The following is a 57671-nucleotide window of genomic DNA, read 5'->3' on the forward strand; positions in this document are numbered from 1 at the left end:
AGGAAGTCTTCATCGCAAAGATGGTGGAGCAGGGCCACAGCGTGGACGGACTCTACCCGCTGAACGCCCAATGGCAGGCCAAATACAAGGAATGGGAAGCAGCCAATGACTGAAACAGCGACTGACCGAGCTGCAGCAACCTCCCTCGGCAGCAAGTCGGAGCAGGCCTACCAAACCGTCAAGGCGCGGATCGTCGGAGGCACCTACACCCCCGGCTACCGGCTGGTCCTGGGCACCATCGCCAGAGAACTCGGCTTCAGCGTGGTCCCGATCCGGGAAGCCATCCGCCGCCTGGAAGCCGAAGGCCTGGTGAAGTTCGAACGCAACGTCGGCGCCACCGTGGCCGGCATCGACCCCACCGAATACCTCTACACCATGCAGACTCTCAGCATTGTCGAAGGCGCGGCTACTGCCTTGTCCGCGCCGCTCATCGATTCAGTGTCCATTTCCCGGGCCCGCGCCATCAACGAAGAAATGCGCGAGTGCCTGGAGCACTTCGACCCCGTCCGTTTCACCCGGCTCAACCAGGACTTCCACAGCGTCCTGTTCGAGCACTGCCCGAACCCGCACATCCTGGACCTCGTCCACCGCGGCTGGAACCGGTTGGCATCCCTGCGGTCCTCCACCTTCCGCTTTGTTCCCGGCCGCGCCCACGAGTCCGTGGACGAACACGAGGCCCTGCTCCGGCTAATCGAAACCGGAGCGGACCCCGATGCCGTCGAAAGAGCAGCACGACTCCACCGCTCCGCCACCCTCGACGCCTACCTCGCCCAATCCAACTAATGCCCGAATTTCAGTTAGGACCCCAACGATGACGACATCAGTAGAAACCACAAAGCACTACATTCCAGAAAATCTGCCCACGCACCTGCAGCACTTCATCGACGGCGAGTTCGTTGACTCGGTGTCCGGCAAAAAGTTCGATGTGCTGGATCCGGTGTCCAACGAGAACTACGCCACAGTCGCCTCAGCCCAGCCGGAGGACGTCGACCGCGCTGTCGCCGCCGCCAAGCGCGCCTTCCACGAAGGCCCGTGGTCCAAGATGCTGCCCCGCGAACGCTCGCGCGTGCTGCACAAGATTGCCGACATCGTCGAATCGCGCGACGACGAACTCGCCCTCCTTGAGAGCTTCGACTCCGGCTTGCCCATCGCCCAAGCCAAGGGCCAGGCCCGCCGCGCCGCTGAAAACTTCCGCTTCTTCGCGGACCTCATCGTCGCGCAGGAGGACAACGCGTTCAAGGTGCCCGGTCGCCAGATCAACTACGTGAACCGCAAGCCGATCGGCGTCGCTGCGCTCATCACGCCGTGGAACGTCCCTTTCATGCAGGAGTCGTGGAAGCTCGCCCCGGCAATCGCAACCGGCAACACCGTTGTCATGAAGCCGGCCAGCTACACCCCGCTCTCCGCCGTGTTGTGGCCCGAGATCTTCCGCGAGGCAGGCCTGCCCGACGGAATCTTCAACCTGATCTTCGGATCCGGCGGCGTCGCGGGCGACTACCTCGTAAAGCACCCCGACGCGCCGATCGTCTCCTTCACCGGTGACAGCTCTACCGGTGCCACCATCTCAACCGCAGCCGCCCCTCAGTTCAAGAGCCTCTCCCTCGAACTCGGCGGCAAGAGCCCTGCCGTCGTCTTCGCCGACGCCGACATCGAGGCCGCCCTCGACGCCACTGTCTTCGGTGTGTTCAGCCTGAACGGCGAGCGTTGCACCGCCGGGTCCCGCGTGCTCGTGCAGCGCGGCATCTACGACGACTTCGTGGCCCGCTTCGCCGAGCGTGCGAAAAACATCGTCGTGGGCCTCCCAAGCGATCCCGCCACCGAAGTCGGCTCGCTCGTGCACCCCAACCACTTCGAAAAGGTCATGAGCTACATCGAGATGGGCAAGACGGAAGGCCGGCTTCTGGCCGGCGGCGGTCGTGCCGAGGGCTTCCCCACCGGCAACTACGTTGCACCCACCGTGTTCGCCGACGTCGCCCCCGACGCCCGGATCTTCCAGGAGGAGATCTTCGGTCCCGTCGTGGCGATCACCCCCTTCGACACCGACGAGGAGGCGCTCGAGCTCGCAAACAACACGAAGTACGGCCTCGCTGCCTACGTCTGGACCTCGAACCTGAAGCGCGCCCACAACTTCGCACACGCCATCGAGGCAGGCATGGTGTGGCTGAACTCGAACAACGTCCGCGACCTGCGCACCCCGTTTGGCGGCGTGAAGGCCTCGGGTCTGGGACGCGAGGGTGGGTACCGCTCAGTCGACTTCTACACCACCCAGCAGTCGGTGCAGATCACGCTCAACGAGGCCCACTCGCCAAAGTTCGGCAGCGTCAAAGACGCAGCAGCAACCAGCGACAGCTAACCCTTCCCCCCACTTTCGAAGAAGAGAGAATCCCATGACCAGCTTCCTTCCCACCCCCACCGTTCCCGCCCCGGACATCGTCCGCTGCGCCTACATGGAGATCGTGGTCACCGACCTCGCAAAGTCCCGTGAGTTCTACGTGGACGTCCTGGGACTGCACGTCACGGAAGAGGACGAAAACGCGATTTACCTGCGCTCCCTGGAGGAGTTCATCCACCACAACCTGGTGCTGCGCAAGGGCCCCATCGCCGCTGTCGCCGCTTTCGCCTACCGGGTGAAGTCCCCCTCCGAGGTGGATGCTGCCGAGGCCTACTATAAGGAACTTGGCTGCCGCGTTGATCGCCGCAAGGACGGCTTCACCAAGGGCGTGGGCGATTCCGTCCGCGTCGAGGACCCGCTGGGCTTCCCGTACGAGTTCTTCTACGAAGTGGAGCACGTGGAGCGCCTCACCCAGCGCTACGACCTCTACTCCGCCGGTGAACTGGTCCGGCTGGACCACTTCAACCAGGTCACCCCGGACGTCCCCCGCGGCCGCGCCTACCTCGAGGACCTGGGCTTCCGCGTCTCCGAGGACATCAAGGATTCCGACGGCGTCACCTACGCCGCGTGGATGCACCGCAAGCAGACGGTCCACGACACCGCCCTGACAGGCGGCAATGGCCCGCGCATGCACCACGTCGCGTTCGCCACGCATGAGAAGCACAACATCATCCAGATCTGCGACAAGATGGGCGCCCTGCGCATCAGCGACCGGATCGAACGCGGCCCCGGGCGGCACGGCGTGTCCAACGCGTTCTACCTCTACATCCTGGACCCGGACGATCACCGCATCGAGATCTACACGCAGGACTACTACACCGGCGATCCGGACAACCCCACTGTCACGTGGGACGTGCACGACAACCAGCGCCGCGACTGGTGGGGTAACCCCGTGGTCCCGTCCTGGTACACCGAGGCCTCCCTGGTCCTGGACCTCGACGGCAATCCCCAGCCCGTCATCGAGCGCACTGACGCCTCCGAGATGGCCGTCACCGTTGGTGCCGACGGCTTCTCCTACACCCGCAAAGAAGGCGCGGAAGCTGAAGGCTTCAAGCTCGGCGCCCAGCTCTAAGCCCAAAATCTGGCAGCCGGTTCCGTCTCGCAACAGCGGGACCGGCTGCCCCCACAACAGAACGACGTGTACGCCGTGAGGAGCGCCTAGATGCTTGAGCCGAAGACGATTGAGGCCATCGCGGACGAATTGCTGGAGGCCGGGCGTTCCCGGACTCCGATACCCCGGCTGACTGCCCGTTATCCGGACATGACGGTGGAGGATTCCTACGCGGTGCAGCAGTTGTGGCGGCGCCGCAACGAGGACGCCGGCCGGACGCTGGTGGGGCGGAAGATCGGTCTCACGTCCAAGGCCATGCAGGCTGCCACCGGTATCACCGAACCGGATTACGGTGCCATCTTCGATGACATGGTGCTGGAAACCGGCTGCTCGGTGGAGTGGGACCAGTACACGCACCCGCGGGTGGAAGTGGAGCTGGCGTTCGTCCTGAAGGACAGCCTCAAAGGACCGGGCTGCACCATCTTCGATGTCCTGAACGCCACCGACTACGTGGTTCCGGCACTCGAAATCCTCGACTCCCGGATTGAGATGGAGGGCCGCACCATCGTGGACACCATTTCCGACAACGCGGCCATGGGCGCCATGGTGGTCGGCGGCCGGCCGGTGAAACCGGACGCCGTGGACCTCCGCTGGGTCTCGGCCATCCTCTACAAGAACCAGACCGTGGAGGAAACCGGAGTGGCCGCAGGCGTCCTGGACCACCCCGCCAACGGCGTGCACTGGCTGGCCAACAAGATCGCCGCCCACGGCGACAGCATGAAGGCCGGCGACATCGTCCTCGCCGGCTCCTTCACCCGGCCCCTCTGGGTCTACAAAGGCGACACCGTCCACGCCGACTACGGACCGCTCGGGAGTGTCACATGCCGCTTCGAATAGAACCGGACACCACGTTCCGGGATGCCCTCGCCACGGCAGACCATCCGCTGGCCGGAATGTGGGTCTGCTCCGGCAGCCCGCTGGTGGCCGAGATCTGCGCCGGGTCCGGCCTGGACTGGCTCCTGGTCGACGCCGAACACAGCCCCAACGGCCTCGAATCCATCCTCGCCCAACTCCAGGCAACCCACGGCTACCCCGTCCACACCCTGGTCCGGCCCCCGGTCAACGACACCGTGGTGATCAAGCAGTACCTGGACCTAGGCGCGCAGAACCTGCTCATCCCCATGGTCAATTCCGTATTGGAGGCGGAGGCGGCGGTCGCCGCCACGCGCTACCCGCCCCAGGGTGTCCGCGGAGTGGGCTCCGCGCTGGCCCGGGCCGCACGCTGGAACCGGGTCCCCGACTACCTCGCCCGCGCCGCGGACACCGTCAGCGTCACCGTCCAGATCGAATCCACATCCGCCGTGGACGCCGTCGAGGACATCCTAAAGGTGGACGGCGTGGACGCCACCTTCATCGGCCCCTCCGACCTCGCCGCCTCCATGGGCCTGCTGGGACAGCAGGAACACCCCGAAGTGCGCGCCGCCGTCGAACACTGCCTCGCCGCCGCCAAGAAGGCGGGCAAACCCGCCGGCGTGAACGCCTTCAACCCCGACACCGCCCGCCACTACCTGGCCAATGGTGCGGACTTCATCCTGGTGGGGGCCGACGTCGCGCTCCTCGCCCGCGGCTCCGAAGCCCTCGCGGCGCAGTACGTCCAACCATCCGACGGCGAAACCCGAGCCAGCTACTAGCCCCGGTGGTTGGGCCTGTCGGAACTTCTGACCCGGCAGGCCCAACCCCCGGACCCCACACACTTTCTCAGGAGTCCAAAATGACCACTTCACCCCTACTCTCCCCTGCCGTCTCGCCAGAGCGTGAAGCCGCGCTGCTCGCGTCCGTGCCCACCGGCCTGCTCATCGATGGGGAGTGGGTGGATGCGTCTGACGGCGGCACGTTCGACGTCCACGACCCCGCCACCGGGAAGGTACTCGCCACCCTCGCCTCCGCCACCAGTCACGACGCAATCGCCGCGCTCGAGGCCGCAGATGCAGCCCAGGCAGCCTGGGCACGCACCGCACCCCGGGTGCGGGCAGAGATCCTACGCCGCGCCTTCGACTTGGTCACCAAACGCGCCGAGGACTTCGCGCTCCTGATGACCCTGGAAATGGGCAAACCGCTGGCCGAAGCCCGCGGCGAAGTCACCTACGGGGCCGAGTTCCTGCGCTGGTTCTCCGAAGAAGCCGTCCGCGACTACGGCCGCTACCTCACCACCCCCGAGGGCAAAAACAAGATCCTCGTCCAGCACAAACCCGTCGGACCCTGCCTGCTCATCACGCCCTGGAACTTCCCCCTCGCCATGGCCACGCGCAAGGTCGCACCCGCCGTCGCCGCAGGCTGCACCATGCTCCTCAAACCCGCGAAGCTCACCCCGCTCACGGCGCAGCTGTTCTCCCAGACCATGCTCGACGCCGGCCTGCCCGCCGGTGTCCTGAACGTCGTGTCATCCTCGTCCGCGTCCGGGATCTCCGGGCCTTTGCTGAAGGACTCCCGGCTGCGGAAGGTCTCCTTCACCGGCTCCACCCCGGTCGGCAAACGCCTCATGGCCGACGCCGCCCAGAACGTCCTGCGCACCTCCATGGAACTCGGCGGCAACGCCCCATTCATCGTCTTCGAGGACGCCGACCTCGATGCCGCCGTCGAAGGGGCCATGGCCGCCAAGATGCGGAACATGGGCGAGGCCTGCACCGCCGCCAACCGTTTCCTCGTCCAGGAATCCGTCGCACAGGAATTCACCCGGAAGTTTGCCACCGCCATGGGAGCCCTGACCACCGGCCGCGGCACCGACCCCAACACCCAGGTCGGACCCCTCATCGACGCCGGAGCCCGCGCCGACGTCCACGCCCTCGTCAGCGCCGCCGTCGACGCCGGAGCCACCGCCCTGACCGGAGGATCACCCGTGGACGGTCCCGGGTACTTCTACCAGCCCACCGTCCTCGGCGGAGTTCCGAACGACGCCGAGATCCTCCGCCAGGAAATCTTCGGCCCCGTCGCCCCCGTCACCACCTTCAGCACCGAGGAAGACGCCATCCGGCTCGCCAATGCCTCAGAGTACGGGCTCGCGTCCTACCTCTACAGCCGCGACTTCAACCGCCTCCTGCGCGTGGCCGAACAGATCGAATTCGGCATGGTCGGCTTCAACGCCGGCGTCATCTCCAACGCCGCCGCCCCCTTCGGCGGAGTCAAACAATCCGGACTCGGCCGCGAAGGCGGCACCGAAGGCATCACCGAATACACCACCACCCAATACCTCGGCATCGCAGACCCCTACGCGCGCTAACCGAACCCCCAGGGGTCATTCAGATACACGTCAGGGAACCTAAAACCCCCAGCCCGATGCAGTTTGAAGCCCGTTAGGCGTCTGAATGGGGCTTCATTCCTGCTATCAGGCGATCGGCGAAACAGTTCTGCGTCAAGGATATTCCGTGGACGTTTGTCGGGATGCCAGTATGCCGTGCGGTCATCGCCTCAAAGTGATGAGTGTTGGGGCTGGGATGTCGTCGTAGTTGCCATCAAGCGACAGCCGCGGCAACGCCTTAGAGCAGACGTAAGTGTGGACACTGTCAACACCCTCTTTGGCACGACAAACAGCTGGGAGCTCTCCTGATGACCCCCGAAGAGCCGCACACGAAAATCCGAAACCAAAGTCTTAAAGGTCATGTAGTACCCATGCCTCCGGACCATGAACTGGTGTTGGACACGCACGCCCAACCCACAGCACCGAAAAGAGGAACCCCCGCAGACCCAGTAAAGAGCAGGCGGAGCGCCCACCGGCCAGGGCACTGAGCCCGCCACCCCACACACCTGAATAGGCCACCGCGGCGGCCAGGCCACAGCCCGCACACCTAGCGTCAGAGGGACGCCACCACAAGCTATGTCAACACGTCAAAGCAAAAACCCCTCTGACGAGGGGATATGCTGTGCCCGAGGTGGGACTCGAACTGCATTCCAGCCCTTGCAAAGGCTGGGAAGCCCCGAAAACTTACGCAATCCGAGCCAGTCCGGCACCAATGCGATCCAGTCCGAAGCCCAAAGCGTGGACATTGTCCACACCCCCTTTCACCAGTCCAGAGCATTTCAGCCCGCACTCCCCCAAGCCTGGGGACGGCAGCTCTGTATGCTGCACCGGGAGCCTTCCGGAACGGAATTCCGGCAGCTGCAGCATCAGGCACCCTCTGCCACAGCGGACAGAAGACTGGTTGTCGGCGCCTGAAAACAGCCAAAAGTGGCGGAAAATCTACCTGGGAGACGCTGGGCACAGCAACGTGGGCCCGTCCCTCAAAATGAGGAAGCCTGTCAGCAAGCGCTGACAGGCTTCCTCGGGAGCGGAAAGATCCCAAAAACAAGAGCCGACGTCCGCACGGGAGATCCAAGGGATCGATTCAAGGTATCGACGGTGCCAACGCTTCCTGGCGCCATCAACTGCGCAGCACCCTGTATCGGCCTAATTCTCTAGATGAGCTGCGCGGAGATCGGCTACGCATTCTTCCTCTCGAGCCCAGGCGGCGTCCACTTCCTGGTGAACCCACTCCAACATCCAAGTCGTGCTCTAGAGCTGCACCCCAGGGCAAGCCCCTCTGGGGAAATATGTCTTCAGTGCCGACCAGATAGCAGGTGGCCGGTGTCAACTGATTAGTTTGGACGCCTCCGTTTTGGAGTAACAGATCGAAGACTTTGTCTCTTTAGCGGCGGGCATTGCCAGCGAAGAATCCCTTTTCTTTTTGAACGTCGCTGCGGGCAGCACAAAGGGGGTTGCGCTTGATAGGCGTAGGCTATCTATGCTTCAGCGCAGCAGGCGTGTTTCGTTCCTGGCTGGCATCTGCCCGCGCGGGAGCCCCAAGATCGAACCGATGAAGGAGCTGGCATGGATACGCGAAAGCTCAAGTATTTTCTGGCGGTCGTTGACCACGAGGGATTTAACAGGGCGGCGGAACATTTGCTCATCGCCCAGCCCTCCCTCTCCCAGACCATCGCCAGCCTGGAAAAGGACCTGGGCGTGCCGCTCTTCCACCGCATCGGCCGCCGGGCCGTCCTAAGCGAAGCCGGCAAGGAACTCGTCGGCCCGGCCCGGCTGGTGATGCGCGACCTTGATGCCGCACAGTCCGCGGTGAAGGCGCTCCGCGGCGTGCGCAGCGGCCAGCTGGATATCATCAGCATGCCCTCGCCCGGCATCGAGCCGCTGACCTCCATGATCGCCGGCTTCACCCGGCTGCACCCCTCGGTCCGCCTAAATGTCGGCGCCGCCTTCACCCCCGAGGAAGTCATCGAATCCGTCCGGACGGGCAGCACCGAGATCGGGCTGGCGGGCTCCCCCACGCCGATCCGGGTGCCGGGTGTCCAGGTGCTGGACCTTGAACGCCAGCCGCTAATCCTCATCGTCAACCCCCAAGCCGATACCTTTGGCGCAGACGAGGCCATTCAACGGGAGGACCTGGGCGGTCACCGGCTGATCGCCAGCCAGCGCGGATCTTTGATGCGCTGGCTAGTCGATGATGCGTTGGCGCACGGCGTCGACACCGAAATCATCGTCGAAGCCGCGCACCGGACTTCCATCTTGCCGCTGGTGCTGGCAGGTGTCGGGCACGCGGTGATGCCCTCGTCCTGGGCACCGTTGGCGCACAAGTCGGGGCTCCGTACCCTGCTTATCGAGCCCGTCTCCCATCTGGACGTGGCGATCCTGAGCCGTAAAGAAGATCTGACACCTGCGGCCCGGGCCTTCTTGAAAGTGGCAGAACTGCACGTCGCACGGGACATGCAGGCCACCGAGCCGCCCGCTCGATCGATAGGCTGAACCTATTTGCCGCATCCGATCTTGGTCTTGGACGCGGTCTGGTGTCCTGACCTCTAGTTGAAGAGGAAAGGCAGCGTGACGCTGCAAACACACTCAACGAGGAGGTCGGCACATGAGCGCCACCCAGAAATTCAGCATTGCTTCAATCCCCGCAGACGGGGTCGGCAAGGAAGTTGTCTCCGCAGGCCGCCGCGTTTTGGATGCCCTGGCGGAGAATTCCGGCGGCAAGTTCGCCTTCGACTGGACCGAGTTCCCGTGGGGCTGCGGCTACTACGAGAAGACCGGCCAGATGATGGACCCCGACGGCCTGGAAACCCTGAAGGACTTCGACGCCATCTACTTCGGCGCCGTCGGCTGGGAAAACGTTCCAGACCACATCAGCCTCTGGGGCTTGCGCCTGAACATCACGCAGAACTTCGACCAGTGGGCAAACATCCGCCCCGTGAAGTTCCTCCCCGGTATCCAGTCCCCGCTGCGCAAGGCCGACAACACCGAGCTTGACTGGGTCGTTGTCCGCGAAAACAGCGAGGGCGAGTACGCAGGCCTGGGCGGACGGAACCTCAGCGGCCGCGGACCGGGCAACGAGGTGGCCCTGCAGACCGCCCTGTTCACCGAAAAAGGCTGCGAGCGCATCATGCGCTTCGCCTTCGACCTGGCCCGGACCCGTACCGTGAAGAAGCTCTCCTCCGTCACCAAGTCCAATGCCCAGCAGTACGGCATGGTCCTGTGGGACGAAACCTTCCAGCGCGTCGCTTTGGACTACCCGGACGTGCAGACCGAAACCGTCCTGGTCGACGCCATGAGCGCCAAGTTCATCCTGCACCCCGAAGACCTTTCGGTCGTCGTCGCCTCGAACCTGAACGCTGACATCCTTTCGGATCTGGGCTCGGCACTGGCCGGCAGCCTTGGGCTGGCAGCCAGCGCAAACCTGAACCCGGAGCGCCGTTTTCCGTCCATGTTCGAACCGGTCCACGGCTCCGCGCCGGACATCGCGGGCAAGGGCATCAGCAACCCGATCGGCGCGATCGCCAGTGCCGCCCTGATGCTCGACCACTTCGGCCTGCACGCCCAAGCCCGCCAGGTGGAGGCCGCAATTGAGCAGACCACCGCGGCCGGGTACCTGACCCGCGACGTCGGCGGCGAAGCCAACACCGAAGACGTCACCGACGCGATCATCAAGACCCTGACCCACAACCTGGCCGCCGCCTAACCAGACCACCTAACCAAACCACCGTCTAGCCAGATCGCAGACAGCCGCGGCCGACCCGGCATCAACAGATGACCCGGAGTAGACGGCGGTGCAGAATGCCGCCGCCGTCCATTCCGTTATGCAGCAATCATCAAGCACCTTCCAGCGACATTTCCACAATGAGCTAGGAACACATCACCAGTGCCGGCACGACCTTGCCGGACGCGACACGATGCTGACGTACTCGGATATCCACACGAACCGACATTGGCACCTACCCCATGCACCTCACCCCGAGGTATTCCCCGATGAGGTGACCCCTCCGCGGCCCACGCCGCTTTCCTTGATACCGACGAACGGCGCCTCGGGTGCCGAAACCCGCCCCTCCTTAGCGCCCGCCATGTCGTACTCCAAAGCCTCAACCATCCTGACACCCGGCCCAGGTTGCGTGCACAGCAACAGCTGGCCAATCCAAACTGGGTCTCGTTCGCCATGGCACAGTCTTGGTCATCTATTTGCGGGGCCGCTTGATGCAGGCGGCGATCAGTACTGCGGAGGACATCCAGACGGATCCGCCGGGTCCTGCTGGTGCTGCGAGTAGACCAGCTGCCAGGGGCAGGGTGACTTGGCCGAGTCTGTTGCCGAGCAGCCGGAGCGCCAGCGCGGCACCCCGGGAGGCTGGTGGAACAGCTTGGCTGACCAGTGTCATGGTCAGGGGCTGTCCCAATCCTAGGAAGAAGCCCGCAATGGCGAGCAAGGCGCCAGCGAGGAGAGGGATCTCAAATATCGATGGGAGGAATGCCAGCGGGATGGCTGCCCCGGCAAGGCTGGAGGTTACGAGCGCTGGTCTGCTCCAATGGGAGAGCAGGACTGGAAGGAGCAGGCGGGATGAGATGGAGGCTCCGGCCCGGATGGCCAAAAGCACTCCAACCATTAGGGGTGGGACTCCGTTTTCCTCGCCAAGCAGTGGGAGGAAGGCGACGAGGATGTCGGTGGTTGCGAGCAGGGCCAAGCTTGCCGCCATGTTGGCTTTTACGGTTGGAGTACTCAGGAGGGAGACCATTGAGGCGGTGGCCACCTTCGGGAATGTCGCTTTTGCTGTGGGTCTTGTCTTTCGCCTTTTGACGGACGCTCCGAAGGCAGCGGGAACGGCGAACATGCAGATTGCACCTGCGAGTATCAGCGCCGTGTTGGCGTCCGTGAGCCGGCTGGCGGCCCGGGCACCTTGCCCTGCCCCCATCAAGACGCCTGCCAGAAGCGGCCCCACGAGTTGACCTAACGCAAAGGCTGCGGTGAACCAGCCGAAGGCGGTGTCCATTTGATTGAGGGGAAGGAACCTGGCGATAGCGGCCTGCCCGGCGATGGTGAAGCACAGTTGGCCAAGGCCCAGGACGGCGCTGGCCACACCAATCAAAAGCAGGGAGGGGGCGCCCGACAGCAGGAAAGGTCCGACTGCAAGCAGAACCGTTCCTGCAACGATCGTGCCTCTCAGGGATGAGCTTCGGTCAGTCACTCTTCCGAGCCACAGCGCGATCACGACGGGAAGCAAGGCATAGGCAGCTGCAATCAAGCCGACGGCTGCGGCGTCTCCGCCGAGGGCCAGCACCTTGTAAGAGACCAGCGGCCGCGCCAGATTCGAGCCGATCTGGCAGAGGCCTGCGGATGCGATCAGCATCCATAACCATCTGCGGGACTCTTGCCTGCTGCTCAACGTACCCCCCCCTCCCCCCTTCCGGATTAGCCTGGCATTCTCAATATCCCAGCAGTGACGAGCGTAAATGGGTTTCGGTAGGGTCTGAACCCATCCCTTGGCTCACAAGAATCGCCGGGCTGGATTTCGGTCCAGCCGACCAATAAAGATGTACTCACCAGATTGAATGGGCGTTGCCCAGGCCACTCGAGCCTGGGCAACGCCTTCTTCCTGTGCCCTTAGCCAGCGACCGCGGCCATCGGCACGTCCTCATCCACCCGCACACCGACAGCATCCACAGACGCCGTGGCGTCATCTGCTGGTACCGGCCAAATGCTTCTTGAGTCGAAGATCGCTGTCACACCATCACCGACCGACAGTCCTTCGAGGTCACCCGGCGTCACCTGCGCGCGCAACCGCAGCCCCGAAACGTTCAAGAAGACGTCACAAATGTTGCCAGCGTAGATGACATCCTCAACTGAGGCAGGCAAGGTAGCCCTGCGGTCAGGAAACCCGTGGGACGTATCCGTTGTGGAGCCGATGCGGATCGCCTCGGGACGCAGCGAGAGATGAACCCGGTCATTGACATGAACGTCCTTCCGCGCTCGTCCGGTGATCAGCGGTGCGCTGACGCCTTCAAGCTCGAACTGCGCCAGTCCGCTCCCTGCATCGGTGCTGATCACTCGCGCGGCCAGCATATTGGCAAAACCAAGGAATTTGGCAGCAAACATTGTTTCCGGTGTCTCGTAGAGCTCCTTGGCCGTGCCTTGCTGGACAATCTCGCCTTGGTTCATAAGGACGATTCGATCAGAGATCACCATTGCTTCGGCCTGGTCATGAGTGACATAGACCGCGGTCGTGCCTACCTCTTTCTGGATCCTTCGCAGTTCGACCCTCATGCTCTCCCGCAGCTTCGCATCCAGGTTGCTCAGCGGCTCATCGAACAGCAGAACGGAGGGTGCGGCGGCAAGGCTGCGTGCGACCGCAACGCGCTGCATCTGGCCGCCACTGAGTTGACTTGGGTAGCGTTCTTCAAGTCCTTCTAGGCCGACGACTTTCAGCACTTCAGCAACGCGAGGACCGATGTCAGCCTTGCTCCAGCCGTGGAGCTTCAGGCCGTAAGCGATGTTCTTGAAGACGGTCATATGCGGCCAGAGGGCGTACGACTGAAAGATGAGGCCGACATTGCGGCGTTCGGGAGGCATCGTGTAGCCCTTTTCCGACAGTACTTTTCCCTTTACGGAGATGGAACCGCCGTGAATGTCCTCAAGCCCCGCGATTGATCGCAGCAGAGTGGTCTTTCCACAGCCGCTTGGACCGAGCAATGAGACGAACTCACCTTCTGCAACATCGATGGACACTCCACGGAGTGCCGTGAAAGTGGATGAATATTCCTTCACCACGTTCTTTATTTGGATATCTGACATGAATAACCCTTCTTAAAACTGCGGCGTCGGTTAGCTGGCGCGGGGAAAGAGATTGACACGGAGTATGAGCGCCGCAAGGGCGACGACCAGCAGGATGAGAGCCGACTCTATGATCGCCAGGATCGCCGCTGTCTGATAGGAGCCTGCTTCCATGGCCCCCCACATGAGCACGGGCAGTACTTGCGAATCGCTGGTGTACACCATGATGGCGACGTTCAATTCACGGGTGCAGTAGATCAGCAGCAGCAGCCAGCCTGACAGGACTGCGGGCTTCAGCAAAGGCACTGTGATTGTCGATATGGTCCGCGGGATACTCGCCCCGCCGACACGGGCGGCGTCTTCCAGGCTGCGATCCACCTGGACCATTCCCGAGGAGATCACCCGGAGCGCATGCGGAAGGAAGCGTGCACAATACGCCACGAGCAAGAGCCAGACTGTGCCGTAGAGGAAGCTGCCGACGTAGGCCCACAGGACACCGACACCGAAGACGATCCCTGGGACCGCTACAGGGAGCATCCCGAGTGTCTCGACCGCTTCCTTCAGCGGAGCGCGTGTCCTGTTCCGTACGTACGCCATGGCGAAGGCGATGATCACCGCTACGGTCGGAGTCGCGGAGCCAACGATGAGCGTGTTACGTAGTGCCGTCTGGAACTGGGAAGATTCAGTAATGCGTTCCCACCATCTAAGGGTGAAGAGCTCCGGCGCGAGATCCGGGGTGTAATACTGCTGGAAAGTCGTTAGTAAGAGTGCGCATCCAGGAAGGGCCACGCCCAGGATGACGTACAACGTTGGGATGAGGAAAAGGGGCCAGCGCCAGCGACCTAGCCGGATCCGAACGGGACGGGCACCCTTTCCGGTCACGGTCACGAAGCGGGCACTGGCCTTTGTGGCCCTCGACTGCAGAATCGTCCCAAGCATCATAATCGCAAGCAGGGCCACGCCGGCGGTGGCCGCGGCGCCCCACTGGGGTGGGGAAGCTGTGGTGCTCTGGTAGATGAAGAAGGGCAACGTCCGGTATCCGGCTGCGGTGCCGATCAATCCAGGTACGCTGAACATTTCGGCGGCCAGCACGAAGACCATAAGTGCCGCCGAAAGCACTCCCGGCATGACAACCGGCAAAGTCACTTTCCGCATCGTGTGAAACAGGGACCCTCCCACGACTCTGGACGCCTCTTCCAGGCTGCCGTCCATGTTGAGCATCGGTCCGACGGTGAAGAGGTAGGCCAACGGAGCGAATGCGAGCACCATGACGAAGACCAGACCGGGGAAAGACATGATGTCCATAAACCCTGCAGATTCTCCGAAGAAGCGTTTGAGGATGCCGTTGATCAGCCCGGACTTCTCTGACCCGAGCAGTACCCAGGCGATGCCGAGCGCGAAGGGCGACACGAAGATGGGCAGGGAGACCAACACTGACAGGGTGCGGCGGAACGGGACGTCGGTGCGTCCGAGGATCCAGGCGAACGTTACGCCTAGCGATACCGCAATTAGGCTGACCAGGAAGCCGAGCCAGAGTGAATTGCCGAGTGCCTGCCAGTAGGTGTTTGTGCTGAAAATTTGCCGGATATTCTCAAGGGTCAGTTCAGAGCCCGGGGCGCCCGGGGACGTACTTTGAAAGGCAGCGTAGACGAGGTGACCCAGCGGAACCAGCACGAGCACCAACATCACCGCGTACACGGGCAAGGCGACGGCAAGCTCCTGCTTGCTTCTTAAACGCTCCACCAGACTTGTCGTTGCGTCAGCCATGGTGGGTCTCCTTCACGGTTCCCGCCGCGCACGGAGTATTTACTTTGTGGGCCAGCACGTTCATCCCTTTGCCGCGCCGAACATGCTGTTAAAGGTAGTGACCAGCTCTTTGTGGCGGCTGTTAACCACGTCTTCGTCGATGACCCGCGGGTCCTCGGGCGCCTGCCACCAATCTGCATCGATCACGGGAGTCTCGAACCCGTCCCGCAGGGAGCTGAATGCCCAGGTGTCCTGGACGGCCTTCTGTCCAGCCTCGGAGAACAGCCAATTGGTAAACAGCTCGGCGCCAGCCTTGTTCGGCGCATCTGCGATGACACCCGTTGCGAAAGTCGAGTATGGGGCGCGCTCACCGGATACGCATTCGAGGGGAGCTCCCTCCCTGTAGGCCCGTGCTCCGTAGACCGTGGACACATTGAATACGAGATCGTACTCGCCGGCGATCACCTGCGGAATGACGACGTTACCGGAGGAGAAGGTGGTCGGGTTGAGAGCCGACAGTTTCTCAAGCCACTGGGGCCCGAGTTCCTTGTCCTGGTAGAGCCAATAGGACAAGCCGCGGCGGTAGGCGGAGCCGTCTGCGCTTACAATGGCGGCCCGTCCCTTCCATGCCGAATCGATCCAGCCGTCGTACGTCCTTAGCGACTCGGCCTCTTCCGGTGTGACGTTGTTGGGGTTATAACAGACCCCGTTGTATTGCCCACCAAAGGAGTACGCCTGGTTCTCGAGGTATACGCCCTTTTCCTTGGTGAACAGTTCAGCATCCTGGGGCACGAAGTCGGCTAGAAATTTCTCTTGGGCGACCGGTTTGAACGTGGATATCCCTGCTACGAGCAGAGCATCGGCGTTGTGAAGTCCGGACCTCTTTTCCGTTAGCAAGCGTTCGGTGACCTCATTGCCAGTTCCGGACACATACTCGACCTTGAGGTCGGGAAAGGTGTCATGGAAGCGATCGATCAGCTGGTCGGTGTCTTTGTTGGCCGCGGTTCCGACGAAAAGATTGATACCTTTTCCGGCGTTGACGGCCTCCTCGTAGAGTCGTTGCTGATCCTCCGAGATCTGGGCCGCGTCACGACTGGCCTCGGAGCCTCCACCGCATGCTGTTAGTGCGAGGCTCAACCCTAAGACGGGTGCCACCAGCCCAAGACTCCAATTCCGGCGTCGCTTTGCTGTCCTAGTGTCCACGTTGTGATCTCCTTCGATCTATTGGCATTCAGCTCACACAGTCGTTCTCATCGACAGGTAGCTCATCGTGTATGCGGCGTTCATCCCTGTTCCGGGCCGTACTCGCTGTCGACGCCTTGTCCCCCGTTGAGCGAGCAAGGAGGCGAGGACGCCCCTTTAGCAGAGAACCCTGCATACGTACCCCAAGTCCCTGCCGGCCCGGCGACGACTTCCATCACGCGGAAGATCGCATGCTGGCGATACTTACGCGTCCGCAGTTCCTCGGGGCGAGATTGAAAATATCCTGCTATATGAGACTTAGTCAAGTTCCACCGGATGACCCGCCGAGCAGACCTGTCCCCGCGAAGAGAAGGACGTGGACTCTCGTCATGAGTGGACGCGGTTCGCCCGGTGGCGCCGACGAGGAGACAGCGAATCTGGAGAAAGCGAGGAGTCTCGTCATAGCAGATCACCGCTACGCGATATGAAGCAGGCAGAGCCTGTCCGTCCGTACGCGCCCCCGCCTTGGTCCTTTTTAGCGCCCGTTGTCGCCCCGGACCGCGGCCGGAGGGTCCAGGTGACTGGAGCCGGTCCGACCCGGTGGCACGGGTGGTCGCTCCCGGATGCTTTCCGCGCCGAATATGAAATCGATGTGAATGCTGAACATGCCAACGAGCTCCGCCAGGTCCTGGGTCGCTACACCGAGCCGCCCGGAAGAAATCAGGAGGCCGGGGGTCGCCAAGCGCCGTAGTTCACTTCCGCCGGCAGCGTGGACGCGAAGGCCATCCGCCAGTAGGCCCTTGATAACCGCCTGCAGGTGAATGAGCGCGGTAGAATTCAGGCCGACATCGTGGAGAAGTACCAGGCACCTAAACCTCCCCTGCGCGGAGATGCACCCTGTTTCCTGGTCGCCTTTAATCAGGCGGCGGCTAATAGGGCGAGCCCTTGCCGTTGCTCGCAAGCGCCATTCTGGTCGTCGTCGGGGCTCGTCGTGCGGATAAAGCTGGAAGAATCTCCTGAGTTCGAACACAGCAAAGCCACCAGGCGCGATCGCGAAGAATCCGCTGGCCACCGTTGTCAGGAACGAGTGGCGGAACATCCTCCGGGTCATCTCACTGCGCATCGTCGAAAGTTGCCCTACTAGGTCATGACCACCTTCCTGCTCTCCTACATCACCAAGAACAACCCGGCGGACTGGGCCGTAGGACTGACCGACATCGTCATTGCAAGCGTTCTGGCCAGTCGTTTCCTCTGGGGGTGCTGCCCCGGGGTCGAATTGTGGTCACAAGTCGATCTGGCAGCGTAGAGTGCGGTCACGGAGGGTGGGATGTCGAGGTCACCCCGGACAGCTGGCACCCCCGCGGCGCCTAGACAACACGCGACTCGGCCCGCAGCCGGCACCGGGTCTCCCGGCTTTGGTGTTGATGCGACACCGCCAGCGCCGGGCACAGGAGTCGCATCGCCGCTGCGCTTAACGGCGTCTCGGCCCGACGCCGGACAGGGCGAAAACGTCGAGCCGATGCGGGAATAAACTAGCAAACAATTGACTATATCCCGCAGTGCGGGATACTATCAAGTCTGACCTCATGGTTGCAGCCAAACAGGCGATTCCAACAGAGCCAGACACGGCATCCTTGGATTTCGACCTGCGTTTCCCGAGGGACTCAGCGACGGCCGGACGCCAGGAGGAAAACATGGAAGACAAAGAATCGCTCACCCGATCCCTGCCTGCTAGCCGGATCCACACCGGAGAGGGAATCGATTGGGTATGAAGGACGCACGAGCGCTCATCGATATGACGCCCCAATCCACCTCAATCAAGATTGCCGAGATGCTGCGGGAGCGAATTATCGATGGCTATTTTGCCCCCGGGCAACAGGTCAACGAGGTTCAGGTTGCGAGTAAGCTGAACCTGTCCCGCGGGCCAGTCAGGGAAGCGCTGCAACGTTTGAGTCAAGAAGGGCTGCTGATCAGCAAGCCCAACCGTGGCGTCTTCGTAGTTGAACTCGATGCTGGTGATATTGACGAGATCTATGGCGCTCGCGAGATTCTGGAACTTGGCGCCGCTGAGCTCATCACGAATCAGTCAGCCGAGGGGAGGCAAATGGCGTCGAGCAACCTTAGGGAAATCGCTTCTCGACTAACCGATGCCACCGCCGTGGGCGACTGGCAGAGTGTACGTAGTCTGGATTTGCAATTCCATACCACCCTCGTCGCCGCGTCCGGAAATTCGCGGCTCCTCCGTGCATACACAACACTTGCCGCTGAAGCGATGATCTGTATGAGAAATCTGGAGCAGGCATACCCCGCACCGAGCTCCTTAAGCGACCACCTACTTATGGCTGAGCTGATTGCTACGGCACCAATGAAAGAAATCCGCTCGGTATTTCACCGGCACCTGTCGGTCCGCCAATCGCGGTGAGGGGGCCTGTCAGAGTAACGGTGGGCCTGGCTTGTGGTTACTTGATTCTGCCCTCGAATGCGAACGCGAACGGGTTCAAAACCGGCTTCCACCTCGTGGCCCATCGCGCCCGGCCCCTGCCCTCTGGGCCAAGGGAGCGGGTCACGAAGTAGAGGCATTTCAGCGCCGCGGCATCGTTTCGGGAAATGACCCCTTGCCCGCACAACGCTCCGGTAGCGGGCGCTGAGGGATTCGATCGCGTTGGTTGGCCGGATGTGTGCCAAAGCGCTGCTCGCAGATCCGGTGCCAGCGTAGTCGGAGTTGGCGACATGGGAGGTGAAATGGCGCAGCGCGACTGGTGGGCGCGCAGCGTCGAGTGACTCAAGTGCCGGATCGAGCGCAGATCCCCGAAATACTGCTCGGCATGGGCCGGGTCTAATGCCAAGGAAACTCGTTCACATGGTCCACGAACTTGCGAACATTCCTTGATGCGCTGGTCAATCGTGTCGAACTTCAGGTTGCGCGGTAGCTGCTGGTTGCGACAGCCATCCAGCATCCAAGGTCTGTTGTTCGGGATGAAGCAGTTGGAAGGAGCCTAGAACCTGACCGGTCCATCGACTGCCATTTCGCTTCCCGAACCTGCGTCAAAACTGAATCACTGCATATCTTCATCAGATGAATCACAGAACCCTCTCCCGCGGACTTCCGCGGTCCGCGCCTGATGACCTCTTGCAGCGCGGCATTCAAGGGTTTTATCCAATACTGAAAAGTTGTCTGCACCATTCGAGGTGTTCCCCAGGCTCCAGATCCTTTCTGGATGCCGGAGTGGAGGCGAAGGCCCTGCTCGGCTGCCCTCTCATCCCCATCCGCAGGACGGGGTCTGGCTGCAAGCGGGCTGTGCAGACAGCCGCGAGGGAGGTCTGTTTTAAGCCAACTGCCGTGAACGACGAAACTTGCTCAGGCCGGTCTGATCCCCAGGCAATCGTGGCCTCACCGGCGGCCCTCCTGACTTAATTCAGGGGCGGAGTATCCACTGGAACCACACCGGTACCGTACAGATCGGTGGCGAGATCGCGAAGCGCACGCAGTGCGACACGCTGCGGGAAGGGGCCGTATGAGATACGGGCTACCCCGAGTTCTTCCAATTCAGCCGCGGGGAGCGCTCCAGGTGCGCCGATGACTGACAGCTTTCCTCTCCCGAGTCCGTCGACAAGAGGCTCGATGACCTTGCGGGTGAGTGCTCTAGGGACGAATACCAAGGCGGCACCGGCGTCGAGATATGCACGACCCCGATAGATCGCGTCATCGATGCTGTTCCTAATGGGGCGGTCACCGCCCCGCACGATCGCGTCTGTCCTTGCATTGAGCTGAAACGTGACGCCCTCGTCGTTGGCAGCCTCGACAATGGCGTGCACGCGGGCGACAGCTTCATCGAAGGGGCGAAGCCGGTCTTCAACGTTGGCGCCTACAACTCCTAGCCCGATCGCCCGGCGGATCGTCTCTGCCGGGTTGTCGTAACCATCATCAAGATCCGCCGTGACCGGAACGTCAACTGCGTCCACGACTGTTTTGATCCCTGCCAACGCTATCTGAAGAGGCATCAGGCCGTCGGCGTAACCGTGCGCGGCGGCGATCGAGTGGCCGGCGGTAGCGATCACTTTCGTCTCCGGCAGTGCCGCGACCGTTGCGGCGCTAATGGCATCCCAGACATTTACAACCCGCAAGATCTCCGGTGCCTCGTACAAAGCTTTCAACTGCTGCGCACGGTCTGACGTGCTTAATCCGGTCATTCTCCATCTCCGTTCTCTATCGCTCATTTTGCAGGGGCTGGGGAGGACGCCGTTAACTTCCGCTGCCTGGGTCTAGAGCATGGCATGCAAGGCGGCCGGTCACATCTGGATGTAGACGCTCTTGGTGCAGAGGTAGGTGCCCCATATGTGCAGCCGTGCCCTTATTAGCCGCCAACATTGATGCCGCAAATGCAAAGGCTTAGGGGGCATGAGGCGGCTCAGTCCAGACCTTGGCCCTTAGTGGCCCTGATGTTTAAGGGCTGCAAAAATAAGCAACCAAGTCTGCATTTGTGGAGGTCTTTCGCACTGCTGGACTGGGTCCGCTACTCTGCTTGTGCCCGTCCAACTCGGGCACGAGTCCGGAAAGGGCGTCAGTCGGCGTCGTAGGTGTTAGCGATATAGACGTCACAGGGGGCGTTATGAGCCACGCTGTTGGCGACGCTTCCTAAGACGCGGCCGATGCCCTTCATCCTGCGGTTTCCCACCACGATGATGCTGGCATCCATCCGCAGTGCTTCTTTGATGAGGCCGTCCGCGGGCCTGCCGCGGACGGCAGAACTTGTTATCTCGATGCCCTGCCCCAACGACTCCGCAACCGTCTGGGCGACGTGCTCAGCAGCATCGGCGTCAGAGACAACCAACTGGTCACTGCCGCTGCCAAAAACTTCGGTGCGGTCGCTGTCGAAGGCCGACACCACGTGGAGTGAGGCGTTTAGGGCTGCCGCTAGATCTCGTGCCGATTCCGCAGCCTTCCTTGCAGTTTCGCTGCCGTCAACCCCTACTACAATGATTCCGCTCATGTGTATGCTCCTTTGTTCGGTTTGTGAGAACGGTCAGGCTCAAGTGAATGTACTGTCTGCGCTGTTTGGCAGTGAACGCGCTTGGAGATATTCCTGGGGCTCTACGCCGACGGGGAAATCCTGAGGTTAACCGCAGCAAAACCGGCGGCGCCGCGTGTCTACCTGCTCGAGCGGCAACCATGGAAAGAACCGTCAAGGCAGAAAGCAAAGAGGTGCATGGGTCAGAGGTCCCTAAAAATTAGTAGAGCTGTACACGCAAGGCTCGACGCCCCTGCCGCGAGCCGAAGTGGCAGTGAGTCCCCGTTGGTTCAGCAGCGCCGGACTTATGCACTTCGAGCAATTTTGAAGATATCCTACATTGTAAGACTTGGTCAATAGGCAAGGACATCCGGCTGGCCGGGTCGGGCGAACGGAAAGATGGAAATTCAGGCCATGTGTGGACGTTCGTTGAGCTTGGCAGTCATTTTGAACATCCTTGAGCTGTTCAGCGCAGCGGCCCGCTTGGTGGATAGGCTCCTCACTGAGGCTCTCGGGAACGCTACACCGCTCGTCAATGCCCGTTTCATCCACGGCACCCATGAACGGTGGCCCATGGCTAATTCACTCGGCATGCCCTGATAGGGGTCGAAGACTGGACACCACATATAGCAGCCGTTGATGAAGCTGACCATCGCCCCGGTGGCCTCCTGCAGGACCAGATCCGGCACTTTCTCCAGACGAACCTCACCGACCGGTTCCCGCAGGATTCAGCACGGCGGGCGAGGCTACCGTCACCAATTTCGCCGCTCGATGGGTTTAGCGTCGGCGCAAGCTCCAACGCAGCAGCCCCCGCCGACCCATTCTCGGCTTGTTTGATGAACAGACTGAAACAGCACCAAATGCGGACAGTTTTGGCCCCTTATCCCGCGCCATCGCCCTGCAGGGCCGGCTGGCCCAGACAGACCACTTATGCTCGGCGTTGAAGTTGATCAACGGATCCCGGTTCGAAAAACAACTTTTCCTCCATCAACACGTCTCTAGACGAGTCTTAGGAATGAGAGAACCCCGCCCTTGTGCAGTTCCATATTTTCGCAAGTTACACTAGGTCGCACGAGTATCGCCCAGGTCCCGGCGCTCATGCTGGAGCGACACATCGTTCGCGGCAGGTGACATGGACGACGTTTTCGTGAATTCCGAGAGAGCCCGCCTTTTGTGGATAAACCATATGGTCAGGGCGAAGGCGACGACGAGGGATGAGCCGCTCATGACCGTCGCCCACCCGCCAACCTGCCAGAGTATGGCGGCAAGAGTTGATCCGATGGCACCGCCGATGAAGTTGCCAACTATCAGGGCGGTGTTGAGGCGGCTACGCGCGGCAGAGTCTATCGAGACCATCATCGTTTGAAGGAGCACCAGCACGGACTGAACCCCAACGGAGAGCAGCGAGACGGCGACGAGCACGGCGACGATCGATGACCCGCCAAGCCCGGAAACAGCGATAGACACCAAAGTAATGGCAAGTCCAATACCGATGGCGGGGACCGACCAGCCGCGGTCATACACCCGACCAGTAATCTGGGCGCCGAGGACTCCGGCCACCCCGAACAGGCTAACCAGACCGATCTGAGAGGCCGTGAATGAGAACGGGTCCGCACCTAGCAAGAACGTGAGTCCGGTCCAGAATGCCATAAAGACACACATCAATGCCGCTCCAAGGACTGCGATGATCCTGACCGAGCGGTACCGGACGACGGCCTCCCCCACCGAGCGGAGGAGCCTGCCGTACGGTATCCGGTTCCGAGGGGCCAGAACCGGGATAGCACGGCTCATGATGGCCGCGAGGACAAGCATCATCCCTGATGCTGCAACGTAAATCATGCGCCATCCGAATATGTCCGCCACGATTCCGCTGACCATTCGGGATAACAGGATGCCAATCAGGAATCCGGACGCTATCGTCCCGACCACGCGTCCCCGCTGCTCATCGGTGGCAAGATCACCGGCCAAGGGCAGGAGCAATTGACCGGCAACGTTCGTGAAGCCCACCAGGGCAAGGGTGGTCAGCAGGACGGTGAAGTTCGGAGCCAGTACACAGCCACCCAATGACAAGGAGCAGAGGAGCATGATTATGGGGATCAGGCGTTTCCGGTTCAAGGTGTCGCCGAGGGGCACGACCAGGAACACGCCGAGCGCGTACCCCACCTGGCTGAGCGTCACGAGTAGCCCGGAAGTGCCTGGTAAGACGCCTTGCTCAGCGGCGATGTCTCCGAGGAGCGGCTGCGCCCAGTACAGGTTTCCGACGCCGACCCCACCGACGAGAGCGAAGAGGAGCGTGAGACCAGGGTTGATCCCGGGGGTCCGGCCGGTGTTGCGTGTGCGCGTAACCATGAGGGGCCTTTCAAGGGATGAGAAGTAGGCGAATAAGTCTCTTGGAACCACCTGCCGCTGGCAGGGCCCGTAGCCGTAACTTCCGGGCCAAGGCAAAACCGACCACACCTGGCCCAGATCACATATAGCAATCGCTGGCCAGTCCAAACGCGTGTCATCCGAAACGGCTCGGTCATCAGTCTCGAAGCCGAAAAACGCGTCCCGCACTTTATCCCCGTGGCAACGTGCGGTGTAACGGGTCGCACTGTCGCGAACGGGAGTCCATCGAAGGAATTGGGTGCTGTCGTCCTAGAGGGCCACGATTGCTTCCCCTAGAGAGACCCTCAAGATGGAGAATATCCCGTTTTCCGGGATACCGTCAACGCCAACGCCCCGCGCTGTGCCACATGACGACAGCGTGGGGGACGCCGCCGCCCATCGGCTCTTGCTTGGGGATGAAGCGACTTCTGGCCCCCAATGATCATCGCCGCGCTCAAGGTCGTGTTCGGAGCGGTTGTCGGGCCTTCTATACGGTTTCATGGGCACGTCGGCAGGAGTGGCGATAGCAGCCGCGGTGTCTTGTCCAGCGGCTCCCGCCACCCCTCAATGTTGGATCTTGTCCCCGAGTTTGGGCTCGTTCCTTATAACGCCCATTGTTCGCCCCTGCCGAATACACATCCGTAGCTGGATTCGGACCAGGACTGTCAAAGCCATGTGCTGCGACGACCGGGCGCTAGGCGGGAACGGGATAACGCGGTGGCTACGCCTTTCCGTGCAGTCTGGCCTGTTCCACCAAGTCGGCCGCCCGCGGTCGGGTTCCGTGGTGGAACAGCATGCCCTCGGGCAGCCCGTTGATCCTCGCGTTGGAGCCGGAGATGTCGATAGTGATCCTGCTGTTTGCCATGGGGGCGTTGGTGATGTGCAGGTCGCCGTAGGATACGGGGAGGACGGGATCCATCCAGAGGCCGCCGCGGGCAACGTCGGCGTAGTAGCCCATTAGGGTCTTGATCAGGAAAATTGGGGTGGTGGCGGCCCAGGCCTGTGGTGAGCACGCCGTGGGGTAGGGGATGGGTTCGTAGAAGTGCTCGCGGCTAAAGCCACAAAATAACTCCGGCAGCCGCCCCTCCGAGTACTCGGCCGCCTCAAACAATGCTGTGGAAATACGCTGCACGTGCTCGACAAAGCCATAGCGCAGGAGTCCGGCTGCGATGATGGCATTGTCGTGGGGCCACACTGATCCGTTGTGGTAGCTTGCGGGGTTGTAGGCTGCCATGTTGCTGGCCAGCGTTCGGACTCCCCAGCCGCTGAACATCTCCGGGGACATCAGCCGTTCGGCCACCAGCGCGGCCTTGTCATCATCGATGATGCCAAACAATAGGCAATGCCCCATGTTGGAAGCGCACGCATCGACAGCCCGCTTCTTTCCGTCCAGAGCGATGGCGTAGTAGCCCCGATCGGGCAGCCAGAACTGCTCGTTGAACTGCCTCTTTAGCTGTGCCGCGCGATCCCGGTACTCGGCCGCCAGGCCCGTGTCGCCGGCGTCGTAGGCCAGCCAGGAACGGGCCAGATAGGCGCCGTAGACGTAGGCCTGCACTTCGCAGAGCGCGATCGGCGGCTCGGCCAGGGTTCCATCAGCGAAGTTGATGCCGTCCCAGGAGTCCTTCCAGCCCTGGTTGATCAGCCCGCGGTCGTTGAGGCGCTGATACTCAACGAACCCGTCGCCGTCCTTATCGCCGTAGGTCCGGATCCAGTCCAGCGCCCGGTCCACATGAGGCATCAGGGCGGCGATGGTCTCGGTCGCGAATCCCCAGCGGCTGACTTCGCCGAACAGGGCCACGAACAGCGGAGTGGCGTCGACGCTGCCGTAATAGGCTGACTTGCCGCCCAGCGCCAGCCCGCTGGAGACATCGAGCCTTACCTCGTGCAGGATCTTCCCCGGCTCCTCCTCGCTCATCTCATCCACCACGCTGCCCTGACGGCTGGCCAGCGTCTGGATGGTGCCGAAGGCCAGGGACGGATCCACGGGCAGCGCCATGAGGGACGCCCATAGCGAGTCCCGTCCGAACAGTGCCATGAACCAGGGTGCGCCTGCAGCCACCACAATCCGGTCCGGGTGGTCGGGGTCCTCGATGCGAAGGGCTCCCAGGTCATCGTAACTGCGCCGAAGGGTCCGTTCGATGGAGTGGTTACTCATGTGCAGCACCGGAATCTTCGAGACCCACTCCTGCCGGCGCAGGTCGCGCGGAGATAATTCATCGGCGTCGGGACGTACGAACGGCGCCACGGGACGTGATGCGTCTGCAGTGGGAACCACACTAAACGTGGCGCTCCATTGTCCGTGCGGCGGGACAACGGCGTGGTACGTCAGACCTTCGGATGAGGCGTCGGCGCCACTGGCCGACACGACGACGCCCTTCCGGATGTCCTGCCAAACGGCCCGGACCGTCAACGCGCCGCCGTCCGCTTCGCGGGACTCGTCCCAGCGCCGCTGAATGCGTGCCTCCTTCACCTCGAACAGGTCAGCAAAGTCCGCTTCGACCTTAAGGGAAACCATGCATTCGGCACGGGCGGGCGAGTAGTTCCGGACGATGATTTGCTCCATGATTCCAGCCCCTACTTCGCGAAGGCGTTCGACTATCAGCGGACTGTCTGCGTGCCCGTCCGAACGTGGCACGCGGCCGGCAAACAGGGCACGGTACGGTTCTTTCGTCATCGCGGCCAGCGACTCCACGGGCTCACCGTTTACGGTCAGATTCCAGCGGGACAGGATGCGGGTGTCCTCATAGAAGACCCCATGCGGGTATTCCGGATAGATATCGCCGTTCGCCGACGAGATGCAGAAGGAGGATCCCTCCACCAGGGTGACCGACCCGGGCCCCAGCGGGCCGGCAGCAGTGTCAGCATTCCATCCAGCCATCCCGACTCCTTCAAGGATTGCTTCAACGGTTTAACATCGGGCGGCGCCAAGCGGCTGTCCGCCGGGCGATTGCCTGCGCAACCGACGCTACGCCTGTGTGCCAGATGATGCCAGATCCCGCAAAGCCAGTCGGGACGAGGTCGCAAAAGACGGCGGCAGCAGGCATAAGAGCCCGGGAAACCCATCGCGCTCCACGTCAGGCATCAGTGGGCACGATCCTGGCAACTCAAGAGTTGGCGGTCATCCGGGCAAACGCAAGCTACCTCGCTGCAGTGCAGGCCAGTGAAGCAGCGCTTCGTCTCTTCGGGTAGTCCAACTTGGCGCCGGGGTGATCTGGCCGCGGCGGAAATCAGATACGCAGGGACCTCTGCCGTGTGTCCTAGCTTCCATGGGATACCGCACAGTGTGACAAGGGAGTGCCTCTCGTTGCTTCCATCGGAAGAATTCCAGGATGCGCGCGAACATGCTCAGGCGCGGTCGCTGTGATCATGGGCAACTGCACCCTTAGTGCCGCACTGAAGGATCGCGGCTAGGGATGCAATTGACTCACTTCGCGAGGAGAGATACTTTCATATATGAAAAGGGTAGTAACTTGCGGCATCAAGCAATGATGCGGGCTAAGAGGAGCAGTCGACGTGGACACTGAAATAAGTGAGAGCAAATATCGGGCCCCGGCTCTGTCGAAGGGACTCGACATTCTCGAACTCCTGGCTTCGACGGACGGCGGCCTCGGCCAGGCCGAAATCAGCAAGAGACTCGGCCGGACCACGTCCGAAATTTTCCGTGTGCTCATAGTGCTGCGCGAGCGTGGCTACGTGGAGCTTGATGAGGGTGAGCGTTATCACTTGACTACAAGATTATTTGAAGTCGCGCATCGTCATCCGATCATTCGGCGCCTTACAGCCATCGCCGGCGATGAGATGCAGAAGCTTGCTAATCGCATCAGCCAAAGCGTTCACCTCTGCATCCTAAATTCTGGGAAGCTGCTCGTTATCGCTCAGGTCGACTGCCCGGATACCAACGTAAATACGGTACGTCTTGGCTCACAGATTCCCATCGACGACTCTGCCTCTGGACGAGTTCTTGCGGCATTTATGGAGGATGAAGAACTCTCCCATTTGCTGACGCTTGCAGGCAATGAGACAAGTGCGCGGCGCGCACGATTCCTGTCCGATCTGGCCGAGGTGCGCAAGGCGGGGTTCTGCCAAGGAAAATCGCTCACCATTGAGGGGGTGACGAACATCTCTGCCCCGGTCTTCGACTATACCGGGAAAGCCGTGGCTGCGGTTACGACGCCGTTCATCCACCGCCTTACTGGCACAGATAACATGCCCGTGGATCAAGCGCGTGAATTGTTGGTCGAAACTTGCAGAGAATTGTCCCGCAGGATGGGAGCAGGTGTCGTGAAGGGCGACTGAGCCAACACCTCACAGATGGACGCGAATCAGCCCGAGGCGCTCCATCGATTCATTTCCGGCGCACTGTCTTCCTAAGGTTACGTGCACCGCTAATAACGGAAGCCGCGTGCGCCTGAGACCGCCGGTGACAAGTTTGCGTACAGTCGCCCGCCGGTGCATGTTCCGACGCTGCCGCCCGAAAGACCGTCGGTGTCCACCTTGCTTTCCGGCAGCAGCAATCTGACCCAGTCCATCAGTCAACGGCAGCGACGACGCGGCAATAGGTTAGACGCTTCATTCGGTTAGGCATGGACGCAGTGTTCATCCGGAGATTGAACTACCGCACACCGTTCGGCACCCGTTTATGTGTCCTCGATGGGGCTACAGCGTCACGGGGACGGGACGGAGCTCGTGGCGCTGACGCGCGCGCCGTCTCACGGCCGCCTCCGCCGAGTAACTTCTTAGGGGACCAAGAAGCCGTTCCACGACGCACCCTTCCGGCGACGACCTAGACCTCTCCGGTGTGCGCCCAACTTCCACCCGGGGTTGCGGCGCACCTACGACCCAGCTCGGCAGGAGTTTCCGGAGGCTGAAAATACCGGGGACGATCAAACCGACCGGCAACGCCTCGGCTCGAAGCCCGTTGCCGCCGGCAGGAGTACCAACTTCACAAAGCACCCCCGCGCTCCTACCGGCCGGACGGCTGCGCTTAGCCAGGAGTTGCTACAGGACGCAAGCGATTTGATTCAGCGGGGCTCCCACACAAAAACCGGCAAGGCGAGCCCCGTTGCTATTGACGCACGTCTGCACATATGGAACTCTATTTCACATACAAAACAAGCGGGCCTGCCGGTTCCTGTCCTAGGTGGCCGACAGCAGGAGTTTCCGCAGAAATCCAAGAGGAGTCTCGATGGAGCGATTCGAAGGGCGAACGGTCGTTGTGACCGGCGCGGGCAGTGGGATTGGCGCCGCCAGTGTAAAGAGATTGCTTGCTGAGGGGGCGACAGTGGTGGCAGTGGACGTCACACAAGCAGGAGTCGATGCGGCCATATCAAGCGCCGCCAACTCAGACCGGGTCCATGGGGCCGTGCTGGATGTTTGTGATCACGATGCGGCGGTCGGACTTCTCTCCGAGATGGGCAAGGAGCTCGGCGGCCTCAACGGCCTGATCAACTGCGCGGGGATCACAGGCGAAGGAAGCATCGTCGACACCGATCAGGAAAAACACCGCAGAATTATGGCGGTAAATCTCGACGGAACGATCAACATGTGCCAAGCGTTCGTGCTCGCGGTGAAAGACGACACCGGGCCGCGGGCGATTGTGAACATCTCATCAGGCGCCGGTATCCTGGGCGTGCCCAACCGACTGTCTTACGTCGCCTCAAAGTTCGGGATTTCCGGCATAACGAAATCCATGTCGCCCGAGCTCGGTCCCCTCGGTATCCGGGTCAACGCGGTTGCTCCGGGCATGACCAGGACACCCCTGATCGAGTACATGATGGACGATCCCGCCGCTGTCGCCCGTATTAACGCAAAGCATCCTATCGGGCGCATTGGCGACCCGGAGGAAATCGCTGCCGTCATCGTCTTTCTTCTTACCGATGATGCAAGCTTCATGACTGGTTCGGTCGTGTCAGTTGATGGCGGCCAGACTGCGTGCCTCTGATGCGCACCTCACTGGGCACTGCGCTACAACAAGAGGTCCCGGTGTCTAGCGTTCTGCGACAGTGATGGGATGTGTTCATGGCCGAATCCGGCTTCTGGTCGATTTGCAAAACCAGATTCTCTTTGGAATGCCAAGGCGCTTGGTGGCCGCATCATCCGCTAAGCACCGGACGGACCGATCCACCGCGAGGTCGACTTTCCCAGCCGATACGTAACGAGCGTCATGTCGGCGGGCGTGACCTCGACGTTCTCTACTTCACAAGCATGGCGAAGGCGATGCGCCGCGTACCCACCAACCAGCCTGGCGCCGGCAGTATGTTCGCGATCTAGGGGCTCGGGCAAGGCCAGAAGGCAATTGCTGGATAGCCCCGGCCGCAGCCGCGCCTGCAAAAAATCTTCTGAAAAAAAGAAAGAAACAATATGGCACACAACGTCGACATCTCCCACAACTTCGCAGAATTTGCGGCAAATACGCGGTTTTCCGACCTGCCGCCCTTGGCAGTCGAAGCCGCCAAGAAGAGTGTTTTGGACACAATCGGCGTCATGCTCGGGGCGAGCGGGATGGAACCAGCCGTAAACCCCATCATCGAGCTAGTCACGGACGCCGGCGGCAAGGGAGAAGCCAGCATCCTCGGGTTTGGCGGCCGCGTGCCCGCCCCGGCGGCCGCCTTCGCCAACGGCACGCTAGCGCATGGCCTCGATTACGACAGCCAGACGCCTTGGGGCGCTCATCCGGACAGTTCTCTCGTGCCTGCCCTCCTTGCACTGGGGGAGCGCAAGGGCGACGTAACCGGCCAAGAACTCATCACAGCAGTGGCAATCGGGCAGGAATTGTTCATCCGTCTGCGCTGCAATGTGGGGTGGCACATGGACTGGAACTTGTCCGGGGCGGTCGGAGTGTACTCGGGTGTCGCCGCTTGCGGAGCGCTACTGGGCCTGAACGCGCAGCAAATCGCTCATGCTATGGGAATCGTCAGCCTGACAGCGGGCGGCACGATGGAACAAATCTTCGGCATTGGCAGCGATCTGCGCGGACTTTATGCCGGTTTTATAGCCCAAAGCTGCGTAAATGCCGTTCTCCTTGCCCAGAAGGGAATGCTCGGTATGGGGAACCTGTTCGAAGGCGAGGCCGGCGTGTTCAAAGTCTATTTCAACGGAGAATATAACCGCGAGAAAATGCTCGAGAATCTCGGTTCTGAATATCTCTCGGCGGGTATGACCTATAAGTACTGGCCAGCGGTGGGCAACGCTCATACTTACATACATGCAGCAATAGAAATGCTACGCGAAAATCCGATCAAGGTCGAAGACATTGAATCGGTCCGCGTCTATGTCGGAAACTTCGCGCAGCGCATGACTCAGCCCCTAAAGGAACGAAAAGCGCCTGACACGATGATGGACGCCAAGTTCTCGTTGCCATTCACCGTCGCCCTGGCGCTCGTCAAAGGCAGGATGAACATTTCAGACTTTTCAACCGATACCCTCAAGGACCAGCAAATCCTCGCGCTTGCAGACAAAGTCGAGCCGGTATTCGATTCGGCCTTCAATTGGGACCTCAAGCTGCCTGACGGCAAGGTCGAGGTGGTCATGCGGGACGGCCGCCGCATCGAGCGGCTAGGTTCCGAAGTGCCCGGCACGCCAGAGCGCCCAATGACATGGGAAGAGCTCCTGCAAAAATTCAGTGATTGCGCGCAGTCGTCCAACAATCCAATCCCCCTTGAAAACATTAAAAGGGCTAAAGATCTTATTAAGTCTCTCGAAACCTGCAAAGAGATCATCCAGATCTTAGAGCTGGTTCGCTGACCGGCCGGAGTAATTGGGGCGTGCCGGAGGGCCGGGGACGGGCGTGGTATCCCAAGAGATTGCCCACGTTGCCATTTCGTGGCGAGCTAACTTTAGGTCGCCGGCCAAAAGATTCTCTAACTACTCCACCGTAACTGCAAAGTTTGTAACCCGTTTATGCTGCAACCCTCAGTCTTGAGAAAGAACGCCAAGAACTATTGACTGTATCCCACATGGTGGGATATTATTCAAAGCAAGGCTTTTTGGGAACTCACCCCTTACCCTCTTGGACTGCATCAAAGTCCATCAGTTGACCCTAATCGCGACAGCGTATTACCCGACACTGCAGGCGCTACGGGAACGACGCTCTATAGCTTGAATATCCATTCGCAATCGCGAATACTATCCAATCCAGCCAGGCACCCCAGGGGTGCTATGGATTTAGCCCCATTGGGCGCACCCTACAAGGAGGTAGCGTGGCTACAAATTCTGTGCCGACCAAGTCGGCCGTCGATCGGAAAACGGTCATTAGGAAGGTTAGACGGACAATCCTGCCGGTCGCTTTCCTGCTTTATGCGTTCAACTATATGGATCGGTCCTCCATCAGCTACGCCCAATTGACGATGGGCAAAGAACTCGGCATTGACGTTGCCACATACGGCGCCATCGCCGCCATTTTCTTCATCGCATATGTGCTGCTGGAAGTGCCCAGCAACATGATTCTTGCAAGGGTAGGTGCGCGGCTTTGGCTGGCGCGCATCGCAATTACCTGGGGCCTCGTTACGGTTGCTACCGGATTCGTATATGACGTAACGCAGCTGTACATCGCGCGCGTCCTGCTGGGTATCGCGGAAGCCGGGCTTTTCCCGGGCCTCATTTTATTCCTCACTTATTGGTTCCTGAACCATGACCGCGGCCGGGCCATTGGCGCCCTCGCGCTGGCCATGCCGGCTGCTCTCATTGTTGGAAGCCTTAGCGGCGGTCTGATCCTCGATCATGTGGACTGGTTTGGGCTCAGCTCCTGGCGATGGATCTTCATTCTTCAGGGCCTGCCGCCGGTCCTCCTCGGGATATGGATCCTCCTGACGCTGGCTGACCGGCCGAGCAAGGCGAAGTGGCTCAGTGCCGATGAAAAAGAGTGGCTGGAAGGTTCCATTGCCGACGAGTACGCTGCCATGCCCGAAGACAAGCACGACAAATCGAGTGAGCTGCGGGCTTTGCGGAATCCTAAAATCCTGTATCTAGGCTTGATCAATGCGCTTGCCGGAGTCGCAACCTACGGCATGACTTTCTTCCTCCCGCAGGTTGTGTCGCAATTGAATCCGTCCTACTCCCCCACCAACATTGGCATCTATGGCGCCATCCCCTATGTCTGCGGTGCCGTCGTGATGTTGCTGCTCGTTCGGTATGCCGATATCAGCGGGCGACGGAAGTTCATCGTGTTGTCTTGCTTCGCAACCGCCATCATCGGTCTAATCATCACTGCTGTGTTCCGCGGCTCCCCGCTGCTGGGAATGATCGGACTCATCCTGCTTGCGTGCGGCGTGATCGGGAACATCCCTACGTACTGGGCCCTGATCAGCCAGATCCTCACCAAGCGGCAGGCCGTGGTCGGAATCGCAGTCATCAATTCCCTGGCTTCCGCTGGTGGCTTCTTCGGACCGTTCCTGATTGGCAAGCTCGCCACCCCCGGCGACACCATCGTTGGAATGACCGTCCCGTTGGTTGCACTCTCCCTGGCGTTCGTCCTGTTGCTTTTCGTCAAGGTGCCGGCTCCCGACAAGAAGGACCCAGCGCCAGCAGAGGGGCCAGATCAGCCCGAACGGGGTGCGTCAGCTCTCAGTGATGACATTGTTAAATCAGCAGCAGCTCAGTCGTAATCTCCCTTCATGATGTCGGCCTCGCACCCCTCTTGGTGCGGGGCCGACGTTGCTAGTGAAGACGGGGCAGGGTAACCATCGCCGGCAAATCAGCTTCGAGTATCCCGTTCATTGCCTGCCACTTGGTCGCCGGACATGCTGCATCCCCGTGCCGGTCCCGGCCCAGCAGAGCTATTGACGAAGTCCCACAATGCAGGATATTCTTAAGATAGTTCCGGGGAGCTGTGTGTTTTCGTCACTGTTGAACTGTCGGCACTTCGCGCCCTACATGTCTCGGCAGCGTCGGCATTTACCTTGATCGAAGCGGCCGATCGCGTCGTAAAGGTTCAGCTCACCCACCGTCGTGTTCGCGCCGCTGTGAGCACCAAGTCAAAGGTAGTAAGACGCATGACCGAACAATGTCGATCGAACCAGTGCGAATCTTGTCATTCCCGTCCGGCCGGCCACGCTCGCATCATGAGAGTCGTCCCGGAACGGGCTCTTCTCTCTCTCACCCCTCATCAGTCCCCCGCCGTTTCCTGCCATGCCTCGTACGAGGCAGCACGTCCGGAAGGTGCCGTTCGATGACCACGCATGTAAGTGTGAGCCAGCGGCTCGACAATCTCCAGATCGGAAAGTTCCACCGGCGCATGGCGCTGCTAGTCGGCCTGGGCATGTTCTTCGACTCGTTCGACAACACGCTCTCGTCCGCCGTGCTGGCGTCGATGCTGCCCACCGATTTCTCCACGCTCGAACTGAACTCGTTGTTCCTGTCGGCGACGTTCGCCGGTCTCGCAATCGGGGCGGCCTTCGCCGGCTGGCTCAGTGACCGGATCGGACGCGGCTTCGCGTTCCAGTTCAATCTGGCGCTTTTCGGCATCCTCGCAGTGTGTGCAGCCTTTGCCCCGAACATGGAGGTCCTTATCGGCCTGCGATTCGTGATGGCCATCGGAATGGGTGCTGAATACGTCATTTGCTATGGCATGATCACCGAGTTCTTCCCGCGGGGCCACCGCGGCAAGTACTTGGGTCTGCTCGGGATCTTCGGCGGATTCGGTGTCTCGCTGTCCTCGCTCGTCGGATGGCTGGTCATTCCCATGTGGTCCTGGCGTGCGATGTTCATCATCGGCGGTGTGGGCGCCCTGATCGCCTGGTGGCTGCGCCGGAAAATGCCGGAGTCCCCGCGCTGGCTCGAGTCACGCGGCCGGCACGAAGAAGCCGAAGCCGTCCTGCAGAGGATCGAGAAGGAATCGGGCGTTTCGAGCCCCAAGGCCAGCCCGGCTGCGGTCGCCAGCCATGCCGGTGTCACGGATGAGAAAGCTGACTATGTGCCGATGACGGTGCTGTTCTCACGCACTGTGATCCGTCGGACTTTGCTGGCTCTGGTTCTGACCATCATCTGCCTGTTCGGTTCCTACTCCGTGACCGGCTGGATGCCGACGTTCTTCGTCAAGCAGGGAATGACCGTTACATCGTCCCTGGGGTTCAACGCGGCCATCATGTCCGGCTACGTCGCGGGACCGCTGCTGTGCATGCTGCTCGCTGACCGCCTCGGACGGCGCCGCAGCATCGTGCTCTCGGGAACGCTCGCGGCGATCTTCGCTGGCATCTACCCGTTCATGACAGAGCCGGCCCTGATCATCGCCGTCGGCTTCATCCTGGTCGCCATGGCCGCGTCGTTCCTGACCATGTGCCTCGGGACGGTGCCGGAGTTCTTCCCAACCGCCTTCCGCTTCCGTGGAGGCGGGCTTGCCCAGACCGTCGGTCGCGTCGGATTGATCGCTTCCCCCTTCATCGTCCTAGGGCTGTTCAACGCCTTTGGGATTATCGGAGTGATCCTGACCGTCTCGGGCTTCTATATCGCCGCTACTACGATCTTCGCCGCCGCCCGCGTGGACACGTCTCCTGAGGCCTTGGCGCAGATCGCTCCGGCCGGTGACACTGCTGATGCGCTGGAGGAGCCAAAGGCCCGGGCATGATCTGACGACAGTCCTCCAAGTACAGCAAGGCCGGGGACTGTGCCACGATCCATCTGAAGTGGTGGTCGTCTCTCCTGGTCAGCTGGGAGGGCTTCACGCAATAAACGAACTCCAGGCGTCACCGATGCCGTCCATCTCCTGAACATCGAGGAGCAGTAATCATGAAAGCCGTTGTTTTCCAAGGCGAGGGTAGGCTCGAGATTCGCGACTATCCGGATCCGGTACCGGGGCCGGATGAAGTCGTGATCCGCATGAAGGCCTCCGGTATGTGCGGGAGCGACCTCCATCACCTCCACGGCCCAGTACGCACCGGATCTGATCTGGTCATCGAAGGGCACGAGCCGTGTGGGGTCGTCGAGCTCGTCGGGGACGCCGTCCGGCCGACCGAAGCCAGGGTCGGAGACCGGGTCATGGTCCACCACTACGACGGGTGCCGCACCTGCCAGTACTGCCGTTCGGGCTGGACGCAGTACTGCCCGAACGCACGAATCGTATACGGCGGGCTAAACGGTGACGGCGGACATGCGGACTTCATGAAGGTTCCCGCGCACACGCTTATCAAATTGCCGGATTCTCTCTCGTTTAAGACCGGTGCTGCCATCTCATGTGGCACCGGAACGGCCTTCGCAGCCATCAAGAGGGTCGATCTTTCCGCCGACGAGACCGTTGCCATCTTCGGTCAAGGACCTGTTGGGCTGAGCGTCACCCTACTGGCGAGGGCATTCGGAGCCCGGGTCATCGCGGTCGACGTCGAGCCTTCACGGCTTGAAATGGCCAAGCAGTTCGGCGCTGACTACGTTGTCGACTCACGTGAGCAGGACGCGGTGGCCGCCGTGCGCGAGCTGACCCGCAACGGGGAAGGGGCGGATAAATCAATCGAATGCAGCGCCATTCCCGCCGTACGCCGTCAGGCGATACAGGCGGTCCGTCCCTGGGGGACCGCCTGCATGGTCGGAGTCTTCGGCAAGATCGATCTGGACAGCGAAGAGCTGATCCACTTGCACAAGACCGTCCTCGGGTCGCTCACGTTCAGCAAGAACCAGCAGGACGAGTGTGCCCAGTTCATTGCCGAACGAGGCCTGGACGTGGAGTCACTGTTCACCAATGAGTTCCGGCTGGCCGAGGCAGAGAAGGCCTACGAATTATTCGATCAACGCAAGATCGGCAAAGGCGTCTTCATTTTCGATTGACGGAATGTCAAAGGTCACCCGAGAGGAAAATCATGACCACCACCCAGCAGAGTTTCGCTCCGTCCGAACAGGCGCAGAGCTTCTTGTCCCGCGAGGTGCACCATCTCTTTATCGACGGTCAGAGGGTCCCGGCCGAGTCCGAACAGACGCTGACCACCACCAATCCATCCACAGGCGAGGTCCTGGCACGGTTCGCCGCCGGAGGACCGTCCGACGTCGATCGGGCGGTCCTCGCTGCACGCAAGGCGTTCAACGGCCAGTGGAGCTCCTGGAGCCCCTACGAGCGCCAGGCGCTGCTTACACGTATCGCCCAGGTCCTCGACCAAAGGTTCGAGGAACTCATCCAGATTGAGGCCCTCGATATGGGCGCCCCCGTCTCAAGGTTGCGCAATTCCAAGGCCTCCTTGATGAAAATGTTGTCGTTTTTCGCCTCCCAAGCGACGAGCATCTCCGGCGAGACGCTGATGAACGGCATCCCCGGTAACGTCGCTACGATGACGCTGAAGGCACCGGTCGGGGTCATCGGCGGAATCATTCCCTGGAACGGACCCCTCAACGGTCAGTTCTGGATTATCGGCGCTGTTCTGGCCAGCGGGTGCACCGCCGTGCTCAAGCCTGCTTCGGAAGCTTCGCTGTCGGTGCTGCGCGTTGCCGAGATCCTGCACGAAGCCGGGGTCCCGGCCGGGGTCATCAATGTCGTCACGGGATCCGGGAGCGCAGCCGGAAACGCGCTGGCGGCGCACCCCGACGTCGACCGTATCGCATTCACCGGATCCACCGAGACCGGCCGCCGGATCATCGAGGCGTCCACCGTCAACATCAAAAAGCTGCAGCTGGAACTGGGCGGCAAGTCGGCGGACATCGTGTGCGCTGATGCCGACCTGGATAAAGCAGTGCCGGGGGCCGCCATGGGTGTCTTCTCGAATTCAGGCCAGATCTGTTTCGCCGGTACGCGCGTGCTGGTTCAGCGGCCCATCGTCGATGAGTTCACGGAACGGCTGCTGGCCTTCATGGACACTCTCAGGGTCGGGCACAGCTTGGACGCCGCGGCCACGTTGGGCCCGGTCATCTCCCAGCCCCAGTTGGACACTGTCCTGAACTACATCGATATCGGCCGAAATGAAGGCGCCGAGCTGCTCTACGGTGGTGCACGTCTTGGGGATGAACTTGGAAGCGGATACTTCGTGCAGCCCAGCGTCTTCGGCGGCGTTAACAACAACATGCGCATCGCCCGTGAAGAGATCTTCGGACCCGTTCTTTCCATCCTTCCGTTCGATGACATCGACGAAGCCATCGCCATCGCCAATGACAGTGAGTACGGCCTTGGCGGAGCGGTCTGGTCACAAAACCTGTCCACTGCCCTCCGGGCGGTTCACGGAGTGCACACGGGCACGATGTGGGTCAACTGCTACGGCTACATCGATCCGTTGGTCGGCTTCAGCGGAACGAAGCTGAGCGGCTACGGCTATAAAGGAACTGCTGCCCATATGGACACATACCTGTACACGAAGAGTGTCTATATGCAGCTGTGACGGTGAGGGGCGCAATACGTCTGCAATGAAGGATGATGCATCTCTGAGCTTCTTGGAGGCTGCACGCAGGCGGCAATACCGAGGGCAGCCGCCCTCTCAGGCGGCGGCCCTCGGTACAGCGAGGATCACATCTTCGAGCCCGCCACTCAGGTACAATGGACACCATTGCCGGCGCCTTCGGACAAGCCGTCGTCGCCGTTCAGAGCACTCCAGGTGGACGTTGGTCGGCCCGCCTGACGGGGTGGTATCAAGAGAAGGATGGAGACTCACGCCATGAGTGGACGAGGTTCGCCAGGCGGCGCGGGTGAGGTGACAGAAAGTCCGGACAGTGCGGGCAGCCTAGCCAGGATGCTGAACATTCTGGAACTGTTCACCGAAACAGAGCCTGTTTGGTCGACAGTAGCCCTCATTGAGGCTATTGAAACCTCCAGGTCGACGGGATACCGCTACATCAAAACCCTGCATGACGCGGGACTACTCACTACAGTTCGCAACGGCTACTACAGCCTTGGCCCGCGCATTATCGAGATGGACCTTCAGATCCGCCAGACGGACCCGCTGCTGCTAGCCAGCCACGGCGTCCTTGAGGACCTGGTGGCCAAGATCGGGCACTCGGCTCTCTTGTGCACTGCTTTTCGCGATTCGGTCCTGTGCATCGGAGAGTGTCGCGCCCCGCAGAGCCCCGAAAACCGGTTCAGCCGCGGGCAGCGGCGCCCGATGTTCCAAGGTGCGGTGTCAAAGGTTATCCTGGCCCATCTCCCCCATCACCGGCTGAAAGCCATCTACCCCCGCTACAGTGCGGAAATTGAGAACGCCGGACTGGGCAGCACGTGGAGCGTCTTCCGCAAGACCCTGGGTGAGATCAAAAAGGACGGCTACATCCTGACCATGGGTGAGTTTAACCCCGGCGTTTACGGCGTCGCGGCACCCATTCTCACCGATCAGAAGACAGCCGTGGGCAGTGTGGGTGTCGCGTGGGATGAGAAAGCCCGGCGCGACGTCGAGGTCCCGCAAGCAGTGCTGGCCGTCAAGCAAGCGGCAAAGACAATATCGGAACGCCTGATGGAGTCACAGCGCCGCTGACCTGGCCGAGTGACCGGATGGGGATCGTCTAGGCAGCGCTATGTACCTCACCCCGAAGTATTCCCCGATGCCGTAAGTCCTGTCGCGGCGCATGCGCTTTCCTTAATGCCGCTGAAACAGAGCTTCGGGTCACGAAATCAGCCGCGCCGCAGCGACGCGATCTCGTACTCCACTGACTCCGCTATCGGGGACAACTAGGCCAGATTCATGCATTGCACAGGGCTGTGAAGATCGAGGCGTTGTTGATCACAACATCGACCCGGCCCCCCTGTTTCGATGCGGGTGTCGACCATCGCCGTGACGGAGACCGCGTCGGCCACTTTTCACCTTGACGGCCAAGCCGACACCGCTGGCCTCATGAATTCTCCTTGACGACCGTCTAGGCCTTGTCGAGGTCGGCTCCCACGAAAACAACACCGGCCGCGGCGAGCTGGCGCTCCAGCGCGCGGCCGATGCCTCAGGCGGCAGCGGTGATAACCACTACCCGCCCCTCGACACTGAAGTCCCGCGCCGCCGCCGACACGCCTGGGCAATCTCTTCTTTTAGTGATTGACAATATCCCGCCATGTGGGATACAGTCAATTCAGGGTGGTCGGGCCTGCACGAATAGCAGCGGGCGGACGGGCCACCGCACCCCCGCCGGATCTTGCCGGGGGATGAATCGACTTTTGTGAAGGAGCAGGAGATGCGCGTAAGCAAAGCAGCGGAGACCGACATCGAAGCAGTTGGATCCATGCGCGAGGGGAAGCTGGACCAGAAGCACCTGCTGTTCGGTGAGGACGGCTCGCCGAACAACTACGATCTCAATATGGGCCACACCGGCGGCGGTGGATGGCGGACCCCGCGTCACCGGCACAACTTTGACCAGGTCCGCTACGTCATCCAGGGCCGGCTGCCCTACTCCGAGGACGATTTCCTGGAGGAAGGCTGGGTCGGGTACTTCCCCGAAAGCGTCCACTACGGACCTCAGGAACGCGCCGAAGGCCTCCGGACCCTGGTTCTCCAGGCCGGCGGCGCCAGCGGCCAGGGCTACCTCAGCGTCGCACAGCGTGAAGCGACCAACGCCGATCTGGAAAAGACCGGCGAATTCAAGAAGGGCATGTACCACTACACCAACGCCAACGGCGACGAGCAGGTCGTGGATGGATCGCAGGCGATCTTCGAACACGCCACGGGCGGCAAACTCGAGTTCGCCACCCCGCGCTACGAAGACGTCATCGCCATGAACCCCGACGCCTACGACTGGTTGCCCTCAACCGACGAGGGCGTCTCGGAAAAATGGCTGGGCACCTTCACCGAGCGCAACTTCCGCATCGGCTTCGTCCGACTGGATGCCGGCGCCGTCTACCAGGCTGGCCGGTTCCCGTCCATCGAAATCCTGTTCCAGACCAAGGGCCAGGTCACCGCAGGCGGCGAGAAGTACGGCGCCGAAACCGGATATGAGTTCCTCGCCAACGAAGGCCCCGTACCCGTCGAAGCCATCGAACCCACGGAATTCCTCCGCTTCGTCCTCCACACCTTCTGAGCAAAAACACGGAGCAGCACGGGGCCGAACGCGGCCCCGTGCTGCTCCGTGAGCGACTGCCATAGCGCGCAATATGCGGGCAGGGCGCCAACCGAACGCTCAGCTTCGACACCAATAACCAATAACCTTCATCACATCACAATGGAGCGCATAGTGCCGCTTGAACGAGAAGTCTTAGCCGCCTTTCCGGCCGAGGTCCCTATCCCATCCGCGACCGTGGCTGATGCTCTTGCCGCCTCCAACGCAGGCACCCCACGCGTGCTGGTGGTACTCGACGACGACCCCACTGGAACTCAGTCAGTGGCAGACCTGCCCGTGCTCACGCACTGGGACGTGGAGGACTTCAGCTGGGCCTTCGCCCACATTCGTGAGCAGCAGACCAAACCAGCCGTTTACGTTCTGACCAACACCCGTAGCCTGGACCCGGCGGAAGCCGCGGCTCGTAACAAGGAAATCGTCCGCAACGCGCTTGCGGCGGCCGACGTGGTGGAAGGCGAACTACGTTTGGGGTTCGTCAGCCGCAGCGACTCCACCCTCCGGGGCCACTACCCGCTGGAGCCTGACGTTATTGCCTCAACAGTGGCCGCCGAAACTGGCGAGGTTACCGACGGGGTGGTCATCGTTCCGGCGTTCCCCGACGCCGGTCGCATCACCATCGGCGGGGTGCACTACATGCGCGGCACCGGAGCAGACGCCGGCACACTCACACCCGTGGCAGAGACTGAGTTCGCCAAGGACGCAAGCTTCGGCTTCGCCAACTCCGAGATGGCCAAGTACGTAGAGGAGAAGTCACAGGGCCGGTTCGCCGCTGACTCCGTGATCGTCCTGGACCTCAACATCATTCGCGCTGGAGCCTCGGCGCAGGACCCAACCATCTCCGCCAAGGCCATAGCGGATGCCATCGAATCCGCCACCAACTCCACTCCGATCGTGGCTGACATCGTTACCGAGAATGACTTCCGCGCTTTGGCCCTCGGTTTGGAGGAAGCGGAACGACGCGGCAAGAAGCTCCTCTACCGCGTTGGTCCGCCGTTCGTCCGCGGCCGTATCGGCCAGGAGATCCGCGCCGCACTGACCTCGGAAGAGGCATACGCGGGCAACAGTCCCTCCCTAGCCGGTGGCCTGATCGTGGTTGGCTCGCACGTTGGAGTCACCACCCGCCAGCTCCACGACCTCACGGCAGAGCACAGTTCGGCACGGATCATCGAGATCGATGTTGAGAAACTGCTTGCCGCCAAAACCGAAGCAGCTGCTGACGCCTACATCGAAACCGTCGTGTCCGACGTCGTCGATGCCCTCCGCCAAGGCGACGTCATCGTCCACACAAGCCGCCTGCTCATCAAGACCGAGGACGCCGCAGCAAGTCTGAAGATCGCCCGCACCGTCTCGGCCGCCGTCGTGGCTGTCGTGAACCGGACACTGAAGACGTTCCCGCCGCGGTTCGTCATCGCTAAGGGCGGCATCACGTCCTCGGACGTTGCTGCCCACGGACTGCAAATCCGTCACGCTATCGTGCGCGGACCCATGCTGCCGGGCATTGTCTCACTGTGGGAACCGGTGGACGGTCCCGCCAAGGGCATCCCGTACATCGTGTTCGCCGGCAACGTGGGAGACGACCAGTCCCTGACCCAGGTAACCCGCAAGCTCAGCAACACTTTTTAACCTAGAAAGTCATTGGAGAACATGACCAGCGATTACACCGCCACCGTCCTGACGTTTACGTCCAGGATTCTGATGGGAGGTTCGGGCGTCTGATGCGCACCCGACTCGACCATCTGGTCACCACCGCGCTGCAGCACGGCTCCGCCGTTCCCGCGTTCACCTGTTACGACTTCACCACCGCACTGGCAGTGGTGGGTGCGGCGGAGGAAGCGGGCCGGGGAGCCATCCTGCTGGTGGCGCCGAGAACTGCGGCCACATCCAATGGACTGCGGCTTGTCGCCGCACTCCGCGGGTTGGCGGACGCGGCTGCAGTGCCGGTGGCTGTGCAGCTTGACCACGCCACAGACCTCCGCGTCATGGCCGACGCCGTCACGGCAGGGGCGGATTCGGTCCTCGCTGACGGGTCGTCCCTGCCGTATGAGGACAACATTGCGCTTGTCCTCGCGGCCCGAACACTGTTGGGTCCCGACGTCGTGCTCGAAGCGGAATTAGGCGGCCTCGCGGGCGACGAGGACCGAGCCTTTGGAGCGGACCAGTCCGGCGTATCCGTGGCCGGCTTGACCGACTCAGCTCAGGTTGAAGATTTCGTAGCCCGTACCGGTGCCGAACTGCTGGCGGTGGCCGTGGGCAACGTCCATGGCAAATATAAGGGCGAGCCCCAGCTGCGCTGGGACGTCCTGCAGGACATCGCTGTCAGGACGCACATCCCGCTAGTGCTGCACGGCGCCTCCGGCATCCCCGTAAAAGAACTAGTCAAGGCGGCGGCCATGAACGTGGGCAAGGTCAACTTCAACACTGAGCTCCGCACGGGCATCCTGGCCACACTGCAGGAGCAGCTCCCGGGGCACCGGGTCGACGGCGAGAACCTCCAGAGCCTGCTGGGTCATTGGAGCAGCTCAGCCAAGGATTTCGCTGCCAGGACGCTGGCCACCCTCACCCGTTAGGCGCACTGTCCCGCTGTCACGCCGTACACGGCGGCCAAACAAGATCGACAACTGTGCCGCTTTCGCCTGGAGGCGCGAGCCGCTGAAGGACAGTCTCGAAGGTAGCTGCCCGATCATCGGGCGTGCGCTTGGGTTGTCCCCGGGAATTAGGCCGGGTCCCGCATTGTTACCCGGCCAACGTAGGCAGGCCGCCGCGAGCACGGCGCAGTCCATCCAGAGCCCTCCGCTGAGGCCAACCGGAGCGACCAGCAGTCTCGCGGCGGCGGGCGGGCTCACTTGGCCTACTCGGTTGCCGAGTAAGCGGAGGGCAAATGCTTGCCTGAAAGCGGGCGGAACGGCCTGTACCGAGCGTCATCGTGATTGGCTGTCCCAGGCCCAGAAAGAACCCTCCGATGGCCAGCAGGGTTCCTCCTGCAATCCAGGGAAGCTCGAATAGCCAAGGCAGCAAGGCAAGCGTTGTTCCCGCTCCCGCAATGCTCGCTATGACGGGCGCGGGCAGGCTCCAGTAGGCAAAGAGGTCCGGCAGGTAGCAGGCGGAAAGCGATGGACGCAGCCGCATGGGTTGCTAGCAGGATGCCTATGATGACAGGGGGCATGGCCTTTGTCTTCTCCCAGGAGAGGGAGGAACGCCACGAGGATGTCGGTGGTGGCTAGGAGGTCAAGGCTTGCCACTAGTTCATCCGCATTGTCGGATAGCGCAGGAGAGCGGAGACGCTATCCTGGCGGGACGGCGGCGCCGCGTTCATTTTGTTACCGAGTGCTTGCTATACCGCAGCCCCGAACGCACCCGGAACGGCGAGCACCGAGATGATGCCGGCAATGAGGAGTGCGGCGTTGGCGTCTGCGAGCCGCATCCTAGCAGTAACTCCTTCCGAGGACCCCATAATAGGGAGGCCGGCTAGGAGAGGTCCCAACATGTCCCATGGCGACGGAAGCAGTCAACCACCCCGAAGGCGGCATCGATATTTTGGAGGGCTACGAATCTCGCGATGGCCGTCCTCCCGTACCGTACCGCAAGAGCACGACGGCGGGAACCTCCTGCCGATTGTCCCGCGATAGTGAAGCACAGGTGACCCATGCGAGTAGTGCACTGGTTTAGGGTGACCAGGAGAAGGGGCGGGGATACTGACAGCACGAAGGGCCCGCCGGCCAAGAGCAGAGGACAGCAAAAATAATGACTGTTCGCCAGCGGCCTCGGCAATCGCCTGCTGGGCACGCGCCGAATCGGCGTTACCCAGCGTCCAAACGCTTCTTGTAAACCAGCCCAGACGCATACGGAGCAGGGCATCGCCGTGTTGGACGACTCAAGATACCGATGCTCGGGTGCTCAAGTACCTGGCTTCACGTCCTCCGCGTTCCCCTTCTTAAACCAAGAATGACTTGGACTGGCTGCTCACGCCGCGAGCTCTGCGACGCGGCGAGCGAGGTAGTCCACGCCCATACGAGGGCTCGACAGAACCGTCTTCTTGGTCTTCTCCTGAAGAACTCCTGCAAGGCGGTTCATGGATGCCTGCGCTAAGACGATCATGTCAACCTTTTCGGCGAGGTCCATCGCCTGCTCGATGACCATGGCATCGTGCTTTTCGCGGTCCCCCGACATAAGGACCGAGAATGCTCCTTCGCACAACCGCTGCTCGAGCGTGATGCTGCGGCCGATTTCGTCTGCTTCTGCTTGGATCAAATCTGATGTCGGACCCAGCGTGGTGGGCACGGTGGCCAAGACGCCGATGCGGTTGCCTTCGCGGGCGGCTCGCATCGCCATAGCCTCGTCAATTTTCACCACGGGGGTATGAACGTTTCGGGCAGCGACGTCCAGAGCTGGTCCCAACGAAGAGCACGCAGAGAAGATGATGTCTGCGCCCGCTGCTTCCGCTGCCTGCGCAAGGTGCGTCATTCGTGCCTCGCTATTCGATGAGATCCCTTGCTCGCGCACGACTGTGGCCAAAACGTCAGAGTCTACAAAGTGCATGACTTCAGCATCAGGAATTAGCTCAGCGATGAGGTCGTTGATCACAGGCTCGACAGAAACAAATACGAAGCTTGTGTGCAGAATCGCGATCTTCTTTGACACGCTAGTTACATCCTTTTTGTAGACGGCTGATGGCTGGTGGCTCATCAGACGTGGGTGGTGGTGTGTCTGGCAATAGCTTGCGGAAACCAAAACTGATCCTTGGACAAACGCTTAGGATAGACAATATCCCGTCATGTGGGATACTGTCAATATCGGGCAGAAGCTGGCAGGGTTCCAGTAGGTCATTCGCGTCTGCCGTTGTCAGGAGGAGAGCATGGAAGACACACGGGATCATCCACAGGATTCCGCCCAGTTCGTCGGATCAGCGGTGGTCACCGGTGCATCCTACGGCCCCCGAACCACCATTTTGAGGCTTCAAACCTTCGCCGGAGAATACATCGACCACACCGTTGGCGATATTCCCGACCCCGCAGGGGCAGCCGGATTCCGCAGCAACAACCTCCGTCCCATCTCGGTCAAGATCCAGCATGCTGGTGAACGGTGCAATGTGATTGCGCTGACGTCGGACGGACCGCGACGCTCGAATGTCACTCTGGGCACGGCCCTAGCATTGCACCAGTTCGGGGTGCATACGGTGGTCGACGGAGGCCTCCAGATCGGCGTACCCTGTTCTACCCACAAATATGCCAAGGAGCGCCCTCCGTTGTACTGACTCCTTGACCTCGCGCGGCCACTCTCACTTTGATTTTTCAGAGTCCAGGTTCTGCTCGTTTCGCATGCTTTCTATAGCATTTGCCGACCCCCTATATAGACGAGTATTCCGCGGATGCGGGTTGCACTCCGCGCCCCCAATGCCCGACGAACCCTGCAAGCTTCGACACGATCACCCAAATGATGCGGCCGTCCTCCTTAACATCGGTGGCGTTCGGCGTTCCCCACAACGAGAGGTATCAGATGCCCGCACATGCTAGTGATTTGGTTCAAAATTTCGCGAGCTTTGTTGCTGAGACCAATTACGCAAGGACACCTCCAGCTGCCGTTGAGGCGGCTAAGAAGAGCATTCTGGACACACTCGGAGTGATCCTCGCCGCGAGCGGGACGGAACCCGCCGTCCGGGGCCTCGTCGACCTCGTTCGGGAAAGCGCGGGCCGTCCCGAGTCATCCATACTCGCCTTCGGGGGGAAGGCCCCCGCGATCATGGCGGCATTCGCAAACGGCGCTATGGCCCACTCCCTTGACTTCGACGATCAGACGCCCTGGGGCCAGCACGCGTCGAGCTCCATCGTCCCGGCGGCGTTTGCCGTCGCAGAACGCACCGGTGGTGTCACAGGAGAGGAAATAATCGCCGCGATCGCCGCCGGACAAGACATTTTCGCTCGTCTGCGCTGCAACGTCGAATGGAAGAAGGACTGGAACCTCTCCTCGGTGATGGGCGTATTCGCCGCCACTGCGTCGGCAGGCCATCTGCTCGGCTTATCCCGCGAACAAATGATCAATGCCTTTGGGATCGCTACCATGCAATCGTCCGGGGTGATGGAACTTGTTGCCGGAACAGGCGGAGACGTCCGCGGCATGTATGCGGGCTTCTCGGCCAAAGGCGCTGTTCTCGCCGTGCTGCTCGCCGAGAGAGGAGTAACCGGCGTCCCGACCGTTTTCGAGGGCAAGTTTGGTTTCTTCAGCACCTACTTCAACAGCCGGTACGATCGGGAGGCCATGCTCGAAGGCCTCGGCAGAGAGTTCAAGGGCAGCGGAACCCTGTACAAGCTCTGGCCTACGGTGGGAACGGCCCACAGCCACATTCACGCCACTATTGAACTGCTGAACGAAAACAGGCTCCAGCTTGATAAAGTCAAAGAAATCCGGCTCTACGTCGGCGACTACCACGATCTGATGTGCCGCCCATTGGAGGCTAGGCGCGCGCCGGCAACACTCGTTGACGCCAAGTTCAGTCTTCCCTTCCTTGTAGCTGTCGCAGCCGTCCATCGGGGCGTGCAGGTGTCACATTTCACGAAGGAAGCGCTGGAGGATCCCAGAGTCCTGGCTGTGGCGCAGAAGATCGTCCCCGTGGCCGACGCCAGCCTTGACTGGAAGCTTGAGCTGCCTCCAGGGCGCGTAGAGATCGAAATGACTGATGGCAGGAGATTCCACAAAGTGGGGACCGGCGTCCCCGGCAACTCGGAAGCCCCACTGAGCTGGGAAGCCATTGGACAGAAGTTTAGGGACTGTGCGGCTGTTTCCGTCAGACGCCCAGCATCAGATCAGCTCTCAGCCGTAGAACGCCTCACCCGGAATCTGGAGTCGGTTCCCGATGCCGTGGAATTGGTGCGGGCGCTGGCCCCTCGGGACTGATTGCTCCGGCGGGGAAAGCGGAGCTGCGGGTGCATTGGAATGCCGGCGTTTCCCTCGGGCTGATTCAGCCCGGGTGGGGCGCCGGCATTCCTCCATCTCGAAGGTGTGAAAGGGACCTCCCAGACGAAGTCTGCCAGAAGGCGAAAACTTCGGCTAGGCAGAGGCGGAGATCCCTTCAGCCCGCTTTTGCAGTGGCCTCACCCTTGTCATGGCGGCCAAGCATTGACACGATGGGAGAGAAGAGTTCCTTCTTGAACCATGTGTACAATGCCGAACCGGTTTGTGCCCCTTCGTTCTGTGCAAACTCGAATTTTTCTCCAGGTTATTTGCCCAGTGCCTGGTTCGACCGCGTTCGCAGCAAACCCAAGAATATGCCTTTCACGTTCTCAGCCATGCCGGCCTCGGGGCGGTGAGCGTGATACCGGAGTGGTTGGACCTTGACTACCAGCCCAAAAGACAGCACCCCGGGTCCCACGTACCGGGGTGCTGTCTGATGTCTTGACTGATGCTGAAGGATCGATGTCCTGTGGCCAGCACCGTGCTTGCAATCCTGGAAGGCCGCCGGTCCCGCAAGCGTGGCCCGCGGCTCCGATGGGCCTCCTTACGGGGCTGCCAGCGCGAGGTTCATCTGCTCGGGTGTGAGCAGGCTGGAAACGGGAACCCTGGAGGGGATGTCCGGGCTGTTGGTGTCGAGGACCGAGTCGGTAGTGACCACCGGAACACGCACAGGCACTTGGGCGGGAACCTGCTGGCCTTCCCTGATTTTGATCCCCGCAGTGACGCCAAACCGGGGGAACCAGACGTGGCTGCTGGCCATCCAGGACGTCGGGTTAACTCCGGCCTTCTTCGCCTGCTGAACCAGTGTGAGCCAGGAATGTGTCATGACGTCGCTCAAGAAGGCCGGAGGCGTCTTTTTCTCGGCAATGTAGGGCTTGGCGAAGTCGTCCGTCGTGTCGTCGTAGATGATCGCCGCAGGCTCCTTGCCCGAGGCCAGGAGGGCGTTCGCAGCCTGCGCTGCGCCTTGGGCTGTCCACTGCGTGAAGCCCTCGGTGACCTGGGTCCAGCCCGCTTCGTCGAGGACCTTCTTCGCGCACGGCTGCCATGCCGCGGCGTTGCTGTTGCCGGGGATGCCGGTGTAGAGGGCGTAAGTCTTGTTGTTCCCGAGCTCCTTCACCAGGGTCTGGGCGCCCTCGGTGTAGAGGTCACAGAGAGCCAGCGGGACCTGGGCGGATACCGAGGAAGCCGAGGATTCCGGGAGAGGGGTGTTATACGTGACTACGGTGACCCCAGCCTGCTTGGCCTGCTGGAGCGCGGACGCTATCGCGCCGCCGAAGACCGGGTCGGTCACGATGATGTCAACCTTCTGCGCGACCAGGCTCCGCAGGTTCGCCAAGACGGCAGCGACGTCGCCGTTGGCGTTGTTGTACACGATCCTCTTGACCTGCGGATAAGCCAACGCCTGGGCCGTGGCTTCACCGCGCATGATGCTGGCAAAGGAGTTGCTGTTCTCGAGCGCGATGGCCACGGTCAGGGACCCGCGTCCGGTGTCGCAGGAACTCTGCTGCAGGCAGGTCTTGAACAATTCGTTCTGCTCGGCCGTCAGCGGTAGGGAAGCAGCTGCCATCGCATCCGCCACCACGGGGTCCAGGTCGGAAACGGGAATGTCCGTGAGGAAGGTCTTCTTGATCGTAGCCGTGAGGGCCTGCTGGTCGACCTTCTGCGCGGTGATGTCTTCACCGGACGCGGACGCCGTAGTGCCCGAGCCCCCTGAGGACCCAGTCGTCGACGAGCAGCCCGCCAGCAGCACCGCCAGCAGAAACGCTGCCAGCAGCTGAAGGACCGTTCGCTTTTTAAAGGGCCCTACGCGGGCCGGGGATGCCGTTCTCATTGATATTAGCTCCTCATTGGAATGGGTGGTGGCGCCCACGGCCGTCCTTATGGACGCCCGGAAAAGCCGGCCTGTGTGCCCTTCGGCAGCTTCGCGGAAGTGGTGGATGACAGCTTCATGATCGGATTCGGGTGAGCCGTGTGCTCCAGATCACTATTGAACAATATCTCGTAATATGGGATAGTGTCAATCAATGGCGGACCGGTCCTGAGCGAATTGAAGCGGGGGGCCGCCGCGACTTACGGCTCTCGCCAAGGGATGGCATAGATATGCGAAGGGGCGGGAGAGGCTGCCGGCACCGGCAGCGAGCAAGTCTCGTGTCCTTACACATGACTTGTCTCGAGTGTGAGCTGCAACACATTCATTTGTTCTGGAGATAGTGCAACCAGGCTGCGTGAAACCCCACCCTTCGGTCGCTCTGGCCGAAACTTCAGCGAAGCAATGTTGCTTCTGACTCGGAGGTTCAAGAAGTGCTGATGACCATGCGGAGGAATCCGCGATGACTACAGGTGTGACCCGAAACGGCCCGATTCGTAGGCCCCAGTCCGCCGCCCAAAATCGGCTGACCGACTTGAAGTACCGGTTCCCTGCCCGGTATCTGGCCAGCTGGGGGGCGCTCCTGCTGCTGCTGGTGTTCGCAGTGGTCGTCGCCCCAGCCAGCCTGGGCGGGAACTCCGTACGGGTTGTTAGTGCCCTTGCTGGCATCCTCGCTTTAGCGGCGATGGGGCAGATGCTCGTCGTCATGTTGGGCGCGATTGATCTATCGGTCTCCGCGGTGATTGCTGCTGCTGCCGGTATCGTTGTCCACTATGGCGTGCCCGGGGCGAACCTGTGGCTCGTCATTCCGGCTGCCCTTTTGCTGTCCATGTTGATAGGCATCGTCAACGGCTTCTTCATCTGCGTACTTCGACTGAACTCCATCATCGTGACATTGGCGACCTACGGCATTGTCACGGGCGGGATGTTGCTGTGGACCGGCGTGTCCTTCTCGTTGACGGGTGAAGCCCCGGAGCAGCTGCAGCAGGTAGCCCAGTCGTCATTCCTCAACATCAACATGTGTTTCATGGCCGCGCTTGTTGTCGGACTGATCCTTGCTGCTGTTCTCTCCTACACCCGTGCCGGTCGCCGGGTCGCCCAAGTTGGATCGAATCCCCGGGCAGCAACTGCTTTGGGGGTGCGGGTCACGCTGGTTCAGATGAGCACGTTTGCCGCCGTCGGCCTCCTTTACGGAATCGCCGGGGTGCTCGTTGCCGGCTTCATCGGAACGCCAGACATTTCCATCGGTGCTCCCTACCAGCTGGCGACGGTGACGGCCGTGGCTATCGCCGGACTCACCTTCAGTGGAGGCCCAACCAGTGTCGCGAGCCTCCTCGTGTCCTGCGTCTTCCTGCAACTGCTTGATCAGGCGCTTGTTGTGGCCGGGTTCCCCACGGGCGCGCGAATCATGATTCAGGGCTTCACCCTTGTCGTCGCAGTGGCGGCAATAACCATCAGCCAATATGGCATCGCCGGAATCCGGCGCATTGCAGCGCTGCAACTGGGAAGGCCTCTGAAATGACGAGCCAACTCACGCCGCCGCCGTCGCGAAGGACCAAAGGAGAACATGTAGTGGAGAACATTGTGGATGTCGGGGCTTCCCATGCCAGCTCTGTGCCTGCGGAGATCGACTCGAAGCAGCCAGCCGTCGTCCTAACTGGAGTGTCTAAGTCGTACCCGGGCGTGAAGGCGCTTACGGACGTTAATTTCGACTGCCGGCCGGGAGAAGTCCACGCACTCGTGGGAGAGAACGGCTCTGGAAAGTCCACCCTCATCAAGATCGCCTCTGGCGTGCTCACGCATGACACTGGCGAGGTCACGATCGGAGGCCACCCGCTGGCCGGCGGGTCCGTGAAACGTGCCCGCAAACTCGGGCTCGTGACTGCGTACCAGGACACCTCATTGGTTGAGGAACTCACCGTAGCCGACAATATCGCGCTCTCCTTCAATGCCATCGGCGAGCCGCGACCCTCCGATCTGGACCGGCTTCTTGCCCGCTACGATTTGCCGTTCAAACCCACGGACCTGGTGGGCGCACTGGGTCCCGGCGCCCGCCAACTCCTCGAAGTCGCGAGGGCTATGAGCCACCAGCCACGAGTCCTTATGCTCGACGAGCCGACAGCGGCCCTGGACATGCAGTACGCGGCGCACTTGGAGGAGCTGATCCGGCAGTCACGCGATGAAGGAGTCGCCATTGTCTACGTGAGCCACCGCCTGGAAGAAGTCCGCCGCCTTGCCGACAGGCTCACCGTCCTCCGCGACGGAGTGATCCAGGGAACCTACAGTGGCCGGGACTGGGAAGTGGACGAAATAGTTGAGGTTATGGTCGGCGCCCCGACCGACCTCGAGTTCCCCACGCGGACACCGTCGGGGGCGGAAAGCAGCAGGCTTGAAGTTCGGAACCTGGCCGGGCAGGGGTACGGCCCGGTCTCGATCAACGTTCGTCCAGGCGAGATCGTCGGCGTTGCAGGCGCCGAAGGCAACGGCCAGAGAGCCTTCCTTCGCGGCCTCATCGGTGAAAAGCGCAGCTCAGGCGAAATCCTGGTCGACGGCAAACCCGTTGGACGGGGCGGTCCATCGGCGGCTCTGGACGCGGGCATCAGTTTCCAAAGCGGCGATCGCGCTGTCGAGTCGGTCTACAGCGAGCTGTCCGTGATGGAAAATGCTACTGCCCAACTGGGCCCGGAAAGCGGACCCTTCGGCCTTGCCCTGCCGGGCCGCCTGCGGGAGGCCTTCGGCAGGGTGTCGAAGCAACTCGGCATAGTGGCCGCATCCCCCTACCAGCCCATCAGCGGTCTCTCCGGCGGCAATCAGCAAAAAGCTGTCCTTGCCAGGCCGGCCTTGCGCCCTCCCAAGGTCCTGATCGTCGATGAACCCACTCAGGGAGTCGATGCCCGGGCGCGCATGGACATCTACCGCGTACTGTCCAATGCCGCCGAGAAAGGAATGGCGGTTCTCGTCAATTCCTCAGACTCTGCCGAACTGGCAGGGCTCTGCGACCGGGTCTACGTGATGTCGCGGGGCAAGGTGGTCCAGGAGATTGCCAGTCCCATGACCGAGTCTGCCATCGTTCGTAGTTTTGTCAGCGCAGCTGACGTCGACCAAAGCCACGTTGACCAAGTGCCCAGCGACGCCGGGCTCGTGTCCCGACTCCTCGCGCGCGCCGCTTCGAATTTCCCCATCATTGTTCTGTTGCTGCTGACGGCGATTGTGGCGGGGTACGCCGGCAGCCAATCGCCCTTCTTCTGGACGTGGCCCAACCTGGCGAACATGCTGATCATCGCCCTGCCATTGGCCTTCGTCGCCCTCGGACAGCAGTTCACCATGCTTTCAAGAGGCTTCGACCTGTCTATCGGGTCGACGATAAGTCTTACCGTAGTCCTTGTCTCAATGACGCTACCCGACTTAAGTCCCGCTTCGCTGCTTGGAACGATTCCATTGCTCCTTCTCGTCGCGGCGGCGGTAGGCGGTTTCAACGCAGTGCTGATCGGCTGGCTCAAGATCAATGCGGTCGTTGCCACCATTGCCACCATGGGCATCGTTCAGGGCATAGCCATCATCCTGCGGCCCGCCCCAGGCGGAGTCATTGCGCCTGACCTCGGAACAGCAGTTAGCCTCGGAGTCGCCTTCGTGCCGGCCCCCTTTATTGGCCTAGTTGTGCTGACTATCGCACTGGAGCTCTGGCTCTTCCGAAGCCGCTCAGGGCTGGCAGTGCGAGCGGCTGGCTTCAATCCTGAAGCAAGCCGCAGAATCGGCCGGCAGGTCGGCGTCATTCGGGCCGTCGGCCTTCTCGTATGTGCCCTCGGCGCCGTCGTCGGAGGCGTGCTCCTGGCATCCCAGACAGGAATCGGATCCAACGCCGTGGGCGCAACATATTCGCTCCCCGCGTTCGCCGCCGTGTTCCTGGGAGGGGCCGTCATGACCGGCGGCAGGGGCTCCTTCGTTGGTGCGCTTCTGGGCGCCGTTTTCCTCTCGCTGCTCGACAACGTCACGCCGCTGCTGAACATCCCCAACGCAACCGAGCAGGTCATTTACGGCATCATCCTGCTCGTCGCAGTATCCGGCTACACGGTGGCTCAACGGGTACGCACCCGCAGATGACGTCGGACCACCGGGGCATCCAACTTAAGCAGAATATTCAGATCTACAAATAGGACGACGATATGCTCTGGCAAGGAAAATTCGACCGCCTTTTCATCGGCGGGGAATGGGTGAAGCCGAGAAGAGACGGGCAGATCGAGGTTATTTCTCCCAGCACTGAGAAAGTCATAGCGACAGTCGCAGCTGCCTCCCGGGAGGACGTCGACATCGCTGTTGCAGCAGCCCGCGACGCCTTCGACCATGGGCCCTGGGCGCGCTTAGCCCTTCAGGAGAGAATCAACGTCCTGAAGCGTGTCTCTGCCGCTCTGGAGGAGCAGTTGGATCTCTTGGCGGAACTTCTCACCGAAGAAGTCGGGTGCCCGATCACCCAGTCGCGGACCATTCAGATCCCTGCAGCTCTCGCAATCCTCGACTCCTACATTGAACTTGCCCAGAGCTACCCGTTCCAGACCGTGCGGCAATCGCCAACGGGCGCTGCGCTAGTCGTCCGTGAGCCCATTGGCGTGGTAGCCGCGGTCATTCCATGGAATACGCCGGTGGCAAGCGTCATGCAAAAGCTCGGCCCCGCATTGCTGACCGGGTGTTCCTTCATCCTGAAGCCAGCCCCCGAAACGCCCCTCAGCGCCTACTGGTTCGCAGAGGCGATGGAGGCGGCAGGGCTGCCGGCCGGCGTCTTCAATGTGCTTCCGGCCGGGCGCGAAGCCAGCGAGTACCTTGTGTCGCACAAGGGGGTTGATAAGGTCGCATTCACCGGTTCCACTGAAACAGGGCGCAGGATTGCTTCCATCGCCGGACAGGATCTTCGACGCGTGACCTTGGAACTCGGCGGGAAGTCGGCCGCCGTCGTTCTCGATGACGCGGATTTCGATGCGGTCGCCGAGCACCTGCGTCTGGGCTCCTTCCGTAATAGCGGCCAAGTGTGCAGCCTCAAAACCCGAGTCCTTGTCTCGGAGCGGCGCATGGAGGAGCTCGTGGATCGGCTGATCACGATGGTCCGATCGATGCCAGTTGGCGACCCGCACGACCCCGCGACGCAGATCGGCCCGGTGGTCTCAGCAAGGCAGAGGGGAATTGTCGAGAACTACATCGAGGTCGGCAGGAAGGAGGGCGCCAAACTCGTGCTGGGCGGCGGTCGGCCCGCAGGACTCGATCGCGGCTGGTACGTGGAACCGACCATCTTCACGGAGGTCGAACCGGACATGCGCCTCGCTCAAGAAGAGATCTTCGGGCCTGTCCTGGCTGTCATCGCCTACCGCGACGAGGCCGATGCGATCGAAATCGCGAATAACTCCCGCTACGGTCTCAGCGGCTCCGTCTTCACAGCAGACGTCGAGCACGGGCTTACCCTAGCCCGGCAAATTCGGACCGGCGCAGTAGAGCTCAACGGCAATCCACTTGGCTCATTCGCACCGGTGGGCGGCTTCAAGGACAGCGGAATCGGCCGCGAGAGCGGATATGAAGGATTCGACGCCTATGTTGAAGTGAAGTCGATCGGAATCCCTCGGGATTTTGCATCGCAGTTGGCGTGAGCGCCATCTCTCGGAATCGCTGCACCTTCCTTCATTCCGGTTTAGACGCAGAACGGTCCCTGCGTGCCTGTCCCTAGGCGTATGTGCAGGGACCGTTTCGTAGGTTGCCAGGCCCACCCGGAAGATCTTGGCTGTCCCGGCTGACTCCGTTGCCTTCAGAAAGGATTTAGTTCGTGACCTCCGACTCCGCGACAGTTGCCGTCAGGCGAAGCAGCCTTGTCACTTATGTCCTGGCGGGGGGACGTTTCTGATGGGAGCCATCGAGTTCATCGTGGCGGGCCTTCTGCCGACGATCGCTGCCGATATCGGGGCGCAGCGGAAAACCTCAGTGACCAGAATGTCTGCCACCGGCTCCCACCCATCGAACGCGTCAAGTAGAGGAGCCTGTCATCAAGAATCCTGAATCCGCTGATGCTTGCCATAAGCAAGGGAAAGAATGTTATGAGAACGACCAAGGCGTATCGAGACTGAATCCGAGCCACACAAGGAGCAGCGGAGCGACGGCGATTTTCGTCATTAGCTGCAGGACTATAACCGGCGGGTAGAGCAACAGTTTGGCAGTCCTAGAAAGTGCCATGGGAGAACTTGGTCGGGGGTAATATCCTGTATTATGGGACTTCGTAGTCGGGTTGATGCGGCAAGGATAGAGAAGGATGGGGACCAGCCATGGATGGACGCGGTTCGCAGAGTGGCGCTGTTGAGGCGGCAGAAACTTCGGACAGCGCGGGCAGCCTAGCCAGAATGCTCCACATCTTGGAACTGTTCAGCGAAAAAGGGCCCGTTTGGTCGACAGCAGACCTCATTAAAGCACTGGAGACCTCGAGGTCGACAGGGTACCGCTATATCAAAACCCTGCATGACGCGGGACTCCTCACCGCGGTGCGCAACGGCTACTACACCCTCGGCCCGCGGATCATCGAGATGGACCTCCAGATCCGTATGACCGACCCGCTGCTGCTGGCCAGCCACGGCGTACTTGAGGACTTGGTGGACAAGATCGGGCACTCGGCTCTTCTGCTCACCGCGTTCCGTGACTCAGTGCTGTGTGTCGGAGAGTACCGCGCCCCGCAGAGTCCGGAGAATCGGTTCAGCCGCGGACAGCGGCGCCCGATGTTTCAAGGAGCGGGCTCGAAGGTCATCCTGGCCCATCTCCCCCACCACCGACTGAAAGCCATCTTCCCCCGTCACTGCGAGGAAATTGAGAACGCCCGTCTTGGCAGCACGTGGAGGGAGTTCCGCAAGATCCTGGGCGATATAAGAAAGGACGGCTACCTCCTGACCAAGGGAGAATTCAACCCCGGCGTCTACGGCGTCGCAGCACCCATCCTTACCGACCAGAAAACAGCCCTGGGCAGCGTGGGCGTCGCATGGGATGAAAAGGAGCGGCGCGATGTCAACGTCCAGCACGCCATATTCGCCGTCAAGCATGCTGCAACGACCATATCCGAACGCCTGATCAAGAATCAGGGGAGTTCATAGGCTTGCACGGATATACCGACGCCGGCTGGAGTGCCGCGGCGGTGATAGCTCTGCCTACAGTCGTGCCGAGGTGGAAGATCGAGGTGGACATTGCGCCGGCGAGGGTTGGGGCGCGCCGCCGTATCGGATCACCGGTGACACCGGGATCGGCTTGGCCGACAGACCGAGCCCGAGCAACGTGAACAGGCCTAGGAACGCGATAGGTCGACCGGAGACGCCCCAAATTCCGCCGAGATTCGGCGGCAGAGCGGCAGTCAACGATGAGTGGGGTGCTATAGCTGTAGATCGATAGGACGCTGACGGTGGTCAACGGGCATGTGGCGCGAGGGCTGGCCACAGCCGCCCGTTCCACATGGCCCGCAGCTCAGAGCCCGAAACAGAGGGGGTTGTTCGCCCGGGCGGATCGGCGGGGACTAGGGTTGCGAGGGCAACCGCGGCGGTCACCTAGAGGATGAGAGGGCCCAGAATGTGCCGCGCCAGCCGAGCAGCAGATGCCGCTGAATGATTCCAGTGGAATCATCCGACCCATCCGGCCTAAGACGCGCCGGCCGCCAAGACGGTCAGGAATGGCGCATTCAGCACAATCTCGGAATGTGGATTGTCAGCAACGCCATTTAGTGGCGCCGATGATCATCCCAAGCGTGAACACCATGATCGACAGGCCCGCCCGGGCAACGGTGGTGCATGTTCGCTGCGACAGCTGTCAGCATCCCGGCAACTACAAATTATCAGGAACGTCCTGGCGGTCAGGACATGACTTACCGAGGGAAGTCGGGCGGCTAGAGTACAGCGACCTCGCTCCAATGAGAGAGCCCAGTCGTGAGCGTCTAAGTTGCGAAGCGGATCATCGCCTAAACGAATCATTGGCATTCCTCGGCCGCTTGGCTACCTGCGCCGGGCCCCAACAGGTCTCGTGCTCGGCGGTGATGGCTGCGCTGGTGCGGCCCGGCACCGGCCGGGCAATCGGTGACCAGGTGATCCTCAATGTACACAGGACAAGA

37 protein-coding genes and 1 pseudogene are annotated in these 57671 nt (G+C 61.4%); 27 read left to right on the plus strand and 11 right to left on the minus strand.

The genetic code is table 11. The features are described 5' to 3' along the window. The first annotated feature begins 105 nt into the window (after positions 1 to 105). From ACIP90_RS11175 to ACIP90_RS11210, 8 genes are all read left to right on the plus strand, one after another. Positions 106 to 783, plus strand: coding sequence for a GntR family transcriptional regulator (locus ACIP90_RS11175; protein ID WP_400579388.1), 678 nt, complete (start codon positions 106 to 108; stop codon positions 781 to 783). Positions 784 to 811: 28 nt separating this feature from the next. Further along, positions 812 to 2353: a 5-carboxymethyl-2-hydroxymuconate semialdehyde dehydrogenase gene (gene hpaE, locus ACIP90_RS11180; RefSeq protein ID WP_400579389.1), complete on the plus strand. Its 1542-nt coding sequence runs from the start codon at positions 812 to 814 to the stop codon at positions 2351 to 2353. 34 nt (positions 2354 to 2387) lie between these two features. Then, the gene (hpaD, locus tag ACIP90_RS11185; protein ID WP_400579390.1) at positions 2388 to 3464 is read left to right on the plus strand and encodes a 3,4-dihydroxyphenylacetate 2,3-dioxygenase; all 1077 of its coding nucleotides are present in this window, start codon (positions 2388 to 2390) and stop codon (positions 3462 to 3464) included. Positions 3465 to 3554: 90 nt separating this feature from the next. Next, a complete protein-coding gene (gene hpaH / locus ACIP90_RS11190) occupies positions 3555 to 4340 on the plus strand; it encodes a 2-oxo-hept-4-ene-1,7-dioate hydratase (RefSeq protein ID WP_400579391.1) in 786 nt (261 codons plus the stop codon). Further along, entirely contained in the window at positions 4325 to 5134 is an 810-nt protein-coding gene (locus ACIP90_RS11195; protein WP_400579392.1) for an HpcH/HpaI aldolase/citrate lyase family protein, read from the plus strand. The genes hpaH and ACIP90_RS11195 overlap by 16 nt, the downstream gene beginning before the upstream one ends. An 80-nt stretch (positions 5135 to 5214) precedes the next feature. Then, positions 5215 to 6720 carry an NAD-dependent succinate-semialdehyde dehydrogenase gene (locus ACIP90_RS11200; RefSeq protein ID WP_400579393.1) on the plus strand — a complete coding sequence of 502 codons (1506 nt, stop codon included), beginning with the start codon at positions 5215 to 5217 and terminating at the stop codon, positions 6718 to 6720. 1584 nt (positions 6721 to 8304) lie between these two features. Continuing rightward, a complete protein-coding gene (locus ACIP90_RS11205; protein ID WP_400579394.1) occupies positions 8305 to 9231 on the plus strand; it encodes a LysR family transcriptional regulator in 927 nt (308 codons plus the stop codon). 112 nt (positions 9232 to 9343) lie between these two features. Next, positions 9344 to 10441: a tartrate dehydrogenase gene (locus ACIP90_RS11210; RefSeq protein WP_400579395.1), complete on the plus strand. Its 1098-nt coding sequence runs from the start codon at positions 9344 to 9346 to the stop codon at positions 10439 to 10441. A 490-nt stretch (positions 10442 to 10931) separates the two neighbouring features. Here the strand turns inward: ACIP90_RS11210 and ACIP90_RS11215 are convergent, their stop codons facing one another. The 4 genes from ACIP90_RS11215 to ACIP90_RS11230 all read right to left on the minus strand — a co-directional run bounded on the left by ACIP90_RS11215 (position 10932) and on the right by ACIP90_RS11230 (position 16465). Then, positions 10932 to 12095: an MFS transporter gene (locus ACIP90_RS11215; protein WP_400579396.1), complete on the minus strand. Its 1164-nt coding sequence runs from the start codon at positions 12093 to 12095 to the stop codon at positions 10932 to 10934. Between the two features lie 254 nt (positions 12096 to 12349). After that, the gene (locus tag ACIP90_RS11220) at positions 12350 to 13537 is read right to left on the minus strand and encodes an ABC transporter ATP-binding protein (protein WP_400579397.1); all 1188 of its coding nucleotides are present in this window, start codon (positions 13535 to 13537) and stop codon (positions 12350 to 12352) included. Between the two features lie 30 nt (positions 13538 to 13567). Then, positions 13568 to 15283: an ABC transporter permease gene (locus tag ACIP90_RS11225; protein ID WP_400579398.1), complete on the minus strand. Its 1716-nt coding sequence runs from the start codon at positions 15281 to 15283 to the stop codon at positions 13568 to 13570. 60 nt (positions 15284 to 15343) lie between these two features. Then, positions 15344 to 16465, minus strand: a complete 1122-nt coding sequence (locus tag ACIP90_RS11230; protein WP_400579399.1) for an ABC transporter substrate-binding protein — start codon at positions 16463 to 16465, stop codon at positions 15344 to 15346. Positions 16466 to 17591: 1126 nt separating this feature from the next. Here ACIP90_RS11230 and ACIP90_RS11235 point away from each other — a divergent pair. Beyond that, positions 17592 to 17750: a hypothetical protein gene (locus tag ACIP90_RS11235; protein WP_400579400.1), complete on the plus strand. Its 159-nt coding sequence runs from the start codon at positions 17592 to 17594 to the stop codon at positions 17748 to 17750. Positions 17751 to 18212: 462 nt separating this feature from the next. Continuing rightward, a complete protein-coding gene (locus ACIP90_RS11240; protein WP_400579401.1) occupies positions 18213 to 18866 on the plus strand; it encodes a GntR family transcriptional regulator in 654 nt (217 codons plus the stop codon). Positions 18867 to 18903: 37 nt separating this feature from the next. Here the strand turns inward: ACIP90_RS11240 and ACIP90_RS11245 are convergent. From ACIP90_RS11245 to ACIP90_RS11265, 5 genes and pseudogenes are all read right to left on the minus strand, one after another. Then, positions 18904 to 19111 (minus strand): annotated as a pseudogene (locus tag ACIP90_RS11245) (transposase); the annotation flags it as partial. A 744-nt stretch (positions 19112 to 19855) separates the two neighbouring features. Beyond that, positions 19856 to 20635, minus strand: a complete 780-nt coding sequence (locus ACIP90_RS11250; protein ID WP_400579402.1) for an isocitrate lyase/phosphoenolpyruvate mutase family protein — start codon at positions 20633 to 20635, stop codon at positions 19856 to 19858. Positions 20636 to 21006: 371 nt separating this feature from the next. After that, the gene (locus ACIP90_RS11255) at positions 21007 to 21435 is read right to left on the minus strand and encodes a universal stress protein (protein WP_400579403.1); all 429 of its coding nucleotides are present in this window, start codon (positions 21433 to 21435) and stop codon (positions 21007 to 21009) included. A 1080-nt stretch (positions 21436 to 22515) separates the two neighbouring features. Continuing rightward, entirely contained in the window at positions 22516 to 23802 is a 1287-nt protein-coding gene (locus tag ACIP90_RS11260; RefSeq protein WP_400579404.1) for an MFS transporter, read from the minus strand. 739 nt (positions 23803 to 24541) lie between these two features. Beyond that, complete coding sequence (locus ACIP90_RS11265; protein ID WP_400579405.1) at positions 24542 to 26698, minus strand: glycogen debranching N-terminal domain-containing protein; 2157 nt, start codon at positions 26696 to 26698, stop codon at positions 24542 to 24544. A gap of 635 nt (positions 26699 to 27333) precedes the next feature. Here ACIP90_RS11265 and ACIP90_RS11270 point away from each other — a divergent pair. The 11 genes from ACIP90_RS11270 to ACIP90_RS11320 all read left to right on the plus strand — a co-directional run bounded on the left by ACIP90_RS11270 (position 27334) and on the right by ACIP90_RS11320 (position 43316). Continuing rightward, entirely contained in the window at positions 27334 to 28116 is a 783-nt protein-coding gene (locus ACIP90_RS11270; protein WP_400579406.1) for an IclR family transcriptional regulator, read from the plus strand. Positions 28117 to 29005: 889 nt separating this feature from the next. Continuing rightward, complete coding sequence (locus ACIP90_RS11275; protein WP_400579407.1) at positions 29006 to 29761, plus strand: SDR family NAD(P)-dependent oxidoreductase; 756 nt, start codon at positions 29006 to 29008, stop codon at positions 29759 to 29761. 419 nt (positions 29762 to 30180) lie between these two features. Beyond that, positions 30181 to 31563, plus strand: coding sequence for an MmgE/PrpD family protein (locus ACIP90_RS11280; RefSeq protein WP_400579408.1), 1383 nt, complete (start codon positions 30181 to 30183; stop codon positions 31561 to 31563). Between the two features lie 455 nt (positions 31564 to 32018). After that, the gene (locus ACIP90_RS11285; RefSeq protein ID WP_400579409.1) at positions 32019 to 33422 is read left to right on the plus strand and encodes an MFS transporter; all 1404 of its coding nucleotides are present in this window, start codon (positions 32019 to 32021) and stop codon (positions 33420 to 33422) included. Between the two features lie 563 nt (positions 33423 to 33985). After that, on the plus strand, positions 33986 to 35380 hold the full coding sequence (locus ACIP90_RS11290) for an MFS transporter (RefSeq protein ID WP_400579410.1): 1395 nt from the start codon (positions 33986 to 33988) through the stop codon (positions 35378 to 35380). Positions 35381 to 35541: 161 nt separating this feature from the next. Beyond that, a complete protein-coding gene (locus tag ACIP90_RS11295; protein WP_400579411.1) occupies positions 35542 to 36570 on the plus strand; it encodes a zinc-binding dehydrogenase in 1029 nt (342 codons plus the stop codon). Between the two features lie 32 nt (positions 36571 to 36602). Then, entirely contained in the window at positions 36603 to 38102 is a 1500-nt protein-coding gene (locus ACIP90_RS11300) for an aldehyde dehydrogenase family protein (RefSeq protein ID WP_400579412.1), read from the plus strand. Positions 38103 to 38450: 348 nt separating this feature from the next. Continuing rightward, positions 38451 to 39185, plus strand: coding sequence for an IclR family transcriptional regulator (locus tag ACIP90_RS11305; RefSeq protein WP_400579413.1), 735 nt, complete (start codon positions 38451 to 38453; stop codon positions 39183 to 39185). Positions 39186 to 39870: 685 nt separating this feature from the next. Then, positions 39871 to 40710, plus strand: a complete 840-nt coding sequence (locus ACIP90_RS11310; RefSeq protein ID WP_400579414.1) for a hypothetical protein — start codon at positions 39871 to 39873, stop codon at positions 40708 to 40710. Between the two features lie 153 nt (positions 40711 to 40863). Continuing rightward, the gene (locus ACIP90_RS11315; protein WP_400579415.1) at positions 40864 to 42372 is read left to right on the plus strand and encodes a four-carbon acid sugar kinase family protein; all 1509 of its coding nucleotides are present in this window, start codon (positions 40864 to 40866) and stop codon (positions 42370 to 42372) included. Positions 42373 to 42464: 92 nt separating this feature from the next. Beyond that, positions 42465 to 43316 (plus strand): class II fructose-bisphosphate aldolase, encoded by an 852-nt coding sequence (locus ACIP90_RS11320; protein WP_400579416.1) that lies wholly within the window; start codon positions 42465 to 42467, stop codon positions 43314 to 43316. Between the two features lie 1393 nt (positions 43317 to 44709). On the opposite strand, the gene ACIP90_RS11325 is transcribed toward ACIP90_RS11320, so the two are convergent. Next, positions 44710 to 45387: an aspartate/glutamate racemase family protein gene (locus tag ACIP90_RS11325; protein WP_400579417.1), complete on the minus strand. Its 678-nt coding sequence runs from the start codon at positions 45385 to 45387 to the stop codon at positions 44710 to 44712. Between the two features lie 214 nt (positions 45388 to 45601). On the opposite strand from ACIP90_RS11325, the gene ACIP90_RS11330 reads away from it, so the two are divergent. Next, positions 45602 to 46000, plus strand: coding sequence for a hypothetical protein (locus ACIP90_RS11330; RefSeq protein ID WP_400579418.1), 399 nt, complete (start codon positions 45602 to 45604; stop codon positions 45998 to 46000). Positions 46001 to 46263: 263 nt separating this feature from the next. Continuing rightward, a complete protein-coding gene (locus ACIP90_RS11335) occupies positions 46264 to 47637 on the plus strand; it encodes an MmgE/PrpD family protein (protein WP_400579419.1) in 1374 nt (457 codons plus the stop codon). A 601-nt stretch (positions 47638 to 48238) separates the two neighbouring features. On the opposite strand, the gene ACIP90_RS11340 is transcribed toward ACIP90_RS11335, so the two are convergent. After that, complete coding sequence (locus ACIP90_RS11340; RefSeq protein WP_400579420.1) at positions 48239 to 49525, minus strand: substrate-binding domain-containing protein; 1287 nt, start codon at positions 49523 to 49525, stop codon at positions 48239 to 48241. Positions 49526 to 50156: 631 nt separating this feature from the next. Between ACIP90_RS11340 and ACIP90_RS11345 the strand changes: the two genes are divergently transcribed. The 4 genes from ACIP90_RS11345 (at position 50157) to ACIP90_RS11360 (ending at position 56670) form a co-directional block, all read left to right on the plus strand. Then, the gene (locus ACIP90_RS11345; RefSeq protein WP_400579421.1) at positions 50157 to 51083 is read left to right on the plus strand and encodes an ABC transporter permease; all 927 of its coding nucleotides are present in this window, start codon (positions 50157 to 50159) and stop codon (positions 51081 to 51083) included. Positions 51084 to 51133: 50 nt separating this feature from the next. Beyond that, on the plus strand, positions 51134 to 53662 hold the full coding sequence (locus ACIP90_RS11350; RefSeq protein WP_400579422.1) for an ATP-binding cassette domain-containing protein: 2529 nt from the start codon (positions 51134 to 51136) through the stop codon (positions 53660 to 53662). Positions 53663 to 53724: 62 nt separating this feature from the next. Beyond that, positions 53725 to 55191, plus strand: a complete 1467-nt coding sequence (locus ACIP90_RS11355; RefSeq protein ID WP_400579423.1) for an aldehyde dehydrogenase — start codon at positions 53725 to 53727, stop codon at positions 55189 to 55191. Positions 55192 to 55932: 741 nt separating this feature from the next. Then, a complete protein-coding gene (locus ACIP90_RS11360) occupies positions 55933 to 56670 on the plus strand; it encodes an IclR family transcriptional regulator (protein WP_400579424.1) in 738 nt (245 codons plus the stop codon). Positions 56671 to 57671 lie beyond the last annotated feature (1001 nt).

Origin of the sequence: Arthrobacter sp. NPDC093139, from assembly GCF_044754165.1 — a bacterium.
In the GTDB taxonomy this organism is placed as follows: Bacteria; Actinomycetota; Actinomycetes; order Actinomycetales; family Micrococcaceae; genus Arthrobacter.

Bases quoted from the DNA above. Each gene is read 5' to 3' on its own strand.
- ACIP90_RS11275 (WP_400579407.1), top strand. From the start codon at position 29,006: ATGGAGCGATTCGAAGGGCGAACGGTCGTTGTGACCGGCGCGGGCAGT.
- ACIP90_RS11305 (WP_400579413.1), top strand. From the start codon at position 38,451: ATGCTGAACATTCTGGAACTGTTCACCGAAACAGAGCCTGTTTGGTCG.
- ACIP90_RS11220 (WP_400579397.1), bottom strand. From the start codon at position 13,537: ATGTCAGATATCCAAATAAAGAACGTGGTGAAGGAATATTCATCCACT.
- hpaH (WP_400579391.1), top strand. From the start codon at position 3,555: ATGCTTGAGCCGAAGACGATTGAGGCCATCGCGGACGAATTGCTGGAG.
- ACIP90_RS11235 (WP_400579400.1), top strand. From the start codon at position 17,592: ATGACCACCTTCCTGCTCTCCTACATCACCAAGAACAACCCGGCGGAC.
- ACIP90_RS11340 (WP_400579420.1), bottom strand. From the start codon at position 49,525: ATGAGAACGGCATCCCCGGCCCGCGTAGGGCCCTTTAAAAAGCGAACG.
- ACIP90_RS11250 (WP_400579402.1), bottom strand. From the start codon at position 20,635: ATGACCGGATTAAGCACGTCAGACCGTGCGCAGCAGTTGAAAGCTTTG.
- hpaD (WP_400579390.1), top strand. From the start codon at position 2,388: ATGACCAGCTTCCTTCCCACCCCCACCGTTCCCGCCCCGGACATCGTC.
- ACIP90_RS11310 (WP_400579414.1), top strand. From the start codon at position 39,871: ATGCGCGTAAGCAAAGCAGCGGAGACCGACATCGAAGCAGTTGGATCC.
- ACIP90_RS11280 (WP_400579408.1), top strand. From the start codon at position 30,181: ATGGCACACAACGTCGACATCTCCCACAACTTCGCAGAATTTGCGGCA.
- ACIP90_RS11240 (WP_400579401.1), top strand. From the start codon at position 18,213: ATGAAGGACGCACGAGCGCTCATCGATATGACGCCCCAATCCACCTCA.
- ACIP90_RS11330 (WP_400579418.1), top strand. From the start codon at position 45,602: ATGGAAGACACACGGGATCATCCACAGGATTCCGCCCAGTTCGTCGGA.
- ACIP90_RS11300 (WP_400579412.1), top strand. From the start codon at position 36,603: ATGACCACCACCCAGCAGAGTTTCGCTCCGTCCGAACAGGCGCAGAGC.
- ACIP90_RS11195 (WP_400579392.1), top strand. From the start codon at position 4,325: ATGCCGCTTCGAATAGAACCGGACACCACGTTCCGGGATGCCCTCGCC.
- ACIP90_RS11260 (WP_400579404.1), bottom strand. From the start codon at position 23,802: ATGGTTACGCGCACACGCAACACCGGCCGGACCCCCGGGATCAACCCT.
- ACIP90_RS11215 (WP_400579396.1), bottom strand. From the start codon at position 12,095: ATGCTGATCGCATCCGCAGGCCTCTGCCAGATCGGCTCGAATCTGGCG.
- ACIP90_RS11320 (WP_400579416.1), top strand. From the start codon at position 42,465: ATGCGCACCCGACTCGACCATCTGGTCACCACCGCGCTGCAGCACGGC.
- ACIP90_RS11290 (WP_400579410.1), top strand. From the start codon at position 33,986: ATGACCACGCATGTAAGTGTGAGCCAGCGGCTCGACAATCTCCAGATC.
- ACIP90_RS11225 (WP_400579398.1), bottom strand. From the start codon at position 15,283: ATGGCTGACGCAACGACAAGTCTGGTGGAGCGTTTAAGAAGCAAGCAG.
- ACIP90_RS11360 (WP_400579424.1), top strand. From the start codon at position 55,933: ATGCTCCACATCTTGGAACTGTTCAGCGAAAAAGGGCCCGTTTGGTCG.
- ACIP90_RS11355 (WP_400579423.1), top strand. From the start codon at position 53,725: ATGCTCTGGCAAGGAAAATTCGACCGCCTTTTCATCGGCGGGGAATGG.
- ACIP90_RS11175 (WP_400579388.1), top strand. From the start codon at position 106: ATGACTGAAACAGCGACTGACCGAGCTGCAGCAACCTCCCTCGGCAGC.
- ACIP90_RS11210 (WP_400579395.1), top strand. From the start codon at position 9,344: ATGAGCGCCACCCAGAAATTCAGCATTGCTTCAATCCCCGCAGACGGG.
- ACIP90_RS11295 (WP_400579411.1), top strand. From the start codon at position 35,542: ATGAAAGCCGTTGTTTTCCAAGGCGAGGGTAGGCTCGAGATTCGCGAC.
- ACIP90_RS11205 (WP_400579394.1), top strand. From the start codon at position 8,305: ATGGATACGCGAAAGCTCAAGTATTTTCTGGCGGTCGTTGACCACGAG.
- ACIP90_RS11200 (WP_400579393.1), top strand. From the start codon at position 5,215: ATGACCACTTCACCCCTACTCTCCCCTGCCGTCTCGCCAGAGCGTGAA.
- ACIP90_RS11265 (WP_400579405.1), bottom strand. From the start codon at position 26,698: ATGGCTGGATGGAATGCTGACACTGCTGCCGGCCCGCTGGGGCCCGGG.
- ACIP90_RS11255 (WP_400579403.1), bottom strand. From the start codon at position 21,435: ATGAGCGGAATCATTGTAGTAGGGGTTGACGGCAGCGAAACTGCAAGG.
- hpaE (WP_400579389.1), top strand. From the start codon at position 812: ATGACGACATCAGTAGAAACCACAAAGCACTACATTCCAGAAAATCTG.